Genomic DNA, 57,671 nt, shown 5'->3' with positions numbered 1-57,671 from the left:
CGGTTCGCCGCGCTCCAGCATCAGGATCGAGGCGCCACTGCCGGCAAGGCCGGAAGCGATCGTGGCGCCGCCGATGCCGGAGCCGATAATGACGATGTCCGGGTTTGTCATGGCTGTCAGAGGATGCGGTTCTCGGTCGCCGGATCGAAGAACACCGCCTTGGTCAGGTTGAAGGCGAGCGGCGTGCTGGTGCCCTGCTGGATGTTGGCGTCGGCGCGCAGACGCGCCACCACCGGCTTGCCGCCGAGATTGGTGACGGCGAAGGTGTCGGAGCCGGCCGGTTCCACGACTTCGATGTGACAGTCGGCGGTGGCGATGTTCGATGCGTTGCGTTCGGCTCCTTCAGGATCGGTCAGGGCCTCGGGACGGACGCCAAAAATGATTGGCTTGTCGTGGAATGCCGACAGACCGGTCGGCGCATCGGCCAGCGGCAGCGAGATCGGCTCGCGCGCCTCGCGCTGCAGCACCACGGAAAGCGCATTGCCATTGCCGCCGATCGTCGCCGGGATCAGGTTCATCGCCGGCGAGCCCATGAAGTCGGCGACGAACAGGTTGGTCGGGTTGTTGTAGATTTCGGCAGGCGTGCCGAACTGCTGCACCTCGCCGTCGCGCATCACCGCAATCTTGGTGGCCAGGGTCATCGCCTCGATCTGGTCGTGGGTGACGTAGACGATCGTGGTGCCGGTGGTTGCGTGCAGCCGCTTGATCTCGATGCGCATGTCGACGCGCAGCTTGGCGTCGAGATTGGAGAGCGGCTCGTCGAAGAGAAAGAGCTTGGGGTCGCGCACCAGCGCCCGGCCCATGGCGACGCGCTGGCGCTGGCCGCCGGAAAGCTGGCTCGGCTTGCGCTGCAGAAGGTGGCCGATCTGCAGCACCTTCGCCACCTTGTCGATCGCCTTCTGGCGCTCCTGGGCCGGCACGCCGCGCATCTCCATGCCGAAGGCAATGTTCCCCGCGACGGTCATGTTCGGATAGAGCGCGTAGCTCTGGAACACCATGGCGATGTCGCGCTTCGAAGGGTGGAGATCGTTGATCGTCCGTCCGTCGACACGGATTTCGCCTTCGGTGATGGTTTCCAGGCCGGCGATGGTGTTGAGCAAGGTCGACTTGCCGCAACCGGACGGGCCGACCAGCACGAGGAAGCCGCCCTTTTCGAGATCGAGGTCGATTCCCTTCAGGATCTCGACCGATCCGAACCGCTTCCTCAGCCCATTGATTTCGAGAAAAGCCATTCGATTATCCTTTGACGGCGCCGGCCATCAGGCCGCGCACGAAATAGCGGCCGGCGACCACATAGACGAGAAGGGTCGGCAGTGCGGCGATCATCGCCGCCGCCATGTTGACGTTGTATTCGACGACACCGGTCGAGGTGTTGACGACGTTGTTCAGCGCCACGGTCATCGGCATCGCGTCGCCGGTGCCCGCATAGGCCGAGGCGAACAGGAAGTCGTTCCAGATGTTGGTGAACTGGTAGATGACGGTGACGACGAAGATCGGCATCGAATTCGGCAGCATGATGCGCCGGAAAATCTGGAAGAAGCTGGCTCCGTCGACCTGTGCCGCCTTGACCAGTTCGGTCGGGAACGCCTCGTAATAATTGCGGAAAAACAAGGTGGTGAAGCCGAGCCCGTAGACGACGTGGACAAAGACCAGGTTGACCGTCGGATTGCCCAGGCCGAATGAAAATCCCGTTGCGTTTCGCAGCGTCACGCCGAAGCGGCCGAGGCTGCCGAGGATCGTCGCCATCGGCAATAGCACCGACTGGAAAGGGATGAAGCAGGCAAACAGCATCAGCCCGAAAACCAGCGTGTGGCCGCGGAAGCGCCATTTGGTCAGCACATAGCCGTTGAGCGCGCCGAGCAGCGTCGAGATCAGCACCGCCGGAACCACCATCTTGATGGAATTCCAGAAATAGCCCTTGATGCCGGCGCAGGTCAGGCCGACGCAGGTCTCGCCCCACGCCTTCAGCCACGGCTCGAAGGTCGGCGCCTGCGGCAGCGCCAGCATGTTGCCGTTCTGGATCTCGTCCATGGTCTTGAACGAGGTCACCAGCATGACGAACAGCGGCATCAGGTAGAACAGCGCGAACAGCGCCAGCAGGCCGTAGATGACGATGCGGTTGACGGTCCTGGCGCTGATGCCGCCAGTGCTCTGGCGAGCGGGCGTGGCAATGACGCTCATCGCGGTCGCTCCCTGAGCTCGGAATAAAGATAGGGCACGATGATCGCGGTGATGGTCATCAGCATGATCACGGCGCTGGCCGAGCCGACGGCCATTTCGTTGCGCTTGAAAGTGTACTCGTACATGAAGTTCGACGGCAGCCAGGCCGAGCCGCCCGGCCCGCCGCTGGTCAGTGCTACGACCAGGTCGTAGGACTTGATAGCGAGGTGAGCGAGCACGATGAAGGCCGAGAGGAACACCGGCCGCAGCAGCGGGATGACGATGCGGCGATAGAGCTGGAACGTGGTGGCGCCGTCGATCTGCGCCGCCTTCATGATCTCGCCGTCAATGCCGCGCAGGCCGGCGAGGAACATCGCCATGATGAAGCCCGAGGCCTGCCAGACGCCGGCGATCACCACGGTGTAGATGACGAAATCCTTGTTCTTGATCCAGTCGAAATGGAAGCTCGTCCAGCCCCACTGGTGCAGCGTCTGCTCAAGGCCGAGGCCGGGATCGAGGAACCATTTCCAGGCGACGCCGGTGACGATGAAGGACAGCGCCATCGGATAAAGATAGATCGGCCGCAACATGCCTTCGCCGCGGATCTTCTGGTCGAGCAGGATGGCCAGGAAGAGGCCGAGCGCCAGGCAGATGAAGATGTAGAGAAAGCCGAAAATGCCCATATTGGTGATCGACGTATACCAGCTCGACGGCGGGTCGCTCTCGAACGTCCAGCGCCATAGCCTCTGATAGGCACGCGGCCCAGTCAGCGCATAGGACGGGAAGGTCTTGGAGTTGGTGAAGGACAGATAGACCGTCCACAGGATGAAGCCGTATACGAAGACGATGGTGATCGCAAAGCTTGGCGCCAGCACGATCTTCGGCAGCGCGTCCTGCAGGCGCGAACGCACCGACGCGCCCGGGCGCGCATTATGCTCCGGCGTCAGCTTGATCTGGGTCGCGACCGTTGTCATGGGCTCCTCCCTCGCGGGTCCCTTCACCGCCAGGCGGGGAAGGATAGCCCCGTCGAGACGGGGCGTGTTGGTTGATCGCCGGCGCCATTCCGACCAGAAGCCGACCATCCTGGCTTGGTGGAACCTTCCCCACCGGAGCGGGGAAGGTCCTTTCATGTCGGTTCTTATTTGGCGTCTTCGATTGCGTTGACCAACTGGGTCACGGCCTCGTCCGACGTCTTGATCTGGCCGTGGACGAATTTCGAGACGACGTCCTTGTAGGCATTGGCGACGGCCGGCGGCGCGCCATAGCCCTGCGCCAGCGAACCGAACAGCGTGCCGCCTTCGTTGGCGGCCTTCAGGTCGGCCATGCCCTTCTTGCCGCAAGCGTCGAAATCGGTGTCGGGCACGTCGGTGCGGGCCGGGACCGAGCCCTTGACGACGTTGAAGGCCGACTGGAAGCTCTTCGACAAAGTTGCGGTGGCCAAGGCGGCCTGGGCGGCCTTGCGGTCCTCCGGAACGTCGAACATGCCGAACATGTCGGAGTTGTAGACCACGCTGCCGTCGGTGCCCGGGAAGCGATAGCACAGGAAGTCGGTGCCCGGGGTCTTCTTGGCGGCGTTGAATTCGCCCTTGGCCCAGTCGCCCATCACCTGCACCAGAGCATCGCCCTTGATGACCATGGCGGTGGCGAGGTTCCAGTCGCGGCCGGAGAAGTTCGGGTCGACATAGGTGACGAGCTTGGCAAGGTTGTCGAACGACTTCTTCATCGTGTCGGACTTCAGCTGCTCTTCGTCGAGGTCGTTGAAGGCCTTTTTGTAGAACTCAGGTCCGCCGGTCGACAGCACGACCGAATCGAACATGGTGGCTTCCTGCCAGTTCTGGCCGCCAAGCGCGAGCGGGATGACGCCCGCCGCCTTGGCCTTGTCGAGCAGCGCGATGAATTCGTCGAAGGTCTTGGGCTCGGTGCCGCCGATCTTGTCCATCACCGCCTTGTTGATCCACAGCCAGTTGACGGAGTGGACGTTGACCGGAGCCGCGACCCACTTGCCGTCATAGACCGAGAATTTCTGCAGGGCGGCCGGCACGGATTTGTCCCAGCCTTCCTTTACCGCCGTCTCGGTCAGGTCGCCCATCACGCCGGCAGCCGCGTAATCGAGCACGGTATAGCCGAGCATCTGCGAGGCAGTCGGGTAGTTGCCCGCCGCGACCATCGCCTTCAGCGCGGTCATGGCGGCGTCGCCGCCGCCGCCGGCCACAGGCACGTCCTTCCAGGCAAAGCCTTGCTTGGCCAGATCCTCCTTGAGCACGTTCAAGGCAGCCGCTTCGCCGCCAGACGTCCACCAATGCAGCATCTCGACTTCCTTGACGTCCTGGGCATGGGCTGCGAACGCAAGACCCGAGCCGAGAGCCGTTCCGATAAGCAGTTTGCGCAACATGTACTTCCTCCCTTGTTGCAGCTACACGACCGGCTGATATCCGCCGGGTTCTTCACAGCTCAGCCGACCCACCATCCGGTGCGCTGGCCGCGATGAAACTGGATTGTCTTTTCCTCGGTATAGTCCTCGACGGCGCGCTTGCCGAGTTCGCGTCCGAGACCGGATTGCTTGTAGCCTCCGAAAGGCAGCTCGGGATAACCTTCCATGAACGTGTTCACCCAAACGGTTCCCGAACGCACACTCCGCGCCACCGACATGCAGGTGTCGATGCTGGCGCTCCACACACCCGCCGATAGACCATAGGGCGTGTTGTTGGCGATGCGCAACGCCTCTTCAATCGATCCAAACGTCAGCACCGACAGCACCGGGCCGAACACTTCCTCACGTGCAATGGCCATGTCTTCGGTCACGCCGCGAAGGATGGTCGGATCGAGATACTGACCGGCATTGGAGGCGATCTGCTTGCCGCCGCTATAGACGCTGCTGCCGTCGTTTGCCGCCGCCGCCACGTAGCCGGTGACCTTGGAGAGGTGCTCGGAAGAGATCATCGCGCCGACCTTGGTGCTGTCGTCGAGCGGATCGCCGACGGTGACCCTGGCGGTAAGCGCCTTCACTGCGCCGAGGAAGTCGTCGGCGATCGCCTCATGGACGATCAGCCGGCTGCCGGCGTTGCAGCATTCGCCGGCGTTGAAGAAGCCGCCGAACACCGCCGCGTCGGCGGCGGCTTCGAGGTCGGCATCTGGAAAGACGATCTGGCCGTTCTTGCCGCCGAGCTCCATCGAGACCTTCTTCAGCGCGTTTGCAGCCGATGCCATGGTCACCTTTCCGACCCGGGTGGAGCCGGTGAACGACACCATCTCGACCAGCGGATGGCTGACCATCGGCGCGCCAACATCTGCGCCCAGTCCAGCGAGGATGTTGACGACGCCATCCGGCAAGCCGGCCTGCATCAGGATGTCGCCGAGCACGAAGGTCGAGGCCGAGGTCATCTCGCTCGGCTTGGCCACGGCCGTGCAGCCGGCGGCGAGCGCGAACGGCAGTTTCTGGCTGACGATGAGGAACGGAAAATTCCACGGCGTGATGATCGAGACGACGCCGATCGGCTCACGCAGCACGACGCCCAGCATGGCGTCGCCGAGGTTGGCGTAGGTCTCACCATGCAGCGTGCGGGCAAGCGCCGCGGCATAGCGCCAGATGTCGACGGCACCCCCGATCTCGCCGCGCGCCTGGGCGATCGGCTTGCCGGATTCCAGCGCGTCGAGCCGGGCAATCTCCTCGAGCCGCGCCTCGATCAGGTCCGCCGCCTTGAGCAGGATTGCGGCGCGCTCGCCGGCCTTCATACGCGTCCAGGGGCCGGTCTCGAAAGCCTTGTGCGCGGCCTGTACCGCCGCCTCGACTTCCGCCGCGCCGGCTTGCGCATAGCGCGAAACGGTGAAGCCGTGGCCGGGGCTGTTGCGCTCCAGCGTGCGGCCGTCGCGGGCATCGACGAACTTGCCGTCGATCAGCAGCCGGTAGGTCTTCGGTGCTGCGGATGCCTCGGCGGGCATGGCGATGGTGAGGGGCAAGTTCATGTGAGTTCTGGGTTCCGCTTGCATTCTCATGATCTTGAAAACGCTGGTTTCTGCTTGGCCTTGAAGGCGTCGACACCGGCCTTGAGATCGCCGGTCAGCGCGATGAAGCCGCTGGCCAGCGCCTCGGTTGCGGCGGTACTGTCCTCGCCTTCGGCGATCGCGATCATCAGCTTGGCGGCCTCGGTTGCCAGCGGGCCGCGCTCGGCGATCTTGCCGGCCCAGGCCCTGGCCTCGGTGAATGCGTTGCCCGTTTCGACCACCCGGTCGACGATGCCCAGAGCGAGTGCTTCGGCAGCCACGAACAGTTCTCCGCCAAGCGCCATGCGCCGCACCGTCTGGGCGCCGAAGCGGCGCACCGCGCGCTGCGTGCCGGACCAGCCGGGCACCACGCCGATCGAGGTTTCCGGAAAACCCAATTTGACCTGCGCCTCGGCGACGCGGAAGTCTGTAGCGACCGCCAGTTCCAGCCCGCCACCCAGTGCATGGCCGGACAGAACGGCGATCGTCGGCTGCCGCAACCGCGCCAGCCGATCGAAGACGCGGTGGCCGTAGCGAACCCATTGCACCTGGAAATCGGCGGCGCTCATTTGCGACCAGGCTTCGACGTCGCCGCCGGCGCAAAAACCCTTGCCTTCGCCGCACAGCAGCACGACGCGGACGCCGTCCGCGGCCTCGGCCGTATCGAGTGCGGCTTCCAGCGCGCGCAGCATCGCGATGTCGAGCGCGTTGAATTTCTCCGGCCGGCGCAGCGTGACGATGCCGATGGCACCGTCTTTTTCAAAGCTGACGAGACGCTCAGCCATGCGCGCCTCCAAGCGAGGCGCCGCCATTGAGCGACAGTCCAATCGGCCGGTCACGGTAGAGCGCGTCCGGCGTGACCTTCAGGTCGTTGGCGACGGCGAGCGGGATCTCGGCCTGCGCCAGCACGTCGCGCTCGAGGTCGATGCCCGGTGCCAACTCAGTCACCATCAGCCCATCCGGCGTCAGCTTCATGACGCAGCGCTCGGTGACATAGGTGATGTCCTGTCCTTGCGCGACAGCGCGCTTGCCCGAGAAGGAGATGTGCTCGACCTCGGCGACCACCTTCTTGACCTTGCCTTCCCCGTCGATACGGATGCCGCCATCGGCCAGCGACAGTTTGGCGCCGGCATTGAAGAAACCGGAAAAGACGATCTTCTTCGCCCGCGCGGTGATGTCGACAAAACCGCCGGCGCCGGCGGTGACATGCGGTCTGGCCGAAAGCTTCGACACATTGACCGAGCCGTGGCGGTCGATCTGCAGGAAGGACAGCAGCGACGCGTCGAAACCGCCGCCCTGGAAGTAGGTGAACTGGTGTGGCGAAGGCATGAAGGCGTCGGCGTTCGACGAGCAGCCGAACTTGAAATCGAGCAGCGGCACGCCGCCGACCGCGCCCTGTTCGATCACCCAGGTGACCTTGCCGTGCTGGCCTTCCTCGATAAGGATGCGCGGCACGTTGGCCGAGATGCCGAAGCCAATGTTGACGGCCATGCCGTCGGCAAGCTCCATGGCGACGCGTCGCGCGATGACCTTCTGGACACTCATCTCGGCGTTGCGGAAAGTCGACAGCGGCCGGAAGATCTCGCCGGAGATGGCCGGGTCGTAGGGTGTCAGCGTCGTCTGCAACTGGTCGGGCGCCACCACGATATGGTCGACCAGCACACCGGGCACGCGCACATCATGCGGTTTCAGCGTGCCGTTCTCGACGACGCGCTTGACCTGCGCGATGACGATGCCGCCATTGTTGCGGGCGGCGAGCGCCTGCTCCAGCCCGCCGAGATAGGCGCCCTCGTGCTCATAGGTGAGGTTGCCGCGCTCGTCGGCGGTGGTGGCGCGGATGATGGAGACATCAGGCACGATCGAGCGGAAATAGAGCCATTCCTCGCCGTCGAACTGCTGCACCGAAACGATCGGCTCGCTGGCCGCCGCATTCATGGCGCAGCCCTGATGACGCGGGTCGGCGAAGGTGTCGAGGCCGACCTTGGTCAGCACGCCGGGGCGCTTGGCAGCGGCCTCGCGATGCATGTCGAACAGGATGCCTGAGGGCACGTTGTAGGCGGCGACCGAATTGTCACCGATCATCTTCCAGATCTGCGGCGGCTCCGAAGAGGACGGGCCGGACGGATAGGAGCCGCACAGCGTGCGCTTCAACAGGCCGGGCTTGGCCAGATGGTCGATACCCCTGATGCCGTACATGTCGCCGGCCGCGATCGGGTGCAGCGTTGTGATGTTCTTCGGTTGGCCTTCCGCGTCGAAGCGCTCGCCGATCGCGGCGAGCACCGCATCCGGGCAGCCGAGACCGCTCGACGACGACACCGAAACGACCATGCCGTCCATGATCAGGCTGGCGGCTTGCGCTGCGGAGACGAGTTTGCTCACGCTGCGCCCCCGAGATTCGGATCGATCGCGACCGATTTTCCGGCCTTCGCGGATTGCAACGCGGCTTCGGCTGATGTCAGCGACCAGACGCCGTCCTCGCCGGTGGCCGACGGCTGGCCTTCGCCACCGATCGCCGCATGGAACTGGCGCAATGACCTGACATAGAGATCTTCGCGGTCGAAGCTCAATTCCTCTTCGCCCGTTGCCGTGCGCAGCAGCAGAGAGCCGATCGGCTTCTGCGTCATCACATCTTTCGCGATCAGCGAGCCTTCGCTGCCATGCACCTCGAAGCCTGTGCCGGCGAATTTGGTGGTGAAACCCTCATGCGACTGGGCGATGATGCCCGATGTGAAGCGCCAGATGCACATGGCGCCGTCTTCCAGCCCGCCGCTGGCCATGCCTGCGGCCTGGGTGAACGCCGAAACCTCGAGCGGATCGTCGCCGAGCACGAAGCGCAGCGTGTCGGCATCGTGCACGGTGATATCGAGCACCACGCCGCCACCGGCTTCCGGCCTGGTGATGCGCCAGCCCTGCAGATTTTCAGGCAGATAGACCGAGTGGAAGACGCGCGCGGCAATCGGCTTGCCGATGCGGCCGGCGGCAATGGCTTCGCGCATCGCCCGGTGCGAGCCGGCATTGCGCAGATGATGGTTGGTGCCGAGCACGAGACCGGCCGCCTTGGCGGCGGCGACCATCTTCCGCGCATCGGCGCTGGTCAGCGCCAGCGGCTTTTCGCACAGCACATGTTTTCCCGCGGTGATGGCGGCTAGTGCCTGTTCGAGATGCAGTTCGTTGGTGGTCGAGATGTAGACGGCGTCGATGCCGGAGCCGAGCAATGCATCGAGCGTCGAGACGGCGAGCGCAATGCCGTTCTCCTTGGCATAGGCAGCGGCGCGCTCCGGGCTGGAACTCATCACCGCCGCGATCTCGCTGTTCGGTTGCGCGCGAATGGCGTTGATCACGAATTGTCTGGCGATCGTGCTTGCGCCGATCAGTCCCCATCTTACGGTCATGCCGCGTCTCCCATTCCGGCACGGCGATCAGGACCGCAACTGTCCCTGACGACGAGGTTGACGGCGCCGATATGATCCTCGGCGCGCGTGGTGCGCGACTGGATCATCTTCAGCATGACATGGGCGGCGCGCTCGCCGAGGCCTGCCGAATCCACTGCGACACTGGTCAGCGCCGGCATGTAGTGCTGGGCTTCGATCACGTCGTCGAAGCCGACAACGGCGAAATCCGCGCCGGGCTCGAGGCCGCGCTTGCGCAGCGCCAGCATGACTCCGAAGGCAACCGCATCGTTGAAGCACAGCGCCGCGCTCGGCGGCTCGGCCATGGCGAGGGCCGTCTCCAGGCAGGCAATGCCGCCCTTGCGGCTGGTTTCGCCTTCGACGACGAGCGTGTCGCGCTTGGCAATGCCGAGCCCCTCGCAAGCCTCGCGAAAACCGCCCAGCCGCTCGTGATAGACTACCAGATCCGATGAGCCGCCGAAGAACGCCAGCCGGCGATGCCCTTTGCCGATCAGATGGGCGGTGGCGAGCCAGGCGCCGCGATGATTGTCGGGCGCTATCACCGGGATGCGGCTTTCAGGAAGGCGGCGCATGGTGAAGACGATCGGAAGGCCCGCCATCTCGATGCGACGGAAAGCACCAGGGGTCGTGCCGCGCGCCGGCGACACGATCAGCCCGGCGACACCTTGCTCCATCAGCGATTTCAGCACCTCTTCCTGGCGCACCGGGTTTTCCGCCGTGTTGGCGATGAACGGCACGATATCAGCCGACTGGAACACACGCTCCATGCCGACCGCCATTTCGGCGAAGAACGGGTTGGTAAGGTCGTTGATGACCATGCCGATGACGTTGGAATGGGCCTTGCGCAGATTGGCGGCGCCGCGGTTGTAGACATAGCCGACATCCTCGATCGCCTTGCGAACCTTCAGCGCGGTCTCAGGCCGGATCAGGCCGCTGCCCTGCAGCACCAGCGACACCGTCGACTTGGACACGCCCGCCTCACGGGCAATGTCGAGTATCGTCGCCTTGGGCCTGCTGGCCATTCAGATACGTCCTCCGCTTTTTTCTGGCCGAATTTATTGGAACGTTCTAATTCTGAGCTGGATTTGAGTCAATCAGGATTTTTCCCGAATTCGAAAAATCTGGCAATCGGCGCTTAAATGTCGCTCTTAAAACGGATTTCTTCGCTGCAATGCAGCATTTTAGGGTATAGATCGAGAATCCAAAAAGGTTCTTGATTTGTTGGAACGTTCCATTTAATAGCGCGACCAAGGGAGAGATCGATGGACATTGCCTTGCCCGGGGAGGGCGGTCGCAGCACTCGCTACCGCCTTGTCGGCCATCCGGCACAGCCGGTGATCGGCGCGCGGTTTTCGCGTATCGCCTATGCCGCCGCCCATGTCGTTGCCGATCCCCTCGCGATGACCGATCCGTGGGCTCATCCAGCGGTCGACTGGGAGCGCACGATGGCGTTCCGCCATCATCTGTGGCGGCTCGGCTTCCGCATCGCCGAGGCGATGGATACCGCGCAGCGCGGCATGGGTTTCGACTGGACCAACGCCAGGGAATTGATCCGCCGCTCGATCGCCGAGGCGCGGACCGTCGAGGGCGCCGACCTCGCCTCAGGCGCCGGAACAGACCATCTGGCGCCAGGCGCCGCCAGGACGCTCGACGATGTCATCGCGGCCTATGAGGAGCAGTTCGGTTTCATCGAAGGCCTCGGCGGCAAGGCGATCATGATGGCCAGCGGCGCGCTGGCGGCTGTCGCCAAGGGTCCCGACGACTATGCCAGCGTCTATGACCGCATCCTGTCCCAGGCATCCGGCAAGGTCATCCTGCACTGGCTGGGCGACATGTTCGATCCGGCGCTGAAGAATTATTGGGGCAGCCATGATTTCGACACCGCGCTCGACACGGTCGTCGCCATCGTCGAACGCCAGGCCGGCAAGGTCGAGGGGATCAAGATATCGCTGCTCGATGCCGGCAAAGAGATTGCCCTGCGCAACCGGCTGCCGGAAGGCGTCATCATGTTCACCGGCGACGATTTCAACTACCCCGAGCTGATCGCCGGCGACGGCGAAAGATATTCGCATGCGCTGCTCGGTATTTTCGACGCTATCGCGCCGGTCGCCAATGCCGCGCTGGCGAGGCTGGCCGACGACGATCGCGCCGGCTATGACGCGCTGATGGCGCCGACGGTATCTCTGTCACGGAAAATCTTCGAGGCGCCAACCGAGTACTACAAGGCCGGTGTCGTCCTCATGGCCTGGCTGAACGGCCACCAGGACCATTTTTCGATGGTCGGCGGCATGCAGTCGGCACGCGGCATTTGCCACTATGCCGATGTGTTCCGCCTCGCCGACCAGGCCGGATTGCTGGCCGACCCGGAGCTTGCCGTCGCCAGAATGAAGAGCCTGTGCGCCGTGGCGGGTGTCTGACCGCCATACCACAAGAAGAGCTCGCCCGAATCTCCGATTTGGCTTGTCTCGGCAAATCTGTATGCGGTATGCGTCCGACGCAAGGTCCATCCGGCCCCGACGCCAGATGGTCATAGCGGCCGTTCTGCATAGGGATACGCCAATGGATTACGACCTAAGGGGCAAGCGCATTTTCGTGGCCGGGCATCGCGGCATGGTCGGCTCGGCCTTAATGCGCAGGCTGGCGGAGGAGGACTGCGAGGTCCTGACCGCATCCCGCGATGAACTCGACCTGATGGACCAGGCCGGTGTGCGGCGCTGGATGGCTGGCCACAGGCCGGACGCGGTGGTTATGGCGGCGGCCAAGGTCGGCGGTATCCTGGCAAACAACAATTTGCCGGTCGATTTTCTGCAGGACAATCTCATCATGCAGACCAATGTCATCGAGAGCGCCTTCCGCAACGAGGTGCAGAAATTGCTGTTTCTCGGTTCGTCCTGCATCTATCCGAAGTTTGCGGCGCAGCCGATCTCCGAGGATGCCTTGCTGACCGGTCCGCTCGAACCGACCAACGAATGGTATGCGATCGCCAAGATCGCTGGGCTGAAACTGTGCCAGGCCTATCGGCGCCAATACGATGTCGAGTACATCTCGGCGATGCCGACCAACCTCTATGGCCCCGGCGACAATTTCGACCTTTCCACCAGCCATGTCGTGCCAGCCCTGATGCGCAAGGCGCACAAGGCCAAGCGCGCCGGCGACAAAACCCTGGAGGTCTGGGGATCGGGCACGCCGATGCGCGAGTTCCTGCATGTCGACGACGCCGCCGACGCTCTGGTCTGGCTGCTGAAAAACTATGCCGGCGACAGCCACGTCAATGTCGGCTCGGGCGAAGACATCACCATTGCCGAACTGGCCCGCACCATGCTCTCCGTCGTCGGCGCCGAGGCGGTGCTCACATTCGATGCGACCAAGCCGGACGGCACGCCGCGCAAGCTGATGGACGTATCGCGCCTGTTTGCCACGGGCTGGCGCCCGCGGTACTCGCTTCAGAGTGGCTTGGAGCAGACCTATGCCTGGTTTCTCCAGCATATCGAGACGGGCGATCTCCGCCTCGGCGCGGCGTGATCGTCGACGCTGATCGCTGCAACCAGACATGACGGCCTGGGCGGCGGCCGTCTCTTGGCGATGGCCAATGCAAACTCGCTCACCGATATGTTGGATACCGTTTCGGATTCACTTGGAAGAGCGATCCCCCGGGACATCAAAATTCATATCGTCTCGTCGGTAAGGCCGAAAAAAAGCTCTGCCGACTTCAATGAGAAGCATTGGCTGGGGCCAAAAATCAAGCGGCCCGATTTGGCGTTCTCGAGAATACGGCATTCACGCGGTCCAACCAGAAGCGCGCCCGTAAGACGAGGAAATCCACGGGGTGCGAGTGACGGCGGATTGTCTGGATGGTGGGCGTGACAGGGATTGAACCTGTGACCCCTGCAATGTCAATGCAGTGCTCTCCCGCTGAGCTACACGCCCATCCGAAGCCGCGCATACACCATTTTTGCCACGGCGCGTCAATAGCAGGAAAAGGGAAAGAAAGGTTCGTCTTGCCGCACCGTCGAAGGCGCGCCGGAGGCCGGCGGCGGAAAACGTGTCAGGCTGCCTGCAGCATCTTTTCGACCTCGTTGACGAGGTCACGCAGATGGAACGGCTTCGACAGCACCTTGGCGTCTTTCGGCGCCTTGGAATCCGGATTGAGCGCAACGGCCGCGAAGCCGGTGATGAACATCACCTTGAGGTCTGGATCGATCTCGGTGGCGCGGCGGGCGAGTTCTATGCCGTCCATCTCCGGCATGACGATATCGGTCAACAGCAGCGAGAACGGCTCTTCGCGCAGCCGCTCATAGGCGCTGGCGCCGTTGTCGAAGTCGCTGACCTGGTAGCCGGCACGTTCCAGCGCCTTGACGAGGAACCGGCGCATGTCATCGTCGTCTTCCGCCAGTAGAATGCGTGCCATCTTGTCCCGTCCGAATCACCCGCCCGGGACTGCCGTGGGGCAGCCCGTTAACCATCCTGTATATGAGGAGGTGAGGGTAAACATCAAGTGAACGATAAAGGCCCGATCCGGCTTTGACAAAGCGGTCCGGACGCCGAAACGCTGGACATGCGGCCGGCGAGGTGGCACCTTTCAAACCATGATGCATTGGTGTTTCCGGGTACGTTCAAATTGAAAACGGCAGCCGAGGATTTTTCGGTCGTTCCCCCCTTCGAAATCCGGTCGGGCGCCGAACAGCGTGTCCCCTTCCTCTTCAACTCGCCGCATAGCGGCCGTCACTATCCGGACCGGTTCCTGGCCATGGCAAGGCTGGACCGAAACGCCATCCGCCGCTCCGAAGATTGCTATGTCGACGAATTGTTCGGCGGCGCGGTCGCGCTCGGCGCGCCGATGCTGGCGGCAAACTTCCCGCGCGCCTATCTCGACGTCAACCGGGAGCCTTGGGAACTCGATCCGCGCATGTTCGCCGAACCGGTGCCGTCGTTCTGCAACATCCGTTCGGCGCGCGTCGCCGGTGGGCTTGGCACGGTGCCCAAGCTGGTGGGAGAGGGGCTCGAAATCTATGCCGGCCGCTTGCCGCTGGCGGAAGCCGTCGCGCGTATCGAGGCCGTCTACAAGCCTTATCACGAGACGCTGAAACGGCTTTTGACCAGGACCCATGCGCGGTTCGGCTTTGCCGTGCTGATCGATTGCCATTCGATGCCGGCGAGCATCAGGGTCGGCGACAGCGGCGTCAGGCCCGACTTCATCGTCGGCGACCGTTTCGGCATCTCCGCCGCGGCAGCGTTGACCGAGACGGCGATCGGCCTGCTCATCGGCATGGGCTATACCGTCGCCCATAACAAGCCCTACGCCGGAGGCTTCATCACCGAGCACTATGGCCGCCCCGTGCGCCATCTCCATGCGCTGCAGATCGAGGTCAATCGCGGGCTCTACATGAACGAGCGGACGTTCCAGAAATCCGCCGGCTTCGATGCGCTCGCCGACGATCTGGCGCAATTCTCGGCCGACCTGATGGCAATGCCCGACCACAATTTTATCGACCTGCCGCTTGCCGCCGAATGATCGCCGAAAAACGAAACGAGATCTTGCGCCGGATAAAGGCATCGGCGTGCGGGTCGGGACGCGCAATCGGCTGAGTGCCGCGCCGAAAAAAAGACCGCATCGTTTGCACGACACGGTCGAAGTCTAGGGAGGAAACGCCCAAGGAGGGCATGGACAGGAGAGCCTGTCCGAGAACAAATCTATTGTGCGATGCACAAATGTCAAGCCGCCGTGCGGCGTTTTTAATTCACTATGATGTGGAAACTGCGTTTCGAGGGCGCCAGCGTTGCATTCGAGCAACAGTCGTCGATGCGCAAAAGTCTCGCACGCCCTTGTTTTGGCGGAAATCCACAGGCAGACGATGGTTCCAGCACGCTAAAGCGCCTCGCGTTTGACCGGACGACGCGCTTTAGGTTGTTGTTTTATGCATGTCGTTATCGCAAAACCGCTGCACACTTTTGCGCGACATGCATTACGCGGGAGAATCAGTTGGACATCAGCATCGATTTCATGCGGCGCATTGCGGATGCCGCCGCAGCCGAAACCTTGCCGCGCTTCCGCAGCCAGGGCGCGGTCGCCAACAAGGAGCAAGGCAGCTTCGACCCGGTCACCGAGGCCGACCGCGAGGCCGAGCGGGTCATCCGCGCGCTTATATCAGCGGAATATCCCGATCACGGCATTCTCGGCGAGGAGCATGGCAGCGAGAACATTTCCAGCAGGCATGTCTGGGTGATCGATCCGATCGACGGCACCCGTGCCTTCATTTCCGGCCTGCCGGTGTGGGGAACCTTGGTCGGGCTGACGGTCGACGGCGATGCCGTCGCCGGCATGATGTCGCAGCCCTTCACCGGCGAGCTTTTCTACGCCAACGCGTCCGGCGCCCATTATGAAGGCCCGGGCGGACCGCGAAGGCTGACCACACGCAAGACGACAAGCCTCGCCGAAGCGACGCTGTTCACCACCACGCCAGCACTGTTCAAGGGAGACGCGCGCCTGCGCTACGACCTGTTCGAGCGGCAGGTCCAGCTCGCCCGCTACGGTACCGACTGCTATGCCTTCGCCATGGTCGCGGCGGGAAGCGTCGACATCGTCGCCGACCCCGGTTTGAAACCCTACGATATCGTCGCGCTGATCCCGATCATCGAGGAGGCCGGCGGCGTCGTCACCACCTTCGAAGGCGGACCGGCGGAAAGGGGCGGCGACATCCTGGCTGCGGCAACGCCGGAGCTTCATGCCGCCGCGATGGCGGCGTTGCGTGGCTGAACCGGCTGGGCAGCTGGCCATTATGGACTGCAGCCCACGGCGACGATAACCCAATGCTCCTGACGGCAGGGTGTCAGCAGCGCTCGGCTATGGAGACAATGCCACGGGAGGGAGTCTCATGCCGACGCGGTCAACAACCAGCCATTCCGAAGATGCTCCAGTGGAAAATGCGTTGGCAGAAAATGCCCTGGGAGATGGGCGGGCCGATTTCGATTTCTTCTTCGGACGCTGGAACGTCAACCATCGAAGGTTGCAGGAGCGCCTGCAAGGCGACACGAACTGGGACGTGTTTGGCGGGACATGCGAGGTGCGCCCGATCCTTGGCGGACTCGGCAATGTCGACGACAATGTGATTGAATTGCCGGTCGGCGCCTATCGCGCCGCCACGCTGCGGACCTTCGATCCGGCGACGAGACAATGGTCGATCTGGTGGATCGACGGCCGCAATCCGGCGACCATCGATATTCCGATGCGCGGCGCCTTCCAAGCAGGCGTCGGCATGTTCCTGTGTGAAGACGTTTTTGACGGACGCGCTATCCAGGTTCGCTTCCTGTGGTCGCGGATGACTGAAAAATCGGCGCGCTGGGAGCAGGCTTTTTCAGCGGATGGCGGCAAGACCTGGGAGACCAACTGGATCATGGATTTCGCCCGGCAAGTGTAGGCCGACGATCGACCTGGAAGGCATTTTTTCAAGCCAAGTCATTCTTTCAAGCCAAGCCATTCTTTCAAGCCAAGTCATGGAATTCAATGATTTGGAGCGGTCTTTTGGCGTCCGGACGAGCACGGCATTCAATCAGGAGTTGTCGTCGCTTCCCGGAATGAAGGCATCGAAGGCGGCAAAGAACTGCTCGCGATAGAAGTCGGTCTCCTGCAATATTTCATGGCGTGCACCATCGATCACCAGCAGTGAACCGAGACGCAGGCGTCTGGTGTAGGTTTCCACCGCTTTCGTCGAGACGACCTGGTCGGCGCCGGCGGCGACCACCAGCAAGGGAACCCGGATCCTGGCCATGAAGTCGGGATCGCTGATGACCTCGGAGGCCTGCGCCGCCGCTTTCAGCCAGCGGATCGTCGGGCCGCCGAGCGCCAGCTGCGGGTAGGTTTCGTAGAGCAGCGTGTTGCGCCGATACCGCTCGGGATCCGATGTCACCTTGTTGACGGCAAAGGGTATGGTTTTTCTGGGCCGCGGACCCCAGGCGGCGTAAAGCTTGCCAAGGCCCAGCAGACAGAACAGCGAGCAGAGGCGGCGAACGGTGGCTGTCGAGACCGGCAGGTCGGGCACCGCCAGGAAGGGCGCGATCAGCACCATGCGCCGTACGCGGTTCACCATCGACGGCCCGGCAAGCAGCGTGATCACCGCCCCGGCCGAATGGGCCAATATGTAATACGGCCCCCGGCAGTCGGGCAGCACGATCTCCTCGAAGAACTGTTCCAGGTCGCCGGTGTAGTCGAAGAAACTGCGGACATAGCCGCGCTCGCGATCGCTGATCAGCCGGTCGGAACCGCCCTGGCCGCGCCAGTCAAAGGTGGCGACGCCAAAACCGCGGTCGGCGAGGTTGCGGATGGTCTCGAAATACTTTTCGATGCACTCGTTGCGGCCGGTCAAGAGGACCACGGTGCCCTTCATCGGGCGGGCAACGGCGGGAAAGAGGCCATAACGGATTTTCTTGCCGTCGCGCGCGGTGAAGAAACCACGGGCCGCATTTTCCGGCAGCGGATTGCCCGGAATTTCGTGGAAGAGGGGAATTTTGTCGAGGAGGTCCGTCATTCGGCGCTGCGTTTTAAGTGTCGCTGCCTGCATGGCGCAAGCTTTGGTAGGCATAGACGCCCCATGCAGCAAAAGCAAAGGGCAGCAAAAGCAAAGGAATTCCGGACGCGTTGGAAAGGCTGAACGAGCCAGACGGCGAGTGAGGCCGAAAGCAGCTTGCGGCGTGCTTCCGGCCCCCCGTCGATCCGGGAGGAAGGGACGTTACACCCGGTCGGCCTCGTTGCGGCATCTCGCGCATAACCGCGAAAACCGCAGCCGATTTCGCCGTGAATCATGCGCAATCAAAGTGTTACAGCTTCCTTTTGCGTGTCCGAGAGGACGCGCGACGCCGTAACCGCCGCCTGTTCCTTGATCCTGGAAGCAGTCTAGCGCGACTTAGCTGAACGTCCGCCGAAGCCGCGGTTCATCTGCCGTTCATCGAGGCGGCAGAATCTTGAAATGCCTTCTCGTGCTCCCCAAATGTCTGCTGCGGCCGCCAATGTCGGGGCCGCTGGCCCATCCGGAACGCCGTCACGGGTTTCGCACCGGCCATACGCAAACCTTGTTGCTCAACAGGAGAACACACCATGCGTCACGTTGATTTTTCCCCGCTTTATCGTTCGACCGTCGGTTTCGACCGGCTGTTCACCATGCTCGATTCGCTTGCGCAGCCGGAAGGTGCACAGACCTATCCGCCCTACAACATCGAGCGCACCGGTGAGGATTCCTATCGCATCTCGATGGCGGTCGCCGGCTTCTCGGACGATGAGCTCTCGATCGAGGCTCACCGCAACGTTCTGACAGTCAAGGGTGAGCGCAAGGAGGGCAATGGCGAAGGCTCTGAACTGCTCTATCGCGGTATCGCCAGCCGGGCCTTTGAGCGCCGCTTCCAGCTTGCCGACCATGTTGATGTCGTCGGCGCCTCGCTGAAGAACGGCCTGCTCTTCGTCGACCTCAAGCGCAATATTCCCGAGGAGCTGAAGCCGCGCAAGATCGCGATCACCGCGTCTTCGGCGAAGGCCAAGCAGATCGAGGCCAAGACCACCGCGTAAGCTGCGTCACAAAGACGACCTAACAGACGAGGGGCGGCGCCTGGCGCCGCCCTTTTTGAATTAAGTGCCGCTATCCAGCAATTAGCTCGCCAAAGCGGTCGACCTCTTCGGCCGTGGTCGCAAAGCTGGTGACGAAACGATAGAGCGCTTCGTCCTCGCCGATATGGCCATCAAAGTCGTGCGGCTTGTGCCAGTCGTAGAAGGCGGCACCGGCCAAATGCACCCGTTCAGCCTTGGCCTTTTTCATCACCGCGAACACTTCGTTGGCTTGCGGCAGCCAGGCCAGACGCGCCGACGGGGAATCCTCGATCAGTGCTGCGAGGCGTGCTGCCATGGCGTTGGCATGCCGGGCCGTGTCGAGCCACAGGTCGTCCTTGAAATAAGCTTCGAACTGCGCTGCGATGAAGCGCGATTTCGAGAACAATTGCGCCGCGCGCTTGCGCAGGAAGGCCAGTTCCCTGGCGCGGTCGAGGTCGAACAGCACGATAGCCTCGGCGCACCAGCAGCCGTTCTTGGTGCCGCCGAAAGAGAGGATGTCGACGCCGCCCTTCCAGGTCATCTCCGCCGGTGTTGTCTCGAGCGCGACCAGCGCATTGGCGAAGCGGGCGCCATCCATGTGCAGCGGCAGTTTGTGATGCTTGGCGATCGCCGAAATCCTGGCAATTTCGTTCAGTGTGTAGATGGTGCCGACCTCGGTCGACTGGGTGATCGACACCGCCATCGGGCGCCCGGAATGGACGATTTCAGCCGCGAACCGGCCGACCGCCCTGTCCAGCCTATTCGGATCGATCTTGCCCAGCGCGCCGTCGACGGGATGGAGCCGTGAGCCGCCGGTAAAGTATTCCGGGGCGCCGCATTCATCCTCGATGACATGCGACTCTCGATGGCAGAAGGAAATGCCGCCCGATTTGTTGTAGGCGGTCAGCGACAGGGAATTGGCGGCGGTGCCGGTGGCCACGAAAAACACCGCGACCTCGCGCTCGAAGATTTCGTTGAAGCGCTGGTATGCGGACTCGTCGAGGGCGCCGTCGCCATAGGCGGTGGAAAAGCCGCCGGCATGGGCCGACAGGCCCGCGGCGATGCTGGGATGGGCGCCTGCCCAATTGTCGGAAGCGAAATTCATGCGTTTGCCTGTGCTGGGAAAATCGAGGCGACCTTGGCCGCTTTCGCATGCCGCTCGCAAGTGCCAAGTGCCGGAAAAGCGGTAAAGCCAACGAGAGGCCGGGGACCTAAAGCGCGTCGCGTTCGGCCGGCCTCATGCGACGCGCTTTTAGGTTGTTGTTTTCATGCATGTCGTTATCGCAAAACCGCAGCACACTTTTGCGCGACATGCATTAAGGCGGACGACTGAAGGTTGCGTTTTGGCCGGGTGGCGCGTAATTTTCTGTCTCTGGATGCCCACAATTGTTGTGAATCGGTCTTGTGCACATCCGCAATTTCTGTCATAAAAATTTAGGACAGTAGTGCTGTCTTATTTTGTCGCACAAAACAGGCTGGATTGGCGTATCATTGGGCCTCTCCGGCCGTTGCCGCGAGCGACAGTAGACAGCCCGGCTCTGGCCTGTACGATTGCCGGATGCGAACCAGGCCGCCTGGTTCGGCAAGGATTTCGCAAGACGGGATTTCGCAAGACGTGCCGCAAGGATGAAAGGGAAGCTCATGCGCTTCCCAACGGAAACCAGCGCCCTAAGGGCTGGGATGGAGGACAGGACGATGACGGAAGTGACGCCATCTGCGACGAACGGCCCGGCCGCGCAGACGAAAGCGCTAGCCGTCAAAAATCCGTCCATCGCCACTGGCCTGACCAGGATCGGGCGGACCCCTACCGGGTTCGCCGCCCACGGCCTTTACGATCCGCGCAACGAGCACGATGCCTGCGGCGTCGGCTTCATCGTCAATATGAAGGGCGTCAAGTCGCATCAGATCGTCACGGACGGCCTGGCGGTGCTCGAAAATCTGACGCATCGCGGCGCCGTCGGCGCCGACCCACTGATGGGCGACGGCGCCGGCGTGCTGGTGCAGCTTCCCGACCGCTTCTTCCGTGAGGAGATGGCCAGCCAGGGCGTCGAACTGCCCAAGCCCGGCCATTACGCCGTCGGCCATGTGTTCATGCCGCGCGATCCTGAGCTTCAGGCGCATATCGAAGGCATCATCGCCGAGGTCGCGCAGCTCGAAGGCCAGCCGCTGCTCGGCTTTCGCGACGTGCCGGTCGACAATTCATCGCTGTCGAAGGCGCCTGATATCGCTGCTTCAGAACCGGTCCAGCGGCAGGTGTTTTTGGGTCGTGGCGCCGAGATCGAGAGCGACGACGATTACGAACGGCGGCTCTACATCCTGCGCAAGGTCATTTCCGGTCGTATCCACGAAGAGACCAAGGGCGTCGACAATGGGTTCTACGTCGTGTCGATGTCATCGCGGACCATCGTCTACAAGGGCATGTTCCTGGCCTATCAGGTCGGCGCCTATTACAAGGATCTGACCGATCCGCGTTTCGAGACGGCGCTGATCCTCGTCCACCAGCGCTTCTCGACCAACACCTTCCCCTCGTGGAAGCTGGCGCATCCCTATCGCATGGTCGCCCACAATGGCGAGATCAACACGCTGCGCGGCAACGTCAACTGGATGGCGGCGCGGCAGGCCTCGGTCGATTCCGAACTGTTCGGCAACGACATCTCCAAGCTGTGGCCGATCTCCTATGAGGGGCAGTCGGACACCGCCTGTTTCGACAATGCGCTCGAATTCCTGACGCAGGGCGGCTACTCGCTCGCCCACGCGATGATGATGCTGATCCCTGAGGCCTGGGCCGGCAACAAGCTGATGGATCAAGATCGCAAGGCCTTTTATGAATACCACGCCGCCCTGATGGAGCCGTGGGACGGGCCGGCGGCGGTGGCCTTCACCGACGGCCGCCAGATCGGCGCCACGCTCGACCGCAACGGGCTGCGCCCGGCGCGCTATATCGTCACCGACGACGATCGCGTCATCATGGCCTCGGAAGCTGGCGTGCTGCCGGTGCCGGAGGAAAGGATCGTCAAGAAGTGGCGGCTGCAGCCCGGCCGCATGCTTTTGATCGACCTGGAGAAGGGCCGCATCGTTTCCGACGAGGAGATCAAGTCGGAGATTGCGACCAGGCATCCCTACAAGAGCTGGCTCGCCAACACCCAGCTCATCCTCGAAGACCTGAAGCCGGTCGAGCCGCGGGCGCTGCGCAGGGACGTCAGCCTGCTCGACCGCCAGCAGGCGTTCGGCTTTACCCAGGAAGACACCAAGCTGCTGATGTCGCCGATGGCGACCACCGGCCAGGAAGCGGTCGGCTCGATGGGCACCGACACGCCGATTTCGGCGATGTCGGACAGATCGAAACTGCTCTACACCTATTTCAAGCAGAACTTCGCCCAGGTCACCAACCCGCCGATCGACCCGATCCGCGAGGAACTGGTGATGAGCCTGGTGTCGTTCATCGGGCCGAGGCCGAACATCTTCGATCTCGTCGGCAATTCGCGTCGCAAGCGGCTCGAAGTGCGCCAGCCGATCCTGACCAATGGCGATCTTGAGAAGATCCGCTCCATCGGTCATACCGAGGACCGTTTCGACACCAAGACGATCGACATCACCTATGCTTCGAACGAAGGCGCGGCCGGCATGCAGGGCGCCATCGACCGGCTGTGCGAGCGCGCCGAGGCGGCGGTCGCCGGCGGCTACAACATCATCATCCTGTCCGACCGTCAGCTCGGGCCGGACCGCATCGCCATCCCGGCATTGCTGGCGACGGCGGCGGTCCACCATCATTTGATCCGCAAGGGATTGCGCACGTCGGTGGGGCTGGTGGTCGAGTCCGGCGAACCGCGCGAGGTGCATCATTTCTGCTGCCTTGCGGGCTATGGCGCCGAGGCGATCAATCCCTATCTCGCCTTCGACACGCTGCTTGACATGCACAAGCGCGGCGAGCTGCCGGCCGAAGTCGACGCCAATGAGGTCGTCTCCCGCTACATCAAGTCGATTGGCAAGGGCATTCTCAAGGTGATGTCGAAGATGGGCATCTCGACCTACCAGTCCTATTGCGGCGCGCAGATCTTCGACGCCATCGGGCTGAAGACCGATTTCGTGCAAAAATATTTCACCGGCACCGCGACGCTGATCGAAGGCGTCGGGCTGGAAGAGATCGCGGCCGAGACGGTCAGCCGCCACGCCGACGGCTTCGGCAACGACCCGGTGCTGCGCAACAGCCTCGAGGTCGGCGGCGAATACATGTTCCGCATGCGCGGCGAAGCGCATATCTGGTCGCCCGATGCGGTGGCCACCCTGCAGCACGCCGTGCGCCAGGGATCGTGGCAGACGTTCAAGGACTATTCCGCTCAGATCGACAGCGAGACGGCGCGGGCGCAGAGCATTCGCGGCCTGTTCAAGATCAGGCTGGCCGAAGAAACCGGGCGCAAGAAGGTCGCGCTCGACGAGGTCATGTCGGCTGCCGATATCGTCAAGCGGTTCTCGACCGGAGCGATGTCCTTCGGCTCGATCTCCAGGGAAGCGCACACCACGCTGGCGCGCGCCATGAACACGATCGGCGGCAAGTCGAACACCGGCGAGGGCGGCGAAGAGGCCGACCGTTACCTGCCGCTGCCGGACGGCGGCAAGAACCCCGAGCGTTCGGCGATCAAGCAGGTCGCTTCCGGGCGTTTCGGCGTGACGGCGGAGTATCTGGTGAACTCCGATGTGATGCAGATCAAGGTAGCGCAAGGCGCGAAGCCCGGCGAGGGCGGTCAGCTGCCCGGGCACAAGGTCGATGCCACCATTGCCAAGGTCAGGCATTCGACGCCCGGCGTCGGCCTGATCTCGCCGCCGCCGCATCACGACATCTACTCGATCGAGGATCTGGCGCAGCTCATCTACGACCTCAAGAACGTCAACCCGGCGGCTGATGTCTCGGTCAAGCTGGTTTCCGAAGTCGGTGTCGGCACGGTTGCGGCCGGCGTCGCCAAGGCGCGCGCCGACCACATCACCATTTCCGGCTATGACGGCGGCACCGGCGCATCGCCGCTGACCTCGCTCAAGCACGCCGGCAGCCCGTGGGAAATGGGCCTTGCCGAGACGCACCAGACGCTGGTGCTCAACGGCCTCAGGTCGCGCGTCGCGCTGCAGGTCGATGGCGGCCTGCGCACCGGGCGCGACGTCGTCATCGGCGCGCTGCTTGGCGCCGACGAATTCGGCTTCTCGACCGCGCCGCTGATCGCGGCCGGCTGCATCATGATGCGCAAGTGCCATCTCAACACCTGCCCGGTCGGCGTCGCGACGCAGGATCCGGTGTTGCGCAAGCGCTTCAAGGGCACGCCGGAACATGTCATCAACTTCTTCTTCTATGTGGCGGAAGAGGTGCGGGCGCTGCTCGCCGAGATGGGCTACACCCATCTCGACCAGATCATCGGCGACACCGACCTCCTGGAGAAGCGGGGGCTGATCCAGCACTGGAAGGCACGCGGGCTCGATTTCAGCAAGATGTTCTTCAAGCCGGATGCGCCGCATGAGGCGGTGCACTGGACCGAGCGGCAGAAGCATCCGATCGACGACGTGCTCGACCGCAAGCTGATCGAGTTGGCCAAGCCGGCGCTGGACGCCAGGCAGCCGGTCGGCATCGAGCTGCCGATCCGCAATGTCGACCGTTCGACCGGCGCCATGTTGTCGGGCGAAGTGGCAAAGCGCTTCAGGCACAAGGGCCTGCGCGAGGACACGATCTCGGTCAAGCTCACCGGCACCGCCGGCCAGTCCTTCGGCGCCTTCCTGGCGCGTGGGGTTTCGTTCGAGCTGGTCGGTGCGGCCAATGACTACGTCGGCAAGGGCCTGTCGGGCGGCCGCATCGTCATCCGCCCGCCTGAGAACACCAAGATCGTCGCCGCGGAGTCGATCATCGTCGGCAACACGGTGCTTTACGGCGCGACCGAGGGCGAGGCCTATTTCTGCGGCGTCGCCGGCGAGCGTTTTGCGGTTCGCAATTCGGGCGTCGCCGCCGTCGTCGAAGGTGTTGGCGACCATGGCTGCGAGTACATGACCGGCGGCATTGTCGTCGTCATCGGGCAGACTGGCCGCAACTTTGCCGCCGGCATGTCGGGCGGCGTCGCCTATGTGCTCGACGAGGTGGGTGATTTCGCCGAGCGCTGCAACATGGCGATGGTCGAACTGGAACCCGTTCCTGAAGAAGACGACCTGATGGAGAAACTGCTCCATCATGGCGGCGACCTCGACCACAAAGGCCGCGTCGACGTGTCCGGCGACATGACCAGCCATGATGAGGAGCGGCTCTATCAGCTGGTCTCGAACCACGTCCATTACACGGGTTCGGTGCGCGGCCGCGAAATCCTCGACAACTGGGCGACTTTCCGGCCGAAATTCCGGAAGATCATGCCGGTCGAATACCGCCGCGCGCTGATCGAAATGGAACGCATGCGCATGGGCGTTGCGGCGGAATAGGCTTTGGGAGTTGCCGGGAAGCAAAGCTTCCCGGTCGACGCCTTCATCAACAATCCTGGCCTCGGACTGAAGGTTGCCATGGCTGCCTTATGAGGTTAACGGGTGCGACGTCGAGCGCGCCATCTGGACAGCAGGGACTGGACTATGGGCAAGGTAACAGGGTTTCTCGAGATCGACCGGCAGGTGCACAAGTACCAGCCGGCTTCCGACCGCATCCGGCATTTTCGCGAGTTCACGCTGCCGATGTCGGACAAGGAGGTCGAGAAACAGGCCGCGCGCTGTATGGATTGCGGCATTCCGTACTGTCACGGGCCGACCGGCTGCCCGGTCCACAACCAGATCCCGGACTGGAACGACCTCGTCTACAACGGCGACTGGGACAATGCGATCCGCAACCTGCATTCGACCAATAACTTCCCGGAATTCACCGGCCGCATCTGTCCGGCACCTTGCGAGGAAGCCTGCACGCTGAACCTCGAGGACATTCCGGTCGCCATCAAGACGATCGAGCAGGCAATCGCCGACAAGGCCTATGAAACCGGTCATATCCGGCCATATCCGCCGGAAAGGAAAACCGGCAGGCGCGTGGCAATCATTGGCTCGGGGCCGGCCGGCATGGCGGCCGCCCAGCAGCTTGGCCGCGCCGGTCACGACGTTCACGTCTATGAGCGTGAGAGCCGGCCGGGCGGGCTGATGCGCTACGGCATCCCCGACTTCAAGATCGAGAAGCACTACATCGACCGGCGCATCGAGCAGATGCAAGGCGAGGGGGTGAGCTTCCATTGCGGGATCAATGTCGGCGTCAACAAGCCGGTGGCGGAGCTGCTCGCCGAATATGATGCGGTGCTCTATTGCGGCGGTTCGGAAACGCCGCGCCCGGCCAACATTCCCGGCGACGATCTCGACGGCGTGCATGACGCGATGCCTTACCTGGTGCAGCAGAACAAGCGCATCGGCGGCGAGCCGATCCAGTCGGTGGCGTGGCCCTCGCCGCCGATCGTCGCCGGCGGCCAGCATGTCGTCGTCGTCGGCGGCGGCGACACCGCGTCCGACTGCGTCGGCACTGCCTTCCGCCAGGGCGCCGTGCGTGTCACCCAGCTCGACATCCGGCCGCAGCCGCCGGAAAAGGAGGACAAGCTTTCGGTCTGGCCCTATTGGGCGACGAAGATGCGCACCTCGTCCTCGCAGGCGGAAGGCGCCGAGCGCGAGTTCCAGGTGGCGACGCTCGAATTCATCGGCGAGGACGGCGCGTTGACCGGCGTCAAATGCTGCGAGGTCGATGAAAGGCGCAAGCCGATCGCCGGCACGGAATTCGTCATCCGTGCGGATCTCGCCTTCATCGCTATCGGCTTTGCCGGGCCGGCCGCCGTCGGGCCGGTGTCGGAACTGGCTGGCCAGATGAAGATCGCCATCGACAGCCGCCGCTCGAACAACGTCGAGGCCAATGATCGCGACTACAAGACCGGCGTCGAAAAACTCTATGCGGCGGGCGATGTGCGCCGCGGTCAATCGCTGGTCGTCTGGGCGATCCGCGAGGGCCGTCAGGCAGCGCGTTCGATCGACGAGGCGCTGATGGGATCGAGCGTGCTGCCGCGCTGAGACCGTCGCCTACTTGTGCGGCCGTCCGGCAGGTTTACGGAGTGATCGCGGTGGTCGTTTCGGGCACGGCCGGCGCCGCAGGCTGCTTCCTTGGCGGCCAGGAAAAATCGTCGGCGCGGCCGGGCGAAGCAGCTGATGCCTTGCCCCCAATGACGAGTTTTTCGCCGGGCCCGTACGCCTGTGCCGGCGCTGCGGCGCCGAGAAGTTCCGAACCTCCGTCGAGTGCCGGATCGCTGAGCAGCATCGGCACCGTGCGATCGACGGGCATGGGTGTCGGTGTCGGCGCCCCGACCGGAGCGCCGGCTGGCGCATAAGCTGCCAGTGTGCCCGGAGGCGAGGTCATTCCAAGGATCTTCAGCAAGGGTTTTTCGGCATAGAAGGCGAGCTTGCGTTTGCCGGCTTTCGACACACGGATGCCGTCGTCGGTGCGCAGGCGCACCGGCTGGCCGTTGATATCAGGCCCGCTGGTGACAAAGGCGCCTTCCTCGTCGACGAAACCGTCCCAGATGTCGACGAATTCGCCGCCATGGCTCTCGGCCGTCGAGCGGTAGATGTCGTTGAAAGCCAGCATGTCGGAGGTCATCTTCGGCGCCTTGAAGGCCGGCATGCCGACCCACAGATACGGCACCTTGGCCGATGCGATGGCCCTGCCGAACGCTTCGGTACGGCGTTCGTATTCCTTGGTCCACGCTTCGGACCGTGGCTGTTCGCGTTCACCGTTCACGCGCATCTGCTGCCGATCGTTGGAACCCAGCATGACGATCACGGCCGCCGGTTTTTCGGCCTCGATCAGCGACTTGATCTGTTCGGGCCAGTTGTAGAAATCGTCACGCACGAAACCGGACGAACCATTGCTGCGAACGACGATCCTGACCTTGTTGTTTTCGGCGAAGGCGGTGTCGAGACCCTCGGCGAGGCCGGTCGCCATGAAATCGCCGACCACCAGAACGGTGCGGGCATCCGGCGCCTTCTCGACAATGGGGGCTGCCGGCTCAGCCGGCCGGCGCGGCGCGGCACGCGACTTTCTGACTTTTGGCTTGCGTGGCCCGATCCTCTGAATCCGTCGCGGCTCAATCAGTCGTGGCGGCTCCATCCGCTCGCTTCGGCGCAGAAACAACAGGTCGCGCAGCGACCAGCCACGCCTTTGTTCTTCCTGCGCCACGGCCGGCGTGTGAAAGACGGCGGTGCCGACGGCCAGGACGGCAATAGCCAGAATCAGGATCGGCACGCGACGAAGGATCACACGGATACGCGCAGCCGAAACCAATTACCGTCTCCATCCCTAAAGAGCGCCGGACTCTGATACAACCGTGCCGCCGCTCTACCTTAAGTTGAGCATCGGATTTCCTCAAAACCGGTTTGGGTCCGATGCTCCAGGTCTGCCCTATGCGAAGCTAGTTCTGCCTGAGCCATTTGAGCACTTCCATGCTCGGATGTCCGTCCTGGGTCAAGCCAGCCTTCGCCTGGAAGGCCATGATGGCGGCTTTCGATCCCTCGCCGATCTTGCCGTCGAACTTGCCGTCATAGTAGCCGTACTGGGAAAGCCGTTGCTGAAGCTCCTGCCTCTCCTCGAAGGAGAGCTTCGTGAAAGGCCGCTTCCAGTCCTGCACAAGCCCACCATAACCGGCGATTTCGTCGGCAAGAAGGCCAACGGCAACCGCATATTTGTCGGCATTGTTGTAACGCTTGATGACCGAAAAATTCTTGACCATCAGGAAAGCCGGGCCGCCGCGGCCGCCTGGCACCTTCAGCGTGGCCTTCTCCCCACTCTTGAACGGCTTGCCGTTGGCACGCGTGACACCCAGCGCTTGCCATTGCGACAACGACTTCGATCCGGCCGGGAACTTCTTTCCGTCGGGAAGGCTGACTTCATAGCCCCAGGTCTTGCCGGCCTGCCAGCCGTTCTTCCTGAGCAGATTGGCGGCCGTTGCCAATGCATCGGGAATCGAATTCCAGATGTCGCGCTTGCCGTCGCCATCCATGTCGACCGCATAGGCCTGGTAGCTGGTGGGAATGAACTGGGTATGGCCCATGGCGCCGGCCCATGAGCCGCTGAGGTGGCTTTTATCGATGTCGCCCCTTTGCAGGATCTTCAGCGCCGCGATCAACTGTGTGCGGGCAAACTTCGATCGTCTCGAATCGGCATAGCCAAGCGTGGCCAGCGAACGCACGACATTGCGCATGACATCGTCGCGCTTGAGGATTTCGCCGTAGTTCGATTCCATCGACCAGATCGCCAGCAGGATGTGACGGTCGACGCCGTATCTTGCCTCGATCCTGTCCAGCCACGGCTTCCACTTCCTGGCCATCTGCTTGCCAACAGCGACCGACTGGTCATGGACGCGGTTGTCGAAATAGTCCCAGGCGGGCGCGGTGAATTCGGGTTGATAACGCGCTTTTTCCAGCACGACCGGGTCGGCATCGCTGATGCCCTCGAATGCGCGGTCGTAAACGGCGCCGGAAACGCCGCTCCGCACCGCGGTGGCGCGGAAGCTCGCCACCCATTGCCGAAAACCGGCGTCGGCAAAAGCCGATCCGGTGGGCATCAGCAAGGCAAGCGACAGACTGGCGGCCGCAACGATGCTGGTGAAGCGCTTTGCGGCGTCGCGAACGGACATCTTTTCCTCCTTCTTCATCACAGGAAGATCATTCATCGCCGAACCCGGTTAGCATTTAGTTTACCATAGGTGCCGTTGGGAACGAAAAGGCGGGTTGGTGCTTTACGGACTACAGATTTTTTCTGACCAGCCGTTCCATAATCCCAGATTCCGGCACGAAAATGTCTTGAAGCGGGATTGCCGAACAGCCTTAGAAGCGGATATTTGACAGCATGAAGAGAGTTCGCAAGGCAGTTTTCCCGGTCGCTGGCCTCGGCACGCGTTTTCTCCCGGCCACCAAGGCCATACCCAAGGAAATGCTGACCGTCGTCGACAGGCCAGTCATCCAGTATGTGGTCGACGAGGCACGCGAAGCCGGCATCGAGCATTTCATCTTCGTGACTGGACGCAACAAGGCGGTCATCGAGGACCATTTCGACGTTCAGTTCGAACTCTATGACACGCTCGCCCAACGCGGCAAGGACGACGAGCTCGCCCGCCTGCAGCGGCTGCAACCTTCGCCAGGGCAGACCAGCTTCACCCGCCAGCAGGTGCCGCTTGGCCTTGGCCATGCCGTCTGGTGTGCCCGCGAGCTGGTCGGCGACGAGCCCTTCGCGCTGCTTTTGCCCGATATGATCATGCAGTCCGAAAAAAGCTGCATGAAGGAGATGGTCGAGCTTTATGCCGAGACCGGCAACAACATCGTCGCGGTTCAGGAATGCGACCCCGCCGAGGCCCATAAATACGGTATCGTCGGCCGCGGCGAGGATACGCATCACGGTTTCCGCATTACCGGCATGGTGGAAAAGCCGAAGACCGGCTCGGCACCCTCCAACCTATACATCAACGGGCGCTACATCCTGCAGCCGGAGATATTTGGGATACTCGAAGGCCAGGAGAAGGGCGCCGGCAACGAGATACAACTCACCGATGCGATGCTGAAGCTGGAGAAGCAGCAGCCCTTCTATGGCTGCCACTACCGAGGGCGCACCTTCGATTGCGGATCGCCGGAAGGCTTTGTCGAGGCCAACGTCGCCTTCGCGCTGTGGCGCAGCGACATGAACGGACGCATGGCGGGCGTTATCAGCAAGCTTCTCGACGAGATGAAACCGTCAGAGCAGCGGGGCGCGGCGTTCTAACCCCCGGGCTAATGCATGCGCGCAAAAGCATGCCCTCGGGCCTGAACCGAGGGTGCGCGGCGGCTTGGTTTACGGCTGCAGCGTCACCCCGACAAAGATGCTGTGGGCGGTGTAGTCGCGGCCCTCGATGTTGCTGGTCTGTTTTTCAGTTCTGGCGCGGGTGGTCAGTCCGGCATATCGGTTCAGCCACCATGTCAGTCCGGCCTCGGCGCTCAGCGTCAGATCATGGCCGTCCGACCCGATGTAGTCGCGCCAGTCTACCCCGAGAGCTGCGTTGCCGATCAGGTTGGCACGGATTTCCCGCTCGGCGGTGAGGCGGCCGGAGTAAAGGATGGTGCCGCTTTCGTCGGCGGTTGTCGTGCCCTCGACGATCGTCTGCCCGGTGAGGCCGATCGTGGTGCCGCGTTGCGGCGACCATCTGAGGTCGGCGTTCACCGTGGCGCCCGAAATTGCCGGCAGGCGGTCATCGTCTATCGCCTCGCGCAGCCAGCCGGCCGAGAACTCGCCGGCAAGCTTCTCGCCGAGGTCGAGCTCGGCGCCGGCCCGAACCCCAAGCCGCGTCGAAGATCGTTCGAAACCATTGCTGTCGACGCGCAAATCATAGACCCGGCGACCGATTTCGACCTCGGTGAAAGGGGTGATGGCGGGCGAAATCTCATAGCCGGTGCGCAAGGTGGCGGTATAGAGCGTCGAATCGCGGTCTTTCTGCGACAGCGTTCCGCCCGTCGAAAGCCTGGCGTCGCCGTAGATGTCGTGTTCGACTGCGCCGGTCAGGGCGAAGCGCATCTTGCCGGCATCCTTCTCGACCGCCAGGCTGCCGTCGATGGTCTGGCGCACCGGCTGCTCGGCGGTGCCTTCGATGACGACCGGCGAGGAAGCCGATTCCGGTGCCGCCTCGTAACCGAGCCTGGCGATGGCGCGCAGATCGTTGTCGAACTCGACATTGAGCGTGCCTTCGACACGGCCGCGCGCCTCCTCAACCTCGTCGCCCGATAGGGTCTTGAGAAAGGTGCCGTAGCCGTCGACGGTAGCCGAATTCTCCCGCCAGTCGGAGATGGCGTTGAAGCGCAGCGTCGTTTCCGACAGGAGGGCCGGCTTGCCTTCGCTGCTTGAATCGGCATTCGATGAGGCCTTCAGGCCTTGCTCGAGCGTCGGCCTGATCACGAAGGAGCCGAGTTTGATGCCGGTGGCGGCGAACGGGTCGTCCTCGGCCCTCCTGTCCCGGCCTTCGATGGCTTCGGCGCGCTCGGCGCCCGGATCGAGTTGCTGCCTGTCGGCGGAATCGATGGTCACGGCACGGGAATTGATTGGGTCCGTCTCGGCGGTGTCCTCGTCATCCGTCGGGGCCGTCGTCGCGGTGGCGGCCTGTGTCTCGGCGGCTTCGTCCTGATCGGCTGCGCCCTGGGTTGCGCTCGATGGCCGGCGCGGCGGGACGGGAACGGGGGCGTCCGCAAACGGATCGTCGGTTGCTGCCGGCGGATCAAAAATGCTGCCGGTCGCCGGTGCCGCGTCGTCGTCCTGCACGGCGCCCGGGCTGGCCGGCTGATAGGCGGGCGACGGCGCCGTGCTCTGGGTGGTTGCACCGGCCTGCGCCGTCTGATCCTGGGCGATGCTCAATTGCCTGGTTTTGCGCTGCTGGTCGTCCAGAATCGCCGATTCCGAAACCTCGCCGCGCAGCTCGGTTACCTGGGCATAGGGCTGCGCAGGCCGCAGCAAGGCGAAGACGCTGGTCGCCAGCAGCAAGGCGCAGACCGCCTTGCCGTTTCGTCTTCTTTTCTTTTCAGGCGGGGCCCCGGACATCGCTACCACTGCTTGCGCGGCGCACGCGCGCCATACTTACCGAACCGTAAACGGGGATGGTTAACGGAGGGTTGAGCGACGGTCGATCAAAGCCCACTGGATAGCTACCGGATGGCAATTCCGTTGGACAGGCGCGCAGCAAAGCGCTAATCGCATCAGCCATGCATGCGGGATCCCCAGACAAGAAGCGGCTCGATGGGCAGGCTTCGATCGCCTCGGCGCTTAGAACGGTAGCGACCGAGCAGGCCGGTGTCGCGGCGCTGGCGGCCGCGCTCGAGAACGGGTTGACCGAACCGTTCGCGCGCGCCGTCGATATGGTGTCGCATATCGCCGGCCGCGTCATCGTCACCGGCGTCGGCAAGAGCGGCCATATCGGCTCAAAGATCGCGGCGACGCTCGCCTCGACCGGCACGCCGGCTTTCTTCGTCCATTCTGCCGAAGCCAATCATGGCGACCTCGGCATGATCGCCAGGGACGACGCCATCATCGCCATATCGTGGTCGGGCGAGAGCCGCGAGCTCAAGGGCATCATCGCCTATTCCAGGCGCTTCTCGATTCCGCTGATCGCAGTCACCGCCGGAGAGCGATCGGCGCTGGCGCGGGCGGCCGATGTGGTGCTTTTGCTGCCGCGTGCGCCGGAAGCCTGCCCGCACGGCCTGGCGCCGACGACATCGACGCTGCTGCAACTGGTGATCGGCGATGCACTGGCCATCGCGTTGCTCGAAGCGCGCGGCTTCACGCCGGATCATTTCCGCACCTTCCATCCCGGTGGGCAACTTGGCGCCAATCTGACGCAGATCCGCGAGATCATGCATGTCGGCGACAGGCTGCCGCTGGTGCCTTCCGGCACTGGAATGCAAGAAGCGATCCTCGAATTGTCGCGCAAGGGGTTTGGCTGCGTGGCGATAACCGATGCGGATGGTGCGCTGATCGGCATCATCACCGACGGCGACATCAGGCGCCACATCGGCAGCAATCTTCTGGCGATGAGCGTCGATCAGGTCATGACCAAGGAGCCGAAGACGGCCGGATCGGATACGCTGGTGGCGACCGCGCTGCAGACGATCAACAGTTCGACCATCTCCAGCCTGATGGTTGTCGAAGGCAGACGGCCGGTCGGACTTGTCCATCTGCACGATCTGCTGCGCATCGGCGCGGCCTGAGCTCGCCTGAGCGAATTTCGAAACTGAGAGACATCAGGCCTGTTTGAAAAGTCGCCTGCCGAGATGGTCGGATCAGTCCAGGACCGCCTCGACCGTCAGTTCCAGATCGGTGTCGGCCGCGCCCGTCACGCGCACCTGCGTGCCGGCCGGCAGGTCGGGGCCGGAGATGCGCCATAGCGTGTCGCCCAGCTTTATGCGGCCGCGGCCGTCCTTGATCGGCTCGTCCAGGGTGGCCATCCTGCCGATCATCTGTGCGCCGCGGCGGTTGAGCAGTGGCTGATCGGTGCCATCATCGCGCCCACCCACCAGTCTCTTGCCGACATAGGTTGAAACCAGCGACATCGCCAGGAAGGCGAGAACCTGGATCTGCCAGGTCCAGAAGTCCGCGTCCCAGATGAGCAGGGACACCACGCCGATCAGCAGCGCGGCGATGCCGATCCACAGCATGAATATGCCCGGTGCGATGACCTCCATCACCAGGAGGACGAAGCCGAGAACCATCCAAACCCAGGGGCCGAGTTCGGAAATGATGCGCTCGAACATGGCCTCAGGTCTCGCTGGGACGAACCACGGGCGGGCGTGCAGCCTGCCGCGTGGTGCCGGCAGTGCCCTCTGCGCCGAAAACTTCCTTGGCGATCGCGCCGATGCCGCCGAGCGTGCCGATCAATGACGAAGCTTCCATAGGCATCAGCACGACCTTGCTGTTTGTGGCGGAGCCGATCCTGGTCAGTGCTTCGGTGTATTTCAGCGCAACGAAGTAGTTGAGTGCCTGCACGTCGCCCTTGGCGATCGCTTCCGACACCACTTGCGTGGCGCGGGCCTCGGCCTCGGCCGAGCGTTCGCGCGCCTCGGCGTCGCGGAAGGCGGCTTCCTTGCGGCCCTCGGCTTCCAGGATCTGCGACTGCTTGAGGCCTTCGGCGTCGAGGATCTGCGCGCGCTTGTTGCGCTCGGCCATCATCTGGCGACCCATCGATTCGACGAGATTGGCCGGTGGATTGATGTCCTTGATCTCGACGCGGGTGATCTTGATGCCCCAGGGATGTGCCGCCTCATCGACGACGCGCAGCAGGCGTTCGTTGATGGCGTCGCGGTTCGACAAAAGCTCGTCGAGGTCCATCGAGCCCATCACGGTACGGATGTTGGTCATCGTCAGGTTGAGGATGGCGTTCTCCAGCCCGGCGACCTGGTAGGCGGCCTGCGCCGCGTTGAGCACCTGATAGAAGGCGACACCGTCGACGGCGACGGTGGCGTTGTCGCGGGTGATGATCTCCTGCGTCGGGACGTCGAGCACCTGCTCCATCATGTTCAATTTGGAGCCGATGCGGTCGACGAACGGCACGATGAGGTTGAGGCCGGGACTCAATGTCCTGGTATAGCGGCCAAAGCGTTCGACGGTATAGTTGTAGCCTTGCGGGATTGTCCGGATGCCTTTGAAAAGCACGAGCACGACAAGAGCGACAAGAACAAGAAGCGCGATATCGAAACCACTGAAATCCATTTGGCTCTCCCTCAGATGCCGGCCACGGAAATGTTTCAACGCGACCGACTTCACCAAACACTTAAGTGTGTTTCAAGAACGTTACAATCAGGTGATAGTGGATAACCGGTGCATAGAAAGCCGGTTAGCGGCGCTCGATTATGTCCGCTTCAGATCCAGCCCGACAGTTCGCGCCGCACCATCGCCTCGATCACCGCCATGCCCTCGGCACTGTCGTTGAGGCAGGGAATATGCGCGAACTTTTCGCCGCCGGCATGATGGAAGGTCTCCGCCGCCTCCCTGCCGATCTCGTCCAGCGTCTCGATGCAGTCGACAGAAAAGCCCGGATTGACGATGGCGATCGATCTCACGCCTTCTCCGGGCAATTTCTCGACCGTCTTGTCGGTGTAAGGCTGCAGCCACTCCTGCGCGCCGAAGCGCGACTGGAACGTGGTGATCAGCTTCTTCTCATCCCAGCCGAGCTTTTCCCGCAGCAGCCGGGTCGTCTCAAGGCAATGGGCCTGATAGGGGTCACCCTTGTCGGAATAGGGTTTCGGAATGCCGTGATAAGAGGCGATGACCATTTCCGGCTCGAAATCGAGGCTCGCCAGATGGCGCTCCATCGAACGGGCGAGCGCTTCGATATAGACCGGTTCGGCATAGTAGGGCGGCACGCTGCGGATCGCCGGGGCGCGGCGCATCTTCATCAGCGCGCGAAACAACTGGTCGTTGGCGGTGGCGGTCGTGGTCGCGGAATATTGCGGATAAAGCGGAAAAGTCAGAATGCGGTCGCAGCCCTGCGCGACCAGCCCTTTGGCGACGCTCTCGGTCGAAGGATTGCCGTAACGCATTGCCCAGTCGACGCTGACGCCGGGCAGGTCGCGCAGCGCCTCGGTCAGCTTTTCGCTCTGAGCGCGGGTGTAGGTGCGCAGCGGCGACTCGTCACGCTGCCGGTTCCAGATCCTGGCATAGTTGGCGCCCGACTTCTTCGGCCGTGTGGTGAGAACCAGCCCGTAGAGGATCGGGTACCAGATCGCCTTGTTGAGCTCGATGACGCGCGGATCGGACAGGAACTCCCTGAGATAGCGCCACATCGGCTTGAATTCCGTGCCGTCGGGAGTGCCGAGATTAACCAGCATGACGCCGATCCTGCCCGCCCCGACCGGCGGCTGTCCTGCCGGCAGCGGGTCGAGGACCGTCGCGGCCTTGGGATCGGCAGGGTTGGAAGGCGTCATAAGGGATCTCCGGATACCGCGCGAAACTAGCGATGCCGCGCCGGTTTTCAATGCAGCGTCTGGCCGCACCTTATCTAAGCTTGGGAGGCGAAAGCAGAAAAACCCGCCCGGTTTGCCGGACGGGTTTTCCAACAATGACAGAAGAATTCAGTTTGCGGCCGGGATGGTCAAGGTTGCGCCGACGGGAAGCCGGCGCGGCTCGTAATCCTGGTTGGCGTCGGAGATCGTTTTCCACCTGGCGCCATCGCCATAGGCCTTTTCCGCCAAATCCCAATAGGTGTCGCCGGCAACGATCACATGGCTGCTTTCGGCCGGCTTTGCCGGCTCGGCAGGCGCAGCCTCCGCTGGTGCCGGCGCTGCCGGGGCGGGTTCCGTCGGCACGGCTGGCGGTGTCGTGGCAATATCGTCCGAACCGGCCGGCGGTTCGGGCATCGCCGGCTCCGCAGTCGCGGCTGGAGCCGTTTCTGCCGGTTTTGCGGGCTCGGCCGGAGCGGGAGCCTCGGCCGGCTTCGCCGATTCCTGGGCCGGCTGCTGGGCCGGTTCCGCCGCGGCGGCGGCCGTGATTTCGGTGATGCGGCCCTCGATCTTCGGCGTATAGGGCCGATGCGCGCCGAGATAATCGGCGACCACCTGTTCGAGGCCCGGACCGTAATCGTAGGCGTTCTTGGCCTTGTCGGCGAACACCTTGTAGCCGTCGCCACCCTGGCGCACATAGTTGTTGGTGGCGACCAGGTAATCCTTGTCCGGATTGATCGGCGTCCACCCGCCGCCTTGCATGACCTCGACCGACTTGACGCGCCCGGCATTCGCGGCGGCCGATTTGTCGAATGAATACTTCAGGCCGGCAACCTGGGGGAAGCGGCCGGCGCCGTCCTCGATCTGGCTGAGACCGTTCTCGAGCCCGGCAACCAGATCCTTGCCGGAAATCTGGAAGGTCGCCACTGTGTTCTGGAACGGCAGCACGTTCAGCACCTCGCCCATGGTGACGGTGCCCTGGTCGATCGAAGCGCGCAGACCGCCGCCATTCGTGATGACGATCTCGACACCCTGGTCCTTGACGCGGTCGAGGACGGCATCGGAGACGAGATTGCCCATCTCGCACTCGCGGGTGCGGCAGTTCTCACGGCTGCCGTCGATCGCCTTGGTGGTTTCGGCGACCTCCTGGTTCTTCAACGCCTCGATCGGCGCGCCGAGCTCCTTGATGCGGGCAAGCACGGCGGGGTCTGGCGTGATCGATTTGTCGAGGTAGATCGGGTCGCCGCTGGCCTGCTTGACGACACCGTTGTCGTCGAACACGACCTTGAACTCGCCGAGATATTTCGAATAGGACGCCGCCTGGACGACCGGCACCTTGTAGCCGTCCGGATTGTCGACCATCGTCGGGTAGGGGCCTTCAGCCTTGGGGTCGGTGTTGGACAGCAGCGAATGGCTGTGGCCGCCAACCACCACGTCGACACCGGGGATCTTGGCGATGACGTCACGCTCGCGCTTGTAACCAATATGGGTGACCGCGATGATCTTGTTGACGCCTTCTCCCTTCAACCTCTCGACCTCTGACGTGATCAACTTGACGTCGTCCTCGATCGTGACGTTAGGGCCTGGCGAAGCGAGCTCCGGCGTGTCGTTGGTGACCGCGCCGACGACGCCGATCTTCTGGCCGCCGACCTCGATCACAACAGACGGTTTCACGCGGTCACCGAGCTTGGATTGCGCGTTGGCATTCACATTGGCGCCGAGCACCGGAAACTTGATCATATCCAGGAACGGCGCCAGCGCCGCCTCGCCATCGTCGAACTCGTGATTGCCGACCGCCATGGCGTCGAATTTCATCTGGTTGAGGAATTCGCCTTCGGTCTTGCCCTTGTAGGTCGTGTAGAACAGCGAACCCTGGAAATTGTCGCCGGCGCTGAGCAGCAGCACGTTCTGGCCTTCCAGCTTCATGCGCTCCTGGGCGATCGCCGTGATCAGCCGCGCCGCGCCGCCGGTGCACTCGCCCTTGGTCTCCTCTTCGGCCGAGCAGGTCGATTCATATTTGTTGTTGCTTTCGATGCGGCTGTGCCAGTCGTTGATGTGCAGGATGTTCAGAGTGTAGTCGGCAAAGGACATGCCGGTCGACAGGCCAAGCGTAGACGCCGAAAGGGCGGCAATGGCGGCGATCTTCTTCATCTTCGTCTCCCGGATGACCTGTTTAACGCCCTCGCTCGACTGGAACGAAACAGCCGGCTTCTCGCCCATGTTCACATCGCGTTTTGGTCGATGCAAGTGGAATCGGGCCCAGCTTTGCCGGCACAAAAAGACGGCGGCCTCAAGCCGCCGTCCTTTGCAAATGCAGTTCAGTATGGGCTCAGGTGCGTCGCGTCAGCACAAAGTTCTGCCCGCTCACGCTGGTGCAATTAAGCTGCGAGGTGGAGATCAACAAGCAGTTGAAGCTGATCGGCGTCTGGCGAATCAGCGAAGTGCCCTGGATTTGGACCGAAGTGCCGCCGGTCATGGCGTAGCTGCCGTCGGCAAGCTTCTGGCCGGTGTCGGTGGCGACGGTCTTGAAGCTGCCGCCGGCGAAGGTCGACAGGCCCGTGCCCTGCGCGTCGATCCATGAGCCTTCGACCGGACTCCGCGTGGCCGATGGCGGCCCGCCCGGGCCGGCGGTGGTGCACGCCGCCAAGGCGGCAGCGGCCGCGACAATGCCGGCCGAAAGCAATTTGCGCGCAATCGTCATCATCAAGATCCTCTCCTCTCGCATTGGCCCGAAAATCGATGCGATCTTTCGGAAAGCACGATGCGTACACTCGAACCGCCAGAGCGTACTTTGTGCGTCCAAATGGATGCACGTCGCTCCAGGCCGCCTTCCTTCAATCGCCCGATTTCCGGACGATTGCAAGGCAGTGAGACATTGCTTTCGAACGAGGATGTTGAACTATCGAACGAGGATGTTGCGGAATTGCCATGGGTCGTTTTTGTCGAGGTCTTCCGGGAACAGCCCAGGGCGGTTGTCGAGCGGCGTCCAGTCGGTATAATAGCCCTTGATCGGCCCGAGATAGGGCGACTGCACTTCCAGGCAGCGCCTGTAGTCCATCTCGTCCGCCTCGACGATGCCGGCCTCGGGATTTTCCAGCGCCCAGACCATGCCCGCCAGCACTGCCGACGTGACCTGCATGCCCGTGGCGTTCTGATAGGGCGCCAGCTTGCGCGCTTCCGCCAGCGACAGCTGCGAGCCGTACCAATAGGCGTTCTTGTCGTGGCCGTAGAGCAGCACGCCGAGTTCGTCGACACCGTCGACCAGTTCGTTTTCATCGAGCACGTGATGCACCGGTTGTGCCTTGCCGGCGGCGCCGAACATCTCGTGCAGCGACAGCACGGCGTCGTTGCAGGGATGGTAGGCGTAGTGGCAGGTCGGGCGATATTGGACCTTGCCCTTCTTGCCGCGCAGGGTGAAGAAGTCGGCGATCGAGATCGACTCGTTGTGGGTCACCAGGAAGCCATATTGCGGGCCCGGCGTCGGGCACCAGCTGCGCACACGCGTGTTGGCGCCCGGCTGCTCCAGATAGATTGCGGCCTTCGAGCCATGCTTGTGCTTCTTGCCGTTCTTCGGCATCCACGTCTCATGCGTGCCCCAGCCGAGCTCGGCCGGTTGAAGCCCTTCCGAGATGAAGCCTTCGACCGACCAGGTATTCCAGAACACGTTCATCGGCTTCGGCTTCTTGGTGCGCTGTGTGTCGCGCTCGGCGATGTGGATACCCTTGACGCCGGCCTTCTTCATCAGCCTGGCCCAAGCTTCGCGATCGTGCTGCGCGGGCTCCGAGAATTCGAGGCCAAGATCGGTGGCGAGGTTGACCAGCGCCTGCTTGACGAACCACGAGACCATGCCTGGGTTGGCGCCGCAGGTGGAGATTGCGGTCGCCCCGCCGGGGTGCGCGCGCTTTTCTTCGATCATGGATTCGCGCAGCGCATAATTGGTGCGGCTGCCAGTGTCGGCCTTGGTGTCGAAATAGAAGCCGAGCCATGGCTCGACGACGGTGTCGATGTAAAGCACGCCCAGCTTGCGACAGAGACGCATCAAATCCACCGAGCCGGTGTCGACCGACAGGTTGACGCAAAAGCCCTGGCCACCGCCTTTGGTCAGCAGCGGCGTCAAAAGCTTCTTGTAGTTCTTGCTGGTCACCGCATCCTGCATGAAGGTGATGTCGCGCTCGTCGAGCAGCTTGCGGTCGGTATCGCGTGGGTCGATGACCGTCATGCGCGACTTGTCGAACTTGAAATGGCGCTCGATCAGCGGCAGCGTTCCCCGTCCGATCGAGCCGAAGCCGATCATCACGACAGGGCCGGTGATCTCACCGTAAACGGGCCAGTTTTCATTCGCCATTTTATCGATTACTCCCTCAGACAGGCTGAAAAGCCGGGCAAACAGACGCAAAGCGGAGCACTTTTTTGCCCGACCGCCACGCGCTACAACCACAGATCATTGTCATAAACCAGCGAAAAGCCGCGAGCTACGCCGCATTCGTCATGTGGTTAAGGAGGACGACCAGCCGCTGACGGCCGGCCGTCATTCCCCGAGTTGGCCCTTGTAGTCGAGTTGGGCGAAGTCGGCCGCCAGCAATGGCGCGGCGAAAGATGTGGCGAGCACCAGCTCTCGTCGACGGTTCCCGATCTCGGTCCCATGCCGGTGACATTCGGTACGCGCCAGAGCTTTGGCCAAGAGGCCGACACCCTGCGCATATCCCGATCCATTCACCCTCGCGGCAGATCGTGCGAGGTCACGTCGGCGATTGCTTTTTTGACCCGGATCGTCTCGATTTTCTCGCCGGGACGCATTATGCCGATCACCGTTTCGATCTCGGGACAGCCATTTTTGCGGCATGCCAGCTCCGTGACGGACACGACGACATCGTCATCGAGCCCGCAAGCCCTGCGAACCCAGAGCTTGATCTGTCTGGTCTTCTCCGGAAGGGCAAGGCCGCGCGGGGCGAGTGGGTTCGCGAGACGGTTCATATCCAATCCCGTCCCGAAGACGAAGGCGCTCGGCAACGGGATAAAGGACGCGCGCTGTCGTCGGCCTTGCCCCTATGCATTCAGCGCCACCAGGGAGTCCATTTCGGCGCGGCATTTGAGGAAGCCGTCTTCGATCAGGTCTTTGGGCAGGTTGCGGCCGATAAATACCAGGCGGCTGACGCGCTTCTCCCCCTCTTTCCAGGGGCGCTGGTGGTCGCCTTCGAGCAGCATGTGGACGGCCTGAACGACAAAGCGGTGTTCATCGCCCTTGAACGCCAGGATGCCTTTCATGCGCAGCATGTCGATGCCGAATTTCTGTGTGATCATCTGGATCCACGGCAAGAACTTGCGCGGATCGATCGACGCTTCGGTGACGAGAGAGAAGCTGGTGACGTGATCGTCATGCACATGGTCGTGGCCCGCGTCGAGAAAGTCCGGCTCGACTTCGAGCACGCGGTTCAGATCAAACGCGCCGCGATCCAGAACCTCGTCGAGTGGAACGTTGCAACGTATGGAATGCTTGATCGCAGCCGTCGGGTTGATCCTGCGAATGCGCGCCTCCACTGCCTTGAGTTCGGCCGGCGCCACCAGGTCGGTCTTGTTCAGTATGACGATATCGGCGAAGGCGAGTTGCTCCTGCGCCTCATGCGCATGATCCAGTTCGCCGAGGAGATGCTTGGCATCGGCGACGGTGATGATCGCGTCGAGTGTCGTCTTCTGCCTGACATCGTCGTCGACGAAGAAGGTCTGGGCGACGGGGGCGGGATCGGCAAGGCCGGTCGTCTCGATCAGGATGGCGTCGAAACGGTCCCTGCGCTGCATCAAGCTCTCAATGATCCGGATCAGGTCGCCGCGCACCGTGCAGCAGATGCAGCCGTTGTTCATCTCGAAGACTTCTTCGTCGGTATCGACGATGAGGTCGTTGTCGATGCCAATCTCGCCGAACTCGTTGACGATCACGGCGTAACGCTTGCCGTGCTGTTCGGACAGGATGCGGTTGAGCAGCGTCGTCTTGCCGGCGCCGAGGTAGCCGGTAAGAACCGTGACGGGCATTTTCTGGGAGGCTTCAAGCGGCATAGTCGTCTCCGGATGTTGGATTGTTGCGGATTGAAGCTGGGTCAGGCGCGAGCCGATTGGATCGCCCGTAGACGGAAGGCCGGCGTCTGTTCAATGCGCGCAAGCCTCGCATAGACCCGAAAGCTCCACCGTGGCCGAGTTGGTTTGGAAGCCCTGCCGTCGGGCAATCCGGCGCAGCACCCGCTCCAATGCCGGGTCATGAACCTCACTTGCCCGCCCGCAATTCGCGCAGATTGCAAAGGCGGCGCGGCCATGGGTGCCGCATTCGCTGTGGACGCAGAGCGCAAACGCGCTCAGGCTCTCGATCCGGTGAACCAGGCCCTGCTCGACGAGCCGATCCAGAGCGCGATAGATCTGTAGCGGTGAGCGGAGCCCTTCCTGGCGAAGAAGTCCAAGCAGTTCATAGGCCCCCATCGGCCTCTCGGAGCGCGTCAGCGCGTCGAGCACCAGCTGCTGGTTGCGTCCAGGCATCCGCTGTTCCCTCGTATTCCAGGCAGTTTCGAGCACAATGGCGGGCGTCAGTTATAGTATAACATTTTGGATTGACGAGCGTGATAACATAACATAACGGATCGTCAAGGGCGGGGCTGACTTCGATGGCTCCCGCGGAGATGGATCGAATGGCTGCCTGTGCTGATCTTTCAAGACCTGACACTTCAAATCCTGACGCTGGGGCCACAACAGCGCGCCTCGATGGGATCGTGCAGGACGACGATCATTTGTCGGCGGGCACGATCCACATTCCCTTTTATCTCTGCCAGGGCGCGCGGCTGCTCGCGACGCGTCCGGCGCATCTCCCCCCCGAACCGCTTGAACAAAGGAGTCGATCGAATGTCCAGGACGCTAAAACTCGCCGCCGTGATAGGCGCTATAACAACGATGCCAATCGCTCCGTCGGTGGCCGCTGCCGAGAACCTCAGGGTTGTCGCCAGTTTCTCGATCATCGCCGATTTCGCCAAGAATGTCGGCGGCGATCGTGTCGACATCGTCACGCTGGTCGGCCCTAATGGTGACGCCCATGTCTACGAACCAAAGCCGGCCGACGCGGCAACCGTCGGTTCGGCCGACGTGGTGCTGGTCAACGGCCTCCAGTTCGAGGGCTTCCTCCAGCGTCTCGTCGAGGCGAGCGCCACCAAGGCGCCGATCGTGGAATTGACCAAAGGTGGCGAGGTGTTGCGCAACACCGAGGAAGAAGGTCATCACGATCAGGATCAAGCCGCCGAGGGCGGGGAAAAACACGCCGCGGCGGAAGAGGGCCATGAGGAAGGGCACCATCACCACGGCGAGTCCGATCCCCATGCATGGCAGTCCGTGCACAATGCCGAACTCTATGTGAAGAACATCGCCGACGCCTTCTGTGCCGCCGATGCAGCCGGCTGCGACACTTATCGGGCCAATGCCGAATCATACGGCCAGCAGCTCGAGGCACTGGAAGCGGAGATCAAGGCTGCCGTAGCTGAGATACCCGAGGACAAGCGCACGATCATCACCTCCCACGACGCCTATGGCTATTTCGAACACGAATACGGCATAAAATTCCTGGCACCGGAGGGCGTCTCCACCGAATCCGAGGCTTCAGCCTCCGACGTCGCGGCCCTGATCAAACAGATCAGGCAAGACAGGGCTTCGGCAATCTTCGTGGAGAACGTCACCAATCCGCGCCTGATCGAGCAGATCGCCAGCGAGACGGGCCTGAAAGTCGGCGGCGAACTCTACTCCGACGCCCTGTCGGACAAGAACGGTCCGGCTGCGAGCTATCTCGAGATGATGCGGCACAACATCACGACGATCAAAGGCGCGATCCTCGGAAGCTGACCGCCAGCCCTGTGATGGAAAGGCGGAGCAATCCGCCTCTTCGTCGATCACCAATAGTTATGTAATAACATTCAAGGAGAATATCGTGAGGACAAATTGGGCGTCAGCCACGGCCATCGCGCTGCTTGTGTCCCTATCAACAAGTGCTGCCCATGCCGAGGAGGTGACCGCATGGCGCCTCTTCATCTCGGACCACGCGGACCCGAAGGTGACCGTAATCGATGCGATCGATGGCGAAAAGCTCGACACGTTCGAGATCAAAGGGCCGGCGTCGCTCCATCGCAGCGAAAGCGGCAGGACCGTGTTTGCCGTGCAGGGCTCGGCCGGCGTCGTTGCCGGGATCGCGAGCGGCATTTCCTTCGAGGACCACGGCGAGCACGGCGACATCGACGTCGAAGCGCCGAAACTTGCCGGCGTCGAGATCACAGGCGAGAAGCCGTCGCATTTCGTCGAGCATGACGGAGACTTCGCCGCTTTCTTCGACGGCGAAGGTGTCGCCCGCATCATCTCCGAAAAATCGGTCCTGGAAGGCAAGCCGGATTTCAGGGAAGTGAAGACCGACGCGCCGCAGCATGGCGTCGCAGTCGCCTATGGCTCCCATGTCCTGCTTTCGGAGCCGAACCGGGAGAAGCCGGACGAACTCCCGGTCGGCATCAGGGTCGCTGACAAAGCCGGCGCGCCGATCGGCGGCATCCACGCCTGCCCAGACCTCCACGGCGAGGCGTCTTCCGGCAATATCCTGGCTTTCGCCTGCGCGACCGGCCTGCTTGTCGTCAGCCATGGCGACAGCAGCCCGGCGATCCGTCATCTGCCCTATGCCGACAGCCTGCCGGATGGCAAGACGACGACGCTGATCGGCGGCAGAGGCCTGCAATATTTCCTCGGCAACTACGGCGCCGACAAGGTGGTGCTGATCGATCCGACGATCGAGAGCGACGCATTCCGGCTGATCGACCTTCCGACGCGCCGCGTGCATTTCGCGGTCGACCCCGTTCGCGCAAAATTCGCCTACGTCTTCACCGAGGACGGCCAGCTTCACCAACTCGACGTGGTCAAGGGGGAGATCGCAAACTCGCTCAAGCTGACCGACCCCTATTCGATGGACGGTCACTGGAGCGATCCGAGGCCGCGTGTCGCGGTCGCCGGCGACAAGATCGTGGTCACCGATCCCCTGCAAGGCGTGCTGCATGTCGTTGACGCGACGTCGTTCGAGAAAACCGGCGACATTGCCGTCGAAGGCAAGCCCTTCAACATCGTTTCCGTCGGCGGCTCCGGTCAGACCCACGAAAGCGAATAGTCGCTCCTCCCAAGCGGCTGCCGCGCGTCCGGCCCATTCCTTCTCGGGCCGGACGCATCTTCTCCAACTCGCAAGGGAACCATGCTCGAGACACAGCAATGGGCGCATCGTCCGGCACCGATTGCAATTCAGCCAAGCCGTGCTGGGATCAGTCCGCGCAGTGAATTGCCGACGAACAGCGCTTTGGCCGACTTCAGATCATCCAGGCTGTAGATTGCTTCGCGTGCGCGGCCTTCGTCCAGCAATTCGCCGCGCAACACGCCAGGCAGCAAGCCGCAATCGAGCCGCGGTGTTGCCAGCGCGCCGTCGCCGAAATCGGCAAACAGATTGGTGATCGTGCCCTCACAGAGTTCGCCGCGCTCGTTGGCCAAGAGAACCTCGTCGGCCCGGCTGATCAGATATTCGGCGCGCGCCCGCTGATAGGTGTCCCGGCGGCTCGTCTTGTGGCGCAGCAGCGTGTCGCTTGATTGAAGCCGCACCCGCGCCAGTTGCAGCCTCCAGACCTTGTCGGCCGCGTGCGGCTCATAAGGCAGCGCCGAGACCGTCACCTTGCCGCTGCGCGACAGGACCAGGCGTGTGCGCAAGGCCATGTCAGGCCGGTCGACGGCGTTCCTGAGCATCTCGCCGACCTTCTGCGGATCGCAGGCAAAACCCAGTTCGGCCGCCGAGCCATAAAGGCGTGCCAAATGGCGGTCGAAACGGAGAAAGCCCTGGCCCGGCTGCCAGCGCATGGTTTCGATCAGCTCGAAATCGGCGGTGTTCCCGTCGCGTAGCGCGCTTTCAGCAGGCACTCCTGATACTCCTCCTCGGCCGTCGAATCGAAGACGACGCCGCCGCCGACATTGTAGACGGCCTCGCCGCTGGAAAAGAGCGATATGGTGCGGATCGCCACCGAAAAGCGCATCGTGCCGCCGGGCGCGATCCAGCCGATGGCGCCGCAATAGACGTCGCGCGGCGTGGCTTCCAGATCGTGCAGGATTTCCATGGCGCGGATTTTCGGGGCGCCGGTGATCGAACCGCATGGAAACAGCGCAGCGAATATCCGGCGGATGGTGAGGTCGGGCAACAGCTTGGCCCGCACGCGGCTCACCATCTGGTGGACGGTCGGGTAGCTCTCGATGCGGAAAAGCTCCGGCACCTCCAGCGTGCCGACTTCGCTGATCAGCGAAATGTCGTTGCGCAGGAGATCGACGATCATCCGGTTCTCAGCCTGGTTCTTCTCGTCATTGAGCAAGAACGTCTTCAGCCGCTTGTCCTCCGCCTTGGTCGCGCCGCGCGGGGCGGTGCCCTTCATCGGATGCGTCTCGATCATGCCTGCGGCGTCGATCTCGAAGAACAGTTCCGGCGAACGCGACAAGACGACCGGATCGCCGAGCGCGATCAACGCGCCGTATTTCACCGGCTGGCGCTCCGTCAGCGCGTCGAAGGCGGCCAGCGGATCGCCCGACCATTGCGCATGAACCGGAAAGGTCAGATTGCCCTGATAGCAATCACCCTTGCGAATGTGATTGTGGAGTCGGGCAAAGCGTTTTGCGTAGTCTTCCGAAGTCCAGGCGGCCCTGGCGTTGAAGATCGGGCCGTTGGTCGACGGCGCGTTGCCGGGCACAACCGGCTGTTCGACAGGCGCGTCGAAAATCCCCAGGCAGACAAGCGGGGCGCGGCGTCCGCCCGGCAGCAGCGGAACGAGCTTCGGTTCGAGCAGGTAGCCGGCCTCGTAGGAGAAATAGCCGGCCAGCCATTTGCCGGCGTCATGCGCGGCCTGCGCAATGTCCAGCGCCGGCAGGAAATCCTCTGCCTCATGCGCCACGATGATGTCGGCCGGCTGGTCGAAGACGAGCTGATGAGCGCGCTCGTCATTTCGAAAAATTGCAGAGGGCAGGGGCATGGGACTCGGATGCTGCGATCGGTGACGCCAGCTATCGCTCTATATGGCGGCTCGATCGCGCGCAATCGAGAGACCGGCGTCTCAAGACGCAAACGCAGCTAGTGCAAAAGCAAACCGGCGGCACCTCGCGGGCGTCGCCGGTCCCTTATGTGCTCGATGCCGGCAGGCAATTCAGGTGTTGCTCCCGGTCCCCGCGTTCGGGAAGCGGCGCGCGAATTCCTCCTCATCGCCGGCGGCAAGCAGTTTCGCCTGCTCGATCCAGCGCTCACGCTCGATGCGGCCGTCGAAGTTCAACGTCTCCTCGATCCGCTTGACGTCGGCGGCCGTCCAGGCCGCGATTTGCGCATAGGTCGTCACTCCGAGCCCGTGGAGCAATCGCTCGTTGGCCGGACCGATGCCGATCAGGCGGCGCAGATTGCTGGCTTTGCCCACCGCCGCCTTTGTTGTCGCGGCTTTCTTTGCCGCTGGCGCAGCGCTCTTTGGTGCATCACTGGTTTTCGATGCGGGAGGTTTTGGCGCACTTGCCTGCGACTCACTTGCCTGCGACGCGCTCGCTTTCGACGCACTCGTTTTCGATGCACTGCCCTTCGGCGCGGCTGCCGCCTTCACGGCCGCCGGTTTCTTGGACGTGGTCTTTGCCGGCCCGGACCTTGCCGGCCCGGTCTTGGCCGGCGTCGTCTTGGCGGGCGTCGTCTTGGCGGGCGTCGTGTTGGCCGGCGCGGATGTCGCCATCAATGCCGGCGGTGCCGGGATTGCTGCCTTTGTCGCACCGGTCTTGGTGCCTTGCGCCTCGCCCAACTGGCGCTCCAGGTCGGCGCGGGCGCCGCGGCATACTTCCAGCTCACGGGTCAGGCGGTCGGCGTCGGCGCGCAGCCTGTCGCGCTCGCTGCGGGTGCGGCCCATGTCACCGCGCAGGCTGTCGAGATCGCCACGCGGGCGTCCCCAGATGAACCAGCCAGCCAACACACCTACCAGGAACGCCAGGAGCATGTAGAAAAAAGTGCCCATTGTCTCTCTCCAGTCCGATCCATCTGCCGTGGCCTGGGACCTTGGCACAAGGACCATTCAATGGTGGCTCCGCTGCTCGTGGAACAGCCGGCTTAAATCGCGCTGTCGGCGACCGGCTTTCCTGCCATGGCCAACGGCGCTGTCGCAATCGTCGAAGCGCCGTGACCGGCCGAAGATTTGGCCGCGCCGACTGAGCTTGAGGCGGGACGCTATCATACAGCTTCCGGAAAGCTAACGGAAAAATTCCACGGAGAGTTATTTAAGAACAGGTATTTAGCGCAAGAATAGAATGGCCTCAATATGCACTGCGGCTAAACTGTTCTGTCGAACCTGGCTGTTCAGCGCTGTGCGTCAATTGTCCAAAGCTTCGAGCTCGTCGATCAGCCCGCCGATCACGCCAAGTCCGATCTGCCAGAAAGCAGGATCGGTGGCATCAAGACCGAAGGGAGCCAGGAGCTCGGAATGATGCTTGGTGCCGCCGGCGCGCAGCATGGCAAAATATTTGTCCTGAAAGCCACGCTCTGCATTCTGATAGACCGCATAGAGCGAATTCACCAGGCAGTCGCCGAACGCATAGGCGTAGACGTAGAAAGGCGAATGGATGAAGTGTGGAATATAGCTCCAGAAGACCTCGTAACCCTCGCGCAGCTTGATCGCCGGCCCGAGGCTTTCCGCCTGCACCTCCAGCCAGAACTGGCCGAGTCTGTCCGATGTCAACTCGCCGTTTTTGCGCTCGGCATGCACCTTGCGCTCGAACTCGTAGAAAGCGATCTGGCGCACGACCGTGTTGATCATGTCCTCGACCTTCTGGGCAAGCATGGCCTTGCGCTCGCGCTTGTCGGTGGTCTGGTCCAGCAGCGAGCGGAACGTCAGCATCTCGCCGAAGACGGACGCCGTCTCGGCCAGTGTCAGCGGCGTCGAGGCCATCAGCGCGCCCTGGCTTGCGGCGAGCACCTGATGCACGCCGTGGCCAAGCTCATGCGCCAGCGTCATCACGTCGCGCGGCTTGCCCATGTAGTTGAGCAGGACATAGGGATGCGCCGACGGCACGGTCGGATGCGCGAAGGCGCCCGGCGACTTGCCAGGCCTTACCGGCGCGTCGATCCAGTTGCGGTCGAAGAAAACCCGGGCAATCTCCGCCATATCAGGTGAAAAGCGCTGATAGGCGGAAAGCACCGTGTTCTTGGCCTCGTCCCAGCCGATGATCGCTTGCGGGGTTTCCGGCAACGGCGCGTTGCGGTCCCAGTGGTTCATCACTTCCATGCCGAGCCAGCGCGCCTTCATCGCGTAGTAGCGGTGTGACAGGCGCGGGTAAGCGTCACGAACGGCTGAGGCCAGGGCATCCACCACGCTGCGCTCGACGCGGTTGGCGAGATGACGCGAATCGGCAATGTCGGCGAAGCCGCGCCAGCGGTCGGAAATCTCCTTGTCCTTGGCCAGCGTGTTGGTGATCAGCGTGAACGTGCGCAGATTCTTGCGGAAGGTTGCGGCCAGCGCTTCAGAAGCCCGGCGGCGCACCTCGCCATCGGCGTGCTGGAGGCGGTTCAGCGCCGGCTCCAGGGTCAGCTCTTCGCCATCGATGTCGAAGCGCAGATCGGTCATCGTCTCATCGAACAAGCGGTTCCAGGCGCCGCGTCCGGTAATCGACTTCTCGTGGAGAAGCTGCTCGACCCGGTCTTCGAGCTGGTAGGGTTTGTCCATGCGCAGATCAAGCACCCACGGCCGGTAGTGAGCGAAGGCAGGATCGGCAGCAAGCGCGGTTTCGATCGCGGCATCGTCGACAAGATTCAGTTCGAGCGCGAAAAACAGAAGATGCGCGCTGGCGTCGGTCATCTTCTCCTGAATGTCGCCATAGAGCTTGGCGCGCTGCGGATCCGTGGTGTTGCCGGCGTAGATCAGTCCGGCATAGGAGACGATCCGGCCAATCAGTTCCTCCAGCGCCTCATAGGCGGCAAGCGCCTCGCCCAGCCTGCCGCTGTCGGCACGCTCCGCCTCGGCGGCGAGCGTGCCTTTCCAGCGGCTCTCGAAGCTGATGGCATCGGCGAGCGCCTTGGCGATGTCGCGTTTCAGCTCGGGGGCGTCCATGCCGGAATAGAGATCGGCGAGATCCCATTCCGGCAGATCACCAAGCTCCGCCGCGCCCTGACCGGACGCCGCCGCCGCAAGCTGCCGACTAAAAACCATGCTCATTGCCGACACTTTCCAGATTGTCAAAGGGCCAAAGAATCAAGGGGATGAGAAAGCCGGTCAAATCCTAAGCAATTCGTTCACCGGGTTTTTTGAAATCTTATTTAGAACCCTGTGCCAGGATGATCCATAGGGTTCCCCATTGGGTGGGCACAGTGGGGTGGGCATATTGGGCGAGCATCGTTGAACCAGTCATGACAGGTTCCATTCTCATAGTCGATGACGATCCCGTGCAGCGCAGGCTGCTCGAGGCGGCGGTGACGAAATTCGGCCACAGCGCGATCATCACGGATGGCGGCGAGGCCGGTCTCGATGCGCTCGACGGGCCCAAGGCGCGCGACGTGTCGGTGGTCATCCTCGACCTCGTCATGCCGGGCCTCGACGGCATCGGCGTGCTGAAGGCGATGCGTGAGCGCGGCATCCAGGTTCCGGTCATCGTGCAAACCGCCCAGGGCGGCATCGAAACCGTCGTTTCGGCCATGCGTCACGGTGCTTTCGATTTCGTCGTCAAGCCGGCATCTCCCGACAGGCTGCAGGCATCGATCGGCAACGCGCTCAAAGTCGAGGCGGTCGAGGGGGAAGTGAAGCGCACGTCGCGGCGGCGCGGCGGCCATCTGACCTTCAAGGACATGATCACGCACAGTCCGGCGATGGACCGGGTGATCCGTCTCGGCCAGAAGGCGGCCGCGTCCAACATCCCGATCCTTATCGAAGGCGAATCCGGGGTCGGCAAGGAGCTGGTGGCGCGCGCCATCCAGGGCAGCGGCGATCGCCGCTCCAAACCGTTCGTCACCGTCAATTGCGGCGCCATCCCCGACAATCTGGTCGAATCGATCCTGTTCGGCCACGAGAAGGGCTCGTTCACCGGCGCCACCGAAAAACACACCGGCAAGTTCGTCGAGGCGCATTCGGGCACGCTGTTCCTCGACGAAATCGGCGACCTGCCGCTCGACGTGCAGGTCAAGCTGCTGCGCGCCGTGCAGGACGGTGAGGTCGATCCGGTCGGCGGGCGGTCGACCGTCAGGGTCGACATCAGACTGATCTCGGCGACACACCGCAATCTTCTGCAGCAGGTCAAGGACGGCAAGTTCCGCGAGGATCTGTTCTACCGCCTGAACGTCTATCCGATCTTCGTGCCGCCGCTGCGCGACCGTCGCGACGACATTCCGTATTTGGTCGAGCATTTTCTGGACAAGGTCGCGCCCACCGGTCCACGTCATCGCCTGCACGGCATTTCAGCTGCGGCGCTCGCCATGCTGCAGGCCTACGACTGGCCGGGAAACATCCGCCAGCTGGAAAACGCCGTCTTCCGGGCCTCGGTGCTTTGTGAAGGCGATGTGCTGACCGAGGAGGAGTTTCCGCAGATCCGGGCGCAGGTCGAGGGCACCGTCAACCTCGATGCGCATGACTGGTTGCCCGCGTTGCCTTTGGTCACCGAGCCGCTGGGCGAGGGCGCCAATAATGGCATCGCTGTGACCGAGCTCGATCCGCCTGCCAGGCAGCAGCCCCGCTTCGGCACGCTGCGGGCGCTGGACGAACGCGGCAATGTGCGGGCGCTGGCCGATGTCGAACTCGAAATGATCAAGCTCGCCATCGACCATTATAACGGCCAGATGAGCGAAGTTGCCCGCCGTCTCGGCATCGGCCGCTCGACGCTTTACAGGAAGCTCAAGGAATATGGCATCGATCCGGAAACGGGCCGTATCGACCGGCTTGCTTCCTGACAGGCAAGCCCGGACCAGCTTGCCAACCTGGCATCAGGACAATCGACAGTCGCGAATCGGGCGTGACGCGGTCGGGACGCGCTTGCGGCAGTATTCACGCATTGAGGCGTCTGGTAACAGATCGTGTTCAGGCAAAGCCAGAAACATGATCTAAACCAGCAGTTTACCAAGAAACCCCGTGCAATATTTTTGACGGGATATCGCCACGGTGTTACCGCATTTCGGCTTCAATAAGCGATGATTAACCATTAGGATCGATATTCGGATGTGAACACCACCGCATCCGTTGGTCAAATCCGGGGACAAACGGCAGCCTGCAAGGCCTTTTGATTTGAACAAAGTCGAACGACACACAAACGGGCGGCACTATCACATGAGCGCCTGGCCGAGATGGCTGGCAGCGGTGATTTTCGCCTTAGGCTTCCTTACAGCGGCTGCGACCGGCGCCAGCGCCCAGACACGTTCGCTGAAACTCTACAACCTGCACACCAAAGAGAAGGCGGAGATCGTCTTCAAGCGCGGCGGCCGCTACGATCAGGCGGGTCTGAAAAAGATCAACGTCATCCTGCGTGACTGGCGCCGCAACGAACCGACCAAGATGGATCCGCGCCTGCTCGACCTGGTCTGGGAGGCTTATAGGCAGAGCGGCGCCCGCGACTATATCCAGGTCGTGTGCGGTTATCGCTCGTCGTCGACGAACTCGATGCTGCGCAGCCGCAGCAGGGGCGTTGCCAAGAAAAGCCAGCATACGCTCGGCAGGGCCATGGATTTCTACATTCCCGGCGTGCCGCTGAAGAAACTGCGCGACATCGGTCTGCGGATGCAGGGTGGCGGCGTCGGTTATTATCCGAGGTCCGGCTCGCCCTTTGTCCACATGGATGTCGGCAATGTGCGGCACTGGCCCGGCATCAGCCGCCAGGAACTGGCGCGCGTGTTCCCCAACGGCAAGACGCTGCATGTGCCGAGCGACGGCAAGCCGTTGCCCGGCTATTCACAGGCGCTCGCCTCGTACAAGGCGCGCAAGGGCGCCGGCGCTCCCGCCATCGAAATGGCCAGCGCGGGTGGCGGTGCCAAAAGATCCGGCGGTCTGCTGGCGGCTTTCTTCGGCGGCGGTGAAGACGAGGCCGATGACAGCGCCGATGCGGTGGCCGCGCCAACGCCGAAGTCAACCAATGTGAAGGCGGCGAGCGTGAAGCTGGCGAACGCCAAGCCGGCGCCGGCCGCCAGGGACAGCAAGCTTCCGGGCATTGCCATCGTGTCGCCTGAGGATGCGAAGCGCGCCGAGATTCCGCAAATCGCCGATGCGCCTGCTCCCGAACCGGAGGAGGACACGCCGGAAACGATCATCGCGGCGCTGCCGGCGCGCAGCGTGCCGCTGCCCGATTTCGCCCCGCGGCCGAAGGCCGATGTCGCTCAGCCGCCCGAAAACGTTCCGTTCGGCGTGGCGGATGCCACCGCCACCACCGAACAGGCGGTGACGACCGCGCAAGCGCCGGCGAACGCTCCCTTCGGCATGACCGAACCGTCCGTTGTCGCCGATGCGGCGCAGGTTGCCGCCAACAACATTCCGTTGCCGACCTGGCGCCCCAATCACTCGTTGCCGGCCGACCTTGCAGCGGCCGACCTTGCGCCGCAGGACAAGGCTGTGCTTCTGGCGCTGGCGGATACCGCCGGGCACGGCAAGACCGCTACCGATGTGTTCTCGGTGCTGCCGTCGGCTCGGCCCGATCTGGCCCAGCCCGAATTGGCCCAGCCTGACCAGGTCCAGTCTGCCGCAGTCCAGTCTGACGCGGTCAAAGCCGTCCTCGAACGGGTCAGCGCAACCGACGAATACCAGGTCGCTTCGCTCTCCCAGCCAAGCGCGGTCCTCGGTGAGCTGGCGAAGGGCAATGCCGCATCGCCGCGTGAGGCTGTCTTTGCCCGCCCGGCTGGCTCCGATCCGGCCGCGGCGATCGGCACGGGTGTGAAGACCACCCGCAAGGCAGCCAGGGCAACCGCCCGTGACCTGAAGCCTGGTCCCAAGTCCGTGGTAGTCGCCGCAGAGCCGACGGCGGCGCGCTGGGCGTTGAACAGCGGCGAGAATGTCGCCACCGTCTCCAGCGCGACGACGGCGCAGCGCTACGCCTACAATATCGTGCACACGCCCCCAACCGAAGTCTATACCGTGGGATTCCAGGCGGACGATCAGTTGGCCGACGCCAACCGGTTCACCGGCAAAGCCGTCAAGTTCCTGTCGGTCGCCCGCTTCAGGACCGAGTAGCGGATCGACCAACCAATAAAAAAAGCCGCGCCGGTAACCCGCGCGGCTTTTTTTATGCATGTCTAGGATTGGCCGAACCATCCTTCCACTTCGTCATCCCAGGGCGAAGCAAGGAGCGAAGCGACGCGGCGCAGACCCTGGATTCCATGCCGTTACGCCAGCCGAAGAATGCAACGGTTCAGACCGAACGCTGCCACTCCGTTCCGCGAAAGCTCAAACCATTCTGGATTGGTCTTCTCGATCAGCTCGATCTTCCAGTGGCGCGCCCAACGCTTCAGCGATTTTTCGCGCTGGATGGCGTCACGACCAGGCGCCGCACGCCGTAGCGGCTGGTGAAGCGCGAGCCTTCGCCGGATTTGTGCTCCGGCATGCGGCGGCCAAGATCGTTGGTGACGCCGATGTAGATCGTGCCTGGAAGGGTAACTGCCACCGTTGCGAATGCAGGCGCCGTTCTGGGCCGTTGCATTCTTCGGCTGATATCACGGGATGGATCCCAGGGTCTGCGCCGCGTCGCTTCGCTCCTTGCTTGCCCTGGGATGACGAAGACGTGGTGGCTTATGGCTAATCGCAAAGCCTCGAGATTGGCAGGAGGAGATCGGTCGGCGGGAACCATCACGCCTCCTTCAGGCTCAGTCAAAGAACCAGATCCTTTGTGCAGACGAACTATCGCCCGAGCTTGCTCGCGGCGCGCGCCAGGGCTTCGATTTCGTCCCATTTGCCGGCCTTGACCAAATCGTCCGGCGCCACCCAGGAGCCGCCGACGCAGATGACGTTAGGCAGGCTCAGATAGTCGCTGGCGTTCTTGTCGGTGATGCCGCCGGTCGGGCAGAATTGGACATCGGCGAGCGGCGAGGCGAATGCCTTGAGCGAGGCGATGCCGCCCGACTGTTCTGCCGGGAAGAATTTCAGGAAGCGCAGGCCTGCCTCGCGGGCGGCCATGATCTCACCGGGCGTGATGGCGCCGGGCAGCAACGGAACGTCGCTGTCCTTCGCCGCCGCCAGAAGCTCGCGGGTGATGCCGGGGCTGACGATGAACTTCGATCCGGCTGCCGCCGCCGCGTCGAACTGGCTGATGTCCAGAATGGTGCCGGCGCCGACGATGGCGTCCTCGACCTCGCTTGCCACGAGCCGGATCGCCTTGAGCGCATCAGCGGTCCGCAGCGTGATCTCGATCGCCGGCAGGCCGCCGCGCGCCAGCGCGCGCGCCAGCGGCACGGCATCGGCGAGATTGGCGATCTTCAGCACCGGGATAACCGGTTGGCCGTTGAGGAGCGACAGGAGCTTTTCGGTCTTGCTGGGCATTTGTCGTCTCTCCGGTATTGATCCGTTCAATCGGTTAGCAGAAGGCCGGTTTTCTGTCCACGAAGCGAAGCGTGTCGCGATGTCACGCGCTGCCGGCAAGTCCGTCAGACCGGCCGTCAAGGCCACCAAGGAGAGGCTGCTCCGCGCGGCGGCCTTGAATCGGCTTTCATGAGCGTTTAGTGGCTTCGGCGATGACACTGCCCAATCAACCCCTGCGCGTTGCCGCGCTCTACAGGTTTGCCCGGCTCGACGACTTTGAGGCGTTGCGCGCGCCGCTCGCCGCCTTTTGCTGCGGACGCGGTATCAAGGGCACGCTGCTGCTGGCGCATGAGGGCATCAACGGCACGGTCGCCGGCAGCGAAGCTGACATAGCCGCGCTCATCGATCATCTCGAATCCATCGAAGGTCTCGCCGGTCTCGAGGTCAAGTACAGCAGCGCCGCGCAGATGCCGTTTCACCGCATGAAGGTGCGGCTGAAGCGCGAGATCGTCACCATGGGTGTTGGGGATCTCGATACGGCGGCAAGCGCCGGCACCTATGTCGCACCGGCCGACTGGAACGCGCTGATATCGGATGTGGACACGATCGTCATCGACACGCGCAACGCCTACGAAGTATCGATCGGTACGTTCAAGGGAGCGGTCGACCCCGCGACAACGAGCTTTCGCGAATTCCCGGCCTGGGTCGAGCAGCATCGGGCCGAGCTCGTCGGTCGCAAGGTGGCCATGTTCTGCACCGGCGGCATACGCTGCGAGAAGGCAACGGCCTATGTGAAGTCGCTCGGCTTCGAGGATGTGTTCCATCTCAAGGGCGGTATCCTGAAATATCTCGAAGAGGTGCCTGCCGAGCAAAGCCTCTGGCAGGGCGAGTGCTTCGTCTTCGACGAACGCGTCTCGGTGTCGCACGGCTTGATCGAGGGTGAGGCCGAACTTTGCCGCGCCTGCCGGTATCCGCTGACCGGGCAGGACCTGCTGTCGTCGACATACGCCGCCGGTATCTCATGCCCGCATTGCTACGATGTCCGTTCCGACGAGGATCGCGCCCGCTACGCCGAGCGTCAACGCCAGGTCGAGCTGGCGCAAGCGCAAGGCAGGGCTCCGCATATCGGACGTTAAAGCGACCTGCGTCCGCTTGGACGCACAAAGTACGCTCTAACATTTTGAATCCATAAATCGTGCCTTCCGAAAATCGATTCCGATTTTCGGCCCAACGCGTTGGACAAGGCAGATCCTGACATCATCTCGTTTGTGCCATCACCGGCAAAGCGCCCATCCGTCATTGTAATGTCCATATGCGGGGCCTACCTGTTCAACGTCCGAAAACCTGCCCGGCGCTTTCGGCCGGCCAATTCTGGAGGCATTGATGTTCGATCCCAAGAAGCTCCTCAACGATCTGCTCGGCTCGCAAATTCCCGGAACCGGGTCGACCGTGCGCGACAAAGGGGGTCAGGCGGTGCAGATGGCCAAGGACAATCCGCTGGCCGCTGGCGCGCTGGCCGCGGTGCTGCTCGGAACCGGCGCTGGCCGTCAGGTCGCCGGCACGGCGGTGAAG

46 protein-coding genes, 1 tRNA gene and 1 pseudogene (2 of these 48 running past the window's edge) are annotated in these 57,671 nt (G+C 62.9%); 16 read left to right on the top strand and 32 right to left on the bottom strand.

The annotated features are described in order from the left end of the window. From AC0L18_RS06435 to AC0L18_RS06390, 10 genes are all read right to left on the bottom strand, one after another. A protein-coding gene (locus AC0L18_RS06435) for a GMC oxidoreductase (RefSeq protein ID WP_473491126.1) crosses the window boundary here: on the bottom strand, positions 1-111 show its 5' end (the start). Its footprint begins 1,392 nt before the window's first position; the window shows 111 of its 1,503 coding nt (coding positions 1-111); it begins with the start codon at positions 109-111; its stop codon lies beyond the left edge, outside the window. Positions 112-116: 5 nt separating this feature from the next. Further along, the gene (locus tag AC0L18_RS06430; protein WP_473491124.1) at positions 117-1,232 is read right to left on the bottom strand and encodes an ABC transporter ATP-binding protein; all 1,116 of its coding nucleotides are present in this window, start codon (positions 1,230-1,232) and stop codon (positions 117-119) included. Between the two features lie 4 nt (positions 1,233-1,236). Next, positions 1,237-2,181 carry a carbohydrate ABC transporter permease gene (locus tag AC0L18_RS06425; RefSeq protein ID WP_027153273.1) on the bottom strand — a complete coding sequence of 315 codons (945 nt, stop codon included), beginning with the start codon at positions 2,179-2,181 and terminating at the stop codon, positions 1,237-1,239. Next, positions 2,178-3,134, bottom strand: coding sequence for a carbohydrate ABC transporter permease (locus AC0L18_RS06420; RefSeq protein WP_236392586.1), 957 nt, complete (start codon positions 3,132-3,134; stop codon positions 2,178-2,180). The genes AC0L18_RS06425 and AC0L18_RS06420 overlap by 4 nt, the downstream gene beginning before the upstream one ends. Before the next feature lie 164 nt (positions 3,135-3,298). Continuing rightward, positions 3,299-4,552 carry an ABC transporter substrate-binding protein gene (locus tag AC0L18_RS06415; RefSeq protein WP_091600411.1) on the bottom strand — a complete coding sequence of 418 codons (1,254 nt, stop codon included), beginning with the start codon at positions 4,550-4,552 and terminating at the stop codon, positions 3,299-3,301. A gap of 59 nt (positions 4,553-4,611) precedes the next feature. Then, positions 4,612-6,123 carry an aldehyde dehydrogenase family protein gene (locus AC0L18_RS06410; protein ID WP_473491123.1) on the bottom strand — a complete coding sequence of 504 codons (1,512 nt, stop codon included), beginning with the start codon at positions 6,121-6,123 and terminating at the stop codon, positions 4,612-4,614. Positions 6,124-6,149: 26 nt separating this feature from the next. Then, positions 6,150-6,926, bottom strand: coding sequence for an enoyl-CoA hydratase/isomerase family protein (locus tag AC0L18_RS06405; RefSeq protein WP_473491121.1), 777 nt, complete (start codon positions 6,924-6,926; stop codon positions 6,150-6,152). After that, a complete protein-coding gene (locus AC0L18_RS06400; RefSeq protein WP_473491120.1) occupies positions 6,919-8,520 on the bottom strand; it encodes an acyl CoA:acetate/3-ketoacid CoA transferase in 1,602 nt (533 codons plus the stop codon). Before AC0L18_RS06400 ends, AC0L18_RS06405 begins: the two co-directional genes overlap by 8 nt. After that, positions 8,517-9,533: a Gfo/Idh/MocA family protein gene (locus tag AC0L18_RS06395; RefSeq protein WP_473491119.1), complete on the bottom strand. Its 1,017-nt coding sequence runs from the start codon at positions 9,531-9,533 to the stop codon at positions 8,517-8,519. The genes AC0L18_RS06400 and AC0L18_RS06395 overlap by 4 nt, the downstream gene beginning before the upstream one ends. Next, entirely contained in the window at positions 9,530-10,573 is a 1,044-nt protein-coding gene (locus AC0L18_RS06390) for a LacI family DNA-binding transcriptional regulator (RefSeq protein ID WP_473491118.1), read from the bottom strand. The genes AC0L18_RS06395 and AC0L18_RS06390 overlap by 4 nt, the downstream gene beginning before the upstream one ends. 240 nt (positions 10,574-10,813) lie before the next feature. Between AC0L18_RS06390 and AC0L18_RS06385 the strand changes: the two genes are divergently transcribed. Together AC0L18_RS06385 and fcl are read left to right on the top strand one after the other, a co-directional pair. Continuing rightward, complete coding sequence (locus tag AC0L18_RS06385) at positions 10,814-11,968, top strand: dihydrodipicolinate synthase family protein (protein ID WP_473491116.1); 1,155 nt, start codon at positions 10,814-10,816, stop codon at positions 11,966-11,968. 142 nt (positions 11,969-12,110) lie between these two features. Then, positions 12,111-13,073 carry a GDP-L-fucose synthase gene (gene fcl, locus AC0L18_RS06380; protein WP_473491114.1) on the top strand — a complete coding sequence of 321 codons (963 nt, stop codon included), beginning with the start codon at positions 12,111-12,113 and terminating at the stop codon, positions 13,071-13,073. Positions 13,074-13,403: 330 nt separating this feature from the next. Here fcl and AC0L18_RS06375 read toward each other — a convergent pair. Then, positions 13,404-13,478 (bottom strand) — tRNA-Val (locus AC0L18_RS06375). A gap of 118 nt (positions 13,479-13,596) precedes the next feature. Next, on the bottom strand, positions 13,597-13,959 hold the full coding sequence (gene cpdR / locus AC0L18_RS06370; protein WP_006199474.1) for a cell cycle two-component system response regulator CpdR: 363 nt from the start codon (positions 13,957-13,959) through the stop codon (positions 13,597-13,599). A gap of 147 nt (positions 13,960-14,106) precedes the next feature. On the opposite strand from cpdR, the gene AC0L18_RS06365 reads away from it, so the two are divergent. From AC0L18_RS06365 to AC0L18_RS06355, 3 genes are all read left to right on the top strand, one after another. Beyond that, positions 14,107-15,063 (top strand): N-formylglutamate amidohydrolase, encoded by a 957-nt coding sequence (locus tag AC0L18_RS06365; protein WP_473491113.1) that lies wholly within the window; start codon positions 14,107-14,109, stop codon positions 15,061-15,063. 468 nt (positions 15,064-15,531) lie between these two features. Continuing rightward, positions 15,532-16,305, top strand: a complete 774-nt coding sequence (hisN, locus tag AC0L18_RS06360; protein WP_473491111.1) for a histidinol-phosphatase — start codon at positions 15,532-15,534, stop codon at positions 16,303-16,305. Between the two features lie 172 nt (positions 16,306-16,477). Then, positions 16,478-16,966 carry a DUF1579 domain-containing protein gene (locus AC0L18_RS06355; RefSeq protein WP_473491110.1) on the top strand — a complete coding sequence of 163 codons (489 nt, stop codon included), beginning with the start codon at positions 16,478-16,480 and terminating at the stop codon, positions 16,964-16,966. A gap of 132 nt (positions 16,967-17,098) precedes the next feature. On the opposite strand, the gene AC0L18_RS06350 is transcribed toward AC0L18_RS06355, so the two are convergent. Then, positions 17,099-18,073: an alpha/beta fold hydrolase gene (locus AC0L18_RS06350; protein WP_473491109.1), complete on the bottom strand. Its 975-nt coding sequence runs from the start codon at positions 18,071-18,073 to the stop codon at positions 17,099-17,101. Between the two features lie 566 nt (positions 18,074-18,639). Here AC0L18_RS06350 and AC0L18_RS06345 point away from each other — a divergent pair. After that, the gene (locus tag AC0L18_RS06345; protein ID WP_023798077.1) at positions 18,640-19,104 is read left to right on the top strand and encodes an Hsp20 family protein; all 465 of its coding nucleotides are present in this window, start codon (positions 18,640-18,642) and stop codon (positions 19,102-19,104) included. A gap of 70 nt (positions 19,105-19,174) precedes the next feature. Here AC0L18_RS06345 and AC0L18_RS06340 read toward each other — a convergent pair whose 3' ends face one another. Then, positions 19,175-20,227 carry a threonine aldolase family protein gene (locus AC0L18_RS06340; protein ID WP_473491108.1) on the bottom strand — a complete coding sequence of 351 codons (1,053 nt, stop codon included), beginning with the start codon at positions 20,225-20,227 and terminating at the stop codon, positions 19,175-19,177. A 590-nt stretch (positions 20,228-20,817) separates the two neighbouring features. On the opposite strand from AC0L18_RS06340, the gene gltB reads away from it, so the two are divergent. Together gltB and AC0L18_RS06330 are read left to right on the top strand one after the other, a co-directional pair. Further along, positions 20,818-25,566, top strand: coding sequence for a glutamate synthase large subunit (gene gltB, locus AC0L18_RS06335; protein WP_473491107.1), 4,749 nt, complete (start codon positions 20,818-20,820; stop codon positions 25,564-25,566). A 144-nt stretch (positions 25,567-25,710) separates the two neighbouring features. Next, the gene (locus tag AC0L18_RS06330; protein ID WP_473491106.1) at positions 25,711-27,165 is read left to right on the top strand and encodes a glutamate synthase subunit beta; all 1,455 of its coding nucleotides are present in this window, start codon (positions 25,711-25,713) and stop codon (positions 27,163-27,165) included. A 34-nt stretch (positions 27,166-27,199) separates the two neighbouring features. Here AC0L18_RS06330 and AC0L18_RS06325 read toward each other — a convergent pair whose 3' ends face one another. Beyond that, positions 27,200-28,432 (bottom strand): SGNH/GDSL hydrolase family protein, encoded by a 1,233-nt coding sequence (locus AC0L18_RS06325; RefSeq protein WP_473491105.1) that lies wholly within the window; start codon positions 28,430-28,432, stop codon positions 27,200-27,202. A 127-nt stretch (positions 28,433-28,559) separates the two neighbouring features. After that, positions 28,560-29,783: a lytic murein transglycosylase gene (locus AC0L18_RS06320; RefSeq protein ID WP_091594951.1), complete on the bottom strand. Its 1,224-nt coding sequence runs from the start codon at positions 29,781-29,783 to the stop codon at positions 28,560-28,562. A 212-nt stretch (positions 29,784-29,995) separates the two neighbouring features. Between AC0L18_RS06320 and galU the strand changes: the two genes are divergently transcribed. Next, positions 29,996-30,901 carry a UTP--glucose-1-phosphate uridylyltransferase GalU gene (galU, locus tag AC0L18_RS06315; RefSeq protein ID WP_473491104.1) on the top strand — a complete coding sequence of 302 codons (906 nt, stop codon included), beginning with the start codon at positions 29,996-29,998 and terminating at the stop codon, positions 30,899-30,901. Positions 30,902-30,970: 69 nt separating this feature from the next. On the opposite strand, the gene AC0L18_RS06310 is transcribed toward galU, so the two are convergent. Further along, entirely contained in the window at positions 30,971-32,701 is a 1,731-nt protein-coding gene (locus tag AC0L18_RS06310) for an outer membrane beta-barrel protein (protein ID WP_473491103.1), read from the bottom strand. A gap of 161 nt (positions 32,702-32,862) precedes the next feature. Between AC0L18_RS06310 and AC0L18_RS06305 the strand changes: the two genes are divergently transcribed. Further along, entirely contained in the window at positions 32,863-33,864 is a 1,002-nt protein-coding gene (locus AC0L18_RS06305) for a KpsF/GutQ family sugar-phosphate isomerase (protein WP_473491102.1), read from the top strand. A 72-nt stretch (positions 33,865-33,936) separates the two neighbouring features. Here AC0L18_RS06305 and AC0L18_RS06300 read toward each other — a convergent pair whose 3' ends face one another. From AC0L18_RS06300 to AC0L18_RS06260, 9 genes are all read right to left on the bottom strand, one after another. Continuing rightward, on the bottom strand, positions 33,937-34,407 hold the full coding sequence (locus AC0L18_RS06300) for an NfeD family protein (protein WP_287059912.1): 471 nt from the start codon (positions 34,405-34,407) through the stop codon (positions 33,937-33,939). A 4-nt stretch (positions 34,408-34,411) separates the two neighbouring features. Then, entirely contained in the window at positions 34,412-35,362 is a 951-nt protein-coding gene (locus tag AC0L18_RS06295) for an SPFH domain-containing protein (protein WP_473491101.1), read from the bottom strand. Between the two features lie 149 nt (positions 35,363-35,511). After that, on the bottom strand, positions 35,512-36,576 hold the full coding sequence (gene hemH, locus AC0L18_RS06290) for a ferrochelatase (protein ID WP_473491100.1): 1,065 nt from the start codon (positions 36,574-36,576) through the stop codon (positions 35,512-35,514). A gap of 147 nt (positions 36,577-36,723) precedes the next feature. Further along, complete coding sequence (locus AC0L18_RS06285; RefSeq protein ID WP_473491099.1) at positions 36,724-38,742, bottom strand: 5'-nucleotidase C-terminal domain-containing protein; 2,019 nt, start codon at positions 38,740-38,742, stop codon at positions 36,724-36,726. A 178-nt stretch (positions 38,743-38,920) separates the two neighbouring features. Continuing rightward, positions 38,921-39,292: an outer membrane lipoprotein Omp10 gene (omp10, locus tag AC0L18_RS06280; protein WP_128170933.1), complete on the bottom strand. Its 372-nt coding sequence runs from the start codon at positions 39,290-39,292 to the stop codon at positions 38,921-38,923. Between the two features lie 198 nt (positions 39,293-39,490). Further along, positions 39,491-40,936, bottom strand: coding sequence for a homospermidine synthase (locus AC0L18_RS06275; RefSeq protein ID WP_128183461.1), 1,446 nt, complete (start codon positions 40,934-40,936; stop codon positions 39,491-39,493). A gap of 368 nt (positions 40,937-41,304) precedes the next feature. After that, positions 41,305-41,565: a nitrate reductase gene (locus AC0L18_RS06270; RefSeq protein WP_473491098.1), complete on the bottom strand. Its 261-nt coding sequence runs from the start codon at positions 41,563-41,565 to the stop codon at positions 41,305-41,307. A 72-nt stretch (positions 41,566-41,637) separates the two neighbouring features. Further along, positions 41,638-42,642, bottom strand: a complete 1,005-nt coding sequence (locus AC0L18_RS06265; RefSeq protein WP_473491097.1) for a CobW family GTP-binding protein — start codon at positions 42,640-42,642, stop codon at positions 41,638-41,640. Between the two features lie 90 nt (positions 42,643-42,732). Further along, positions 42,733-43,113, bottom strand: a complete 381-nt coding sequence (locus tag AC0L18_RS06260) for a Fur family transcriptional regulator (protein ID WP_128183636.1) — start codon at positions 43,111-43,113, stop codon at positions 42,733-42,735. Positions 43,114-43,473: 360 nt separating this feature from the next. Between AC0L18_RS06260 and aztC the strand changes: the two genes are divergently transcribed. Further along, positions 43,474-44,457 carry a zinc ABC transporter substrate-binding protein AztC gene (gene aztC / locus AC0L18_RS06255; protein ID WP_473491096.1) on the top strand — a complete coding sequence of 328 codons (984 nt, stop codon included), beginning with the start codon at positions 43,474-43,476 and terminating at the stop codon, positions 44,455-44,457. A gap of 85 nt (positions 44,458-44,542) precedes the next feature. Continuing rightward, on the top strand, positions 44,543-45,754 hold the full coding sequence (gene aztD, locus AC0L18_RS06250) for a zinc metallochaperone AztD (protein WP_473491095.1): 1,212 nt from the start codon (positions 44,543-44,545) through the stop codon (positions 45,752-45,754). Positions 45,755-45,882: 128 nt separating this feature from the next. On the opposite strand, the gene AC0L18_RS06245 is transcribed toward aztD, so the two are convergent. The 4 genes from AC0L18_RS06245 to AC0L18_RS06230 all read right to left on the bottom strand — a co-directional run bounded on the left by AC0L18_RS06245 (position 45,883) and on the right by AC0L18_RS06230 (position 50,837). Beyond that, entirely contained in the window at positions 45,883-46,545 is a 663-nt protein-coding gene (locus AC0L18_RS06245) for an aminotransferase class IV family protein (RefSeq protein ID WP_473491094.1), read from the bottom strand. After that, positions 46,494-47,639: an aminodeoxychorismate synthase component I gene (locus AC0L18_RS06240; protein ID WP_027153236.1), complete on the bottom strand. Its 1,146-nt coding sequence runs from the start codon at positions 47,637-47,639 to the stop codon at positions 46,494-46,496. Before AC0L18_RS06240 ends, AC0L18_RS06245 begins: the two co-directional genes overlap by 52 nt. Before the next feature lie 171 nt (positions 47,640-47,810). Next, on the bottom strand, positions 47,811-48,647 hold the full coding sequence (locus AC0L18_RS06235; RefSeq protein WP_473491092.1) for a proton-conducting membrane transporter: 837 nt from the start codon (positions 48,645-48,647) through the stop codon (positions 47,811-47,813). A 351-nt stretch (positions 48,648-48,998) separates the two neighbouring features. After that, complete coding sequence (locus AC0L18_RS06230) at positions 48,999-50,837, bottom strand: M3 family oligoendopeptidase (RefSeq protein WP_473491091.1); 1,839 nt, start codon at positions 50,835-50,837, stop codon at positions 48,999-49,001. 191 nt (positions 50,838-51,028) lie between these two features. Here AC0L18_RS06230 and AC0L18_RS06225 point away from each other — a divergent pair, with 191 nt between their 5' ends. Together AC0L18_RS06225 and mepK are read left to right on the top strand one after the other, a co-directional pair. Beyond that, a complete protein-coding gene (locus AC0L18_RS06225) occupies positions 51,029-52,558 on the top strand; it encodes a sigma-54-dependent transcriptional regulator (RefSeq protein WP_473491089.1) in 1,530 nt (509 codons plus the stop codon). A 373-nt stretch (positions 52,559-52,931) separates the two neighbouring features. After that, entirely contained in the window at positions 52,932-54,818 is a 1,887-nt protein-coding gene (mepK, locus tag AC0L18_RS06220) for a peptidoglycan L,D-endopeptidase MepK (protein WP_473491087.1), read from the top strand. Positions 54,819-54,970: 152 nt separating this feature from the next. Here the strand turns inward: mepK and AC0L18_RS06215 are convergent. Together AC0L18_RS06215 and AC0L18_RS06210 are read right to left on the bottom strand one after the other, a co-directional pair. Next, positions 54,971-55,284, bottom strand: a pseudogene (locus AC0L18_RS06215) (GIY-YIG nuclease family protein). Positions 55,285-55,481: 197 nt separating this feature from the next. Next, entirely contained in the window at positions 55,482-56,120 is a 639-nt protein-coding gene (locus AC0L18_RS06210) for a 2-dehydro-3-deoxy-phosphogluconate aldolase (protein ID WP_473491086.1), read from the bottom strand. A 191-nt stretch (positions 56,121-56,311) separates the two neighbouring features. Between AC0L18_RS06210 and trhO the strand changes: the two genes are divergently transcribed. Both trhO and AC0L18_RS06200 read left to right on the top strand, forming a co-directional pair. Continuing rightward, the gene (gene trhO / locus AC0L18_RS06205; protein ID WP_473491085.1) at positions 56,312-57,235 is read left to right on the top strand and encodes an oxygen-dependent tRNA uridine(34) hydroxylase TrhO; all 924 of its coding nucleotides are present in this window, start codon (positions 56,312-56,314) and stop codon (positions 57,233-57,235) included. A 247-nt stretch (positions 57,236-57,482) separates the two neighbouring features. Further along, positions 57,483-57,671 carry the start of a tellurite resistance TerB family protein gene (locus tag AC0L18_RS06200; protein WP_473491084.1) on the top strand. Its footprint extends 564 nt past the window's final position, so only the first 189 of its 753 coding nucleotides appear in the window; it begins with the start codon at positions 57,483-57,485; the stop codon falls past the right edge of the window.

Source organism: Mesorhizobium sp. WSM4819 (assembly GCF_055811215.1).
Note: the sequence above shows the minus strand (reverse complement) of the source record. Positions and strands in the feature narration are given on the sequence as shown.

Excerpts from the sequence above, each read along its gene's own strand:
- AC0L18_RS06430 (WP_473491124.1), bottom strand. The coding sequence starts at position 1,232 with ATGGCTTTTCTCGAAATCAATGGGCTGAGGAAGCGGTTCGGATCGGTC.
- AC0L18_RS06425 (WP_027153273.1), bottom strand. The coding sequence starts at position 2,181 with ATGAGCGTCATTGCCACGCCCGCTCGCCAGAGCACTGGCGGCATCAGC.
- AC0L18_RS06420 (WP_236392586.1), bottom strand. The coding sequence starts at position 3,134 with ATGACAACGGTCGCGACCCAGATCAAGCTGACGCCGGAGCATAATGCG.
- AC0L18_RS06415 (WP_091600411.1), bottom strand. The coding sequence starts at position 4,552 with ATGTTGCGCAAACTGCTTATCGGAACGGCTCTCGGCTCGGGTCTTGCG.
- AC0L18_RS06410 (WP_473491123.1), bottom strand. The coding sequence starts at position 6,123 with ATGAACTTGCCCCTCACCATCGCCATGCCCGCCGAGGCATCCGCAGCA.
- AC0L18_RS06405 (WP_473491121.1), bottom strand. The coding sequence starts at position 6,926 with ATGGCTGAGCGTCTCGTCAGCTTTGAAAAAGACGGTGCCATCGGCATC.
- AC0L18_RS06395 (WP_473491119.1), bottom strand. The coding sequence starts at position 9,533 with ATGACCGTAAGATGGGGACTGATCGGCGCAAGCACGATCGCCAGACAA.
- AC0L18_RS06390 (WP_473491118.1), bottom strand. The coding sequence starts at position 10,573 with ATGGCCAGCAGGCCCAAGGCGACGATACTCGACATTGCCCGTGAGGCG.
- AC0L18_RS06385 (WP_473491116.1), top strand. The coding sequence starts at position 10,814 with ATGGACATTGCCTTGCCCGGGGAGGGCGGTCGCAGCACTCGCTACCGC.
- fcl (WP_473491114.1), top strand. The coding sequence starts at position 12,111 with ATGGATTACGACCTAAGGGGCAAGCGCATTTTCGTGGCCGGGCATCGC.
- cpdR (WP_006199474.1), bottom strand. The coding sequence starts at position 13,959 with ATGGCACGCATTCTACTGGCGGAAGACGACGATGACATGCGCCGGTTC.
- AC0L18_RS06365 (WP_473491113.1), top strand. The coding sequence starts at position 14,107 with ATGCGGCCGGCGAGGTGGCACCTTTCAAACCATGATGCATTGGTGTTT.
- AC0L18_RS06350 (WP_473491109.1), bottom strand. The coding sequence starts at position 18,073 with ATGACGGACCTCCTCGACAAAATTCCCCTCTTCCACGAAATTCCGGGC.
- AC0L18_RS06345 (WP_023798077.1), top strand. The coding sequence starts at position 18,640 with ATGCGTCACGTTGATTTTTCCCCGCTTTATCGTTCGACCGTCGGTTTC.
- AC0L18_RS06340 (WP_473491108.1), bottom strand. The coding sequence starts at position 20,227 with ATGAATTTCGCTTCCGACAATTGGGCAGGCGCCCATCCCAGCATCGCC.
- gltB (WP_473491107.1), top strand. The coding sequence starts at position 20,818 with ATGACGGAAGTGACGCCATCTGCGACGAACGGCCCGGCCGCGCAGACG.
- AC0L18_RS06330 (WP_473491106.1), top strand. The coding sequence starts at position 25,711 with ATGGGCAAGGTAACAGGGTTTCTCGAGATCGACCGGCAGGTGCACAAG.
- AC0L18_RS06320 (WP_091594951.1), bottom strand. The coding sequence starts at position 29,783 with ATGTCCGTTCGCGACGCCGCAAAGCGCTTCACCAGCATCGTTGCGGCC.
- galU (WP_473491104.1), top strand. The coding sequence starts at position 29,996 with ATGAAGAGAGTTCGCAAGGCAGTTTTCCCGGTCGCTGGCCTCGGCACG.
- AC0L18_RS06310 (WP_473491103.1), bottom strand. The coding sequence starts at position 32,701 with ATGTCCGGGGCCCCGCCTGAAAAGAAAAGAAGACGAAACGGCAAGGCG.
- AC0L18_RS06305 (WP_473491102.1), top strand. The coding sequence starts at position 32,863 with ATGCATGCGGGATCCCCAGACAAGAAGCGGCTCGATGGGCAGGCTTCG.
- AC0L18_RS06300 (WP_287059912.1), bottom strand. The coding sequence starts at position 34,407 with ATGTTCGAGCGCATCATTTCCGAACTCGGCCCCTGGGTTTGGATGGTT.
- AC0L18_RS06295 (WP_473491101.1), bottom strand. The coding sequence starts at position 35,362 with ATGGATTTCAGTGGTTTCGATATCGCGCTTCTTGTTCTTGTCGCTCTT.
- hemH (WP_473491100.1), bottom strand. The coding sequence starts at position 36,576 with ATGACGCCTTCCAACCCTGCCGATCCCAAGGCCGCGACGGTCCTCGAC.
- AC0L18_RS06285 (WP_473491099.1), bottom strand. The coding sequence starts at position 38,742 with ATGAAGAAGATCGCCGCCATTGCCGCCCTTTCGGCGTCTACGCTTGGC.
- omp10 (WP_128170933.1), bottom strand. The coding sequence starts at position 39,292 with ATGACGATTGCGCGCAAATTGCTTTCGGCCGGCATTGTCGCGGCCGCT.
- AC0L18_RS06275 (WP_128183461.1), bottom strand. The coding sequence starts at position 40,936 with ATGGCGAATGAAAACTGGCCCGTTTACGGTGAGATCACCGGCCCTGTC.
- AC0L18_RS06270 (WP_473491098.1), bottom strand. The coding sequence starts at position 41,565 with ATGAACCGTCTCGCGAACCCACTCGCCCCGCGCGGCCTTGCCCTTCCG.
- AC0L18_RS06265 (WP_473491097.1), bottom strand. The coding sequence starts at position 42,642 with ATGCCGCTTGAAGCCTCCCAGAAAATGCCCGTCACGGTTCTTACCGGC.
- AC0L18_RS06260 (WP_128183636.1), bottom strand. The coding sequence starts at position 43,113 with ATGCCTGGACGCAACCAGCAGCTGGTGCTCGACGCGCTGACGCGCTCC.
- aztC (WP_473491096.1), top strand. The coding sequence starts at position 43,474 with ATGTCCAGGACGCTAAAACTCGCCGCCGTGATAGGCGCTATAACAACG.
- AC0L18_RS06240 (WP_027153236.1), bottom strand. The coding sequence starts at position 47,639 with ATGCCCCTGCCCTCTGCAATTTTTCGAAATGACGAGCGCGCTCATCAG.
- AC0L18_RS06235 (WP_473491092.1), bottom strand. The coding sequence starts at position 48,647 with ATGGGCACTTTTTTCTACATGCTCCTGGCGTTCCTGGTAGGTGTGTTG.
- AC0L18_RS06230 (WP_473491091.1), bottom strand. The coding sequence starts at position 50,837 with ATGAGCATGGTTTTTAGTCGGCAGCTTGCGGCGGCGGCGTCCGGTCAG.
- AC0L18_RS06225 (WP_473491089.1), top strand. The coding sequence starts at position 51,029 with ATGACAGGTTCCATTCTCATAGTCGATGACGATCCCGTGCAGCGCAGG.
- mepK (WP_473491087.1), top strand. The coding sequence starts at position 52,932 with ATGAGCGCCTGGCCGAGATGGCTGGCAGCGGTGATTTTCGCCTTAGGC.
- AC0L18_RS06210 (WP_473491086.1), bottom strand. The coding sequence starts at position 56,120 with ATGCCCAGCAAGACCGAAAAGCTCCTGTCGCTCCTCAACGGCCAACCG.
- trhO (WP_473491085.1), top strand. The coding sequence starts at position 56,312 with ATGACACTGCCCAATCAACCCCTGCGCGTTGCCGCGCTCTACAGGTTT.